Annotated in this window: 51 protein-coding genes, 1 rRNA gene and 2 pseudogenes (1 of these 54 running past the window's edge); 16 read left to right on the top strand and 38 right to left on the bottom strand. The window is 60.4% G+C overall.

Annotated elements, in window-relative coordinates; genetic code table 11:
* From GIW79_RS00265 to rplU, 7 genes are all read right to left on the bottom strand, one after another.
* Positions 1–565 carry the 5' portion of an NADH:flavin oxidoreductase gene (locus tag GIW79_RS00265; protein WP_034128747.1) on the bottom strand. Its footprint begins 539 nt before the window's first position, so the window shows 565 of its 1,104 coding nt (coding positions 1–565); it begins with the start codon at positions 563–565; the stop codon falls past the left edge of the window.
* A gap of 193 nt (positions 566–758) precedes the next feature.
* A complete protein-coding gene (locus tag GIW79_RS00260) occupies positions 759–1,241 on the bottom strand; it encodes a glutathione peroxidase (RefSeq protein WP_054896977.1) in 483 nt (160 codons plus the stop codon).
* A 102-nt stretch (positions 1,242–1,343) separates the two neighbouring features.
* A complete protein-coding gene (locus tag GIW79_RS00255) occupies positions 1,344–1,808 on the bottom strand; it encodes a CreA family protein (RefSeq protein WP_236453830.1) in 465 nt (154 codons plus the stop codon).
* 16 nt (positions 1,809–1,824) lie between these two features.
* Positions 1,825–2,943 (bottom strand): glutamate 5-kinase, encoded by a 1,119-nt coding sequence (gene proB / locus GIW79_RS00250; RefSeq protein WP_019817476.1) that lies wholly within the window; start codon positions 2,941–2,943, stop codon positions 1,825–1,827.
* 109 nt (positions 2,944–3,052) lie between these two features.
* Positions 3,053–4,276 carry an Obg family GTPase CgtA gene (gene cgtA, locus GIW79_RS00245; protein ID WP_003194084.1) on the bottom strand — a complete coding sequence of 408 codons (1,224 nt, stop codon included), beginning with the start codon at positions 4,274–4,276 and terminating at the stop codon, positions 3,053–3,055.
* 192 nt (positions 4,277–4,468) lie between these two features.
* A complete protein-coding gene (gene rpmA, locus GIW79_RS00240) occupies positions 4,469–4,726 on the bottom strand; it encodes a 50S ribosomal protein L27 (protein WP_003176049.1) in 258 nt (85 codons plus the stop codon).
* A gap of 34 nt (positions 4,727–4,760) precedes the next feature.
* The gene (rplU, locus tag GIW79_RS00235) at positions 4,761–5,075 is read right to left on the bottom strand and encodes a 50S ribosomal protein L21 (protein ID WP_007950961.1); all 315 of its coding nucleotides are present in this window, start codon (positions 5,073–5,075) and stop codon (positions 4,761–4,763) included.
* Positions 5,076–5,314: 239 nt separating this feature from the next.
* Here rplU and GIW79_RS00230 point away from each other — a divergent pair, with 239 nt between their 5' ends.
* From GIW79_RS00230 to GIW79_RS00220, 3 genes are all read left to right on the top strand, one after another.
* The gene (locus tag GIW79_RS00230; RefSeq protein WP_003194086.1) at positions 5,315–6,283 is read left to right on the top strand and encodes a polyprenyl synthetase family protein; all 969 of its coding nucleotides are present in this window, start codon (positions 5,315–5,317) and stop codon (positions 6,281–6,283) included.
* A gap of 170 nt (positions 6,284–6,453) precedes the next feature.
* The gene (locus GIW79_RS00225; protein ID WP_034128750.1) at positions 6,454–6,795 is read left to right on the top strand and encodes a zinc ribbon domain-containing protein YjdM; all 342 of its coding nucleotides are present in this window, start codon (positions 6,454–6,456) and stop codon (positions 6,793–6,795) included.
* Positions 6,796–6,955: 160 nt separating this feature from the next.
* Positions 6,956–7,213 (top strand): PA4570 family protein, encoded by a 258-nt coding sequence (locus GIW79_RS00220; RefSeq protein WP_005791321.1) that lies wholly within the window; start codon positions 6,956–6,958, stop codon positions 7,211–7,213.
* Positions 7,214–7,273: 60 nt separating this feature from the next.
* On the opposite strand, the gene GIW79_RS00215 is transcribed toward GIW79_RS00220, so the two are convergent.
* Positions 7,274–7,891 (bottom strand): FKBP-type peptidyl-prolyl cis-trans isomerase, encoded by a 618-nt coding sequence (locus GIW79_RS00215; RefSeq protein ID WP_034128752.1) that lies wholly within the window; start codon positions 7,889–7,891, stop codon positions 7,274–7,276.
* A gap of 255 nt (positions 7,892–8,146) precedes the next feature.
* Here GIW79_RS00215 and GIW79_RS29720 point away from each other — a divergent pair.
* Together GIW79_RS29720 and GIW79_RS29715 are read left to right on the top strand one after the other, a co-directional pair.
* Positions 8,147–9,163 (top strand): annotated as a pseudogene (locus GIW79_RS29720) (methyl-accepting chemotaxis protein); the annotation flags it as partial.
* 39 nt (positions 9,164–9,202) lie between these two features.
* A complete protein-coding gene (locus GIW79_RS29715; RefSeq protein WP_370706066.1) occupies positions 9,203–10,066 on the top strand; it encodes a methyl-accepting chemotaxis protein in 864 nt (287 codons plus the stop codon).
* 75 nt (positions 10,067–10,141) lie between these two features.
* On the opposite strand, the gene GIW79_RS00205 is transcribed toward GIW79_RS29715, so the two are convergent.
* The 6 genes from GIW79_RS00205 to GIW79_RS00180 form a co-directional block, all read right to left on the bottom strand.
* Complete coding sequence (locus GIW79_RS00205) at positions 10,142–10,510, bottom strand: glyoxalase superfamily protein (RefSeq protein WP_054896979.1); 369 nt, start codon at positions 10,508–10,510, stop codon at positions 10,142–10,144.
* 76 nt (positions 10,511–10,586) lie between these two features.
* Positions 10,587–12,512: a dermonecrotic toxin domain-containing protein gene (locus tag GIW79_RS00200; protein ID WP_236453833.1), complete on the bottom strand. Its 1,926-nt coding sequence runs from the start codon at positions 12,510–12,512 to the stop codon at positions 10,587–10,589.
* Positions 12,419–13,036, bottom strand: coding sequence for a dermonecrotic toxin domain-containing protein (locus tag GIW79_RS00195; protein ID WP_236453837.1), 618 nt, complete (start codon positions 13,034–13,036; stop codon positions 12,419–12,421). Before GIW79_RS00195 ends, GIW79_RS00200 begins: the two co-directional genes overlap by 94 nt.
* A 113-nt stretch (positions 13,037–13,149) precedes the next feature.
* A complete protein-coding gene (locus GIW79_RS00190) occupies positions 13,150–14,628 on the bottom strand; it encodes an N-acyl-D-amino-acid deacylase family protein (protein ID WP_054921533.1) in 1,479 nt (492 codons plus the stop codon).
* Between the two features lies 1 nt (position 14,629).
* A complete protein-coding gene (locus GIW79_RS00185; RefSeq protein ID WP_186527653.1) occupies positions 14,630–15,490 on the bottom strand; it encodes a MurR/RpiR family transcriptional regulator in 861 nt (286 codons plus the stop codon).
* 20 nt (positions 15,491–15,510) lie between these two features.
* The gene (locus GIW79_RS00180) at positions 15,511–16,860 is read right to left on the bottom strand and encodes a GntT/GntP/DsdX family permease (protein ID WP_236453840.1); all 1,350 of its coding nucleotides are present in this window, start codon (positions 16,858–16,860) and stop codon (positions 15,511–15,513) included.
* Between the two features lie 243 nt (positions 16,861–17,103).
* Here GIW79_RS00180 and GIW79_RS00175 point away from each other — a divergent pair, with 243 nt between their 5' ends.
* Positions 17,104–17,478 (top strand): lysozyme inhibitor LprI family protein, encoded by a 375-nt coding sequence (locus GIW79_RS00175; RefSeq protein ID WP_054896984.1) that lies wholly within the window; start codon positions 17,104–17,106, stop codon positions 17,476–17,478.
* Positions 17,479–17,599: 121 nt separating this feature from the next.
* Here the strand turns inward: GIW79_RS00175 and GIW79_RS00170 are convergent, their stop codons facing one another.
* From GIW79_RS00170 to GIW79_RS00155, 4 genes are all read right to left on the bottom strand, one after another.
* Positions 17,600–19,045 carry a SulP family inorganic anion transporter gene (locus GIW79_RS00170; RefSeq protein WP_034128761.1) on the bottom strand — a complete coding sequence of 482 codons (1,446 nt, stop codon included), beginning with the start codon at positions 19,043–19,045 and terminating at the stop codon, positions 17,600–17,602.
* A 197-nt stretch (positions 19,046–19,242) separates the two neighbouring features.
* Positions 19,243–20,136, bottom strand: a complete 894-nt coding sequence (locus GIW79_RS00165; RefSeq protein WP_236456261.1) for an NAD-dependent epimerase/dehydratase family protein — start codon at positions 20,134–20,136, stop codon at positions 19,243–19,245.
* A 103-nt stretch (positions 20,137–20,239) separates the two neighbouring features.
* Positions 20,240–21,136, bottom strand: a complete 897-nt coding sequence (locus tag GIW79_RS00160; RefSeq protein ID WP_236456272.1) for a LysR substrate-binding domain-containing protein — start codon at positions 21,134–21,136, stop codon at positions 20,240–20,242.
* A gap of 42 nt (positions 21,137–21,178) precedes the next feature.
* Positions 21,179–21,943, bottom strand: coding sequence for a sulfite exporter TauE/SafE family protein (locus GIW79_RS00155; protein ID WP_054896987.1), 765 nt, complete (start codon positions 21,941–21,943; stop codon positions 21,179–21,181).
* 185 nt (positions 21,944–22,128) lie between these two features.
* Between GIW79_RS00155 and GIW79_RS00150 the strand changes: the two genes are divergently transcribed.
* Positions 22,129–23,043 carry a LysR substrate-binding domain-containing protein gene (locus GIW79_RS00150; RefSeq protein ID WP_089042344.1) on the top strand — a complete coding sequence of 305 codons (915 nt, stop codon included), beginning with the start codon at positions 22,129–22,131 and terminating at the stop codon, positions 23,041–23,043.
* Positions 23,044–23,058: 15 nt separating this feature from the next.
* On the opposite strand, the gene GIW79_RS00145 is transcribed toward GIW79_RS00150, so the two are convergent.
* Together GIW79_RS00145 and kynU are read right to left on the bottom strand one after the other, a co-directional pair.
* Positions 23,059–24,486, bottom strand: coding sequence for an amino acid permease (locus tag GIW79_RS00145; RefSeq protein ID WP_034128766.1), 1,428 nt, complete (start codon positions 24,484–24,486; stop codon positions 23,059–23,061).
* Positions 24,487–24,618: 132 nt separating this feature from the next.
* Positions 24,619–25,869, bottom strand: a complete 1,251-nt coding sequence (gene kynU / locus GIW79_RS00140) for a kynureninase (RefSeq protein ID WP_054896989.1) — start codon at positions 25,867–25,869, stop codon at positions 24,619–24,621.
* 144 nt (positions 25,870–26,013) lie between these two features.
* Here kynU and GIW79_RS00135 point away from each other — a divergent pair, with 144 nt between their 5' ends.
* Positions 26,014–26,487 carry an Lrp/AsnC family transcriptional regulator gene (locus GIW79_RS00135; protein WP_003176072.1) on the top strand — a complete coding sequence of 158 codons (474 nt, stop codon included), beginning with the start codon at positions 26,014–26,016 and terminating at the stop codon, positions 26,485–26,487.
* 150 nt (positions 26,488–26,637) lie between these two features.
* On the opposite strand, the gene catA is transcribed toward GIW79_RS00135, so the two are convergent.
* Genes catA through GIW79_RS00120 form a run of 3 tightly spaced genes read right to left on the bottom strand, consistent with a single transcriptional unit; the run spans position 26,638 to position 29,037 of the window.
* Positions 26,638–27,567 carry a catechol 1,2-dioxygenase gene (catA, locus tag GIW79_RS00130; protein WP_236455134.1) on the bottom strand — a complete coding sequence of 310 codons (930 nt, stop codon included), beginning with the start codon at positions 27,565–27,567 and terminating at the stop codon, positions 26,638–26,640.
* Between the two features lie 39 nt (positions 27,568–27,606).
* The gene (gene catC / locus GIW79_RS00125) at positions 27,607–27,897 is read right to left on the bottom strand and encodes a muconolactone Delta-isomerase (protein ID WP_054921514.1); all 291 of its coding nucleotides are present in this window, start codon (positions 27,895–27,897) and stop codon (positions 27,607–27,609) included.
* A 12-nt stretch (positions 27,898–27,909) separates the two neighbouring features.
* Entirely contained in the window at positions 27,910–29,037 is a 1,128-nt protein-coding gene (locus GIW79_RS00120; RefSeq protein ID WP_236455136.1) for a muconate cycloisomerase family protein, read from the bottom strand.
* Between the two features lie 114 nt (positions 29,038–29,151).
* Here GIW79_RS00120 and GIW79_RS00115 point away from each other — a divergent pair, with 114 nt between their 5' ends.
* Positions 29,152–30,027 (top strand): LysR family transcriptional regulator, encoded by an 876-nt coding sequence (locus GIW79_RS00115; RefSeq protein ID WP_054896990.1) that lies wholly within the window; start codon positions 29,152–29,154, stop codon positions 30,025–30,027.
* 143 nt (positions 30,028–30,170) lie between these two features.
* Here the strand turns inward: GIW79_RS00115 and GIW79_RS00110 are convergent, their stop codons facing one another.
* Entirely contained in the window at positions 30,171–31,163 is a 993-nt protein-coding gene (locus tag GIW79_RS00110; protein ID WP_200584423.1) for an AraC family transcriptional regulator, read from the bottom strand.
* A 311-nt stretch (positions 31,164–31,474) separates the two neighbouring features.
* On the opposite strand from GIW79_RS00110, the gene antA reads away from it, so the two are divergent.
* From antA to GIW79_RS00090, 4 genes are all read left to right on the top strand, one after another.
* Positions 31,475–32,866, top strand: coding sequence for an anthranilate 1,2-dioxygenase large subunit (gene antA / locus GIW79_RS00105; RefSeq protein WP_236455139.1), 1,392 nt, complete (start codon positions 31,475–31,477; stop codon positions 32,864–32,866).
* Positions 32,866–33,357: an anthranilate 1,2-dioxygenase small subunit gene (gene antB / locus GIW79_RS00100; protein ID WP_236477354.1), complete on the top strand. Its 492-nt coding sequence runs from the start codon at positions 32,866–32,868 to the stop codon at positions 33,355–33,357. Before antA ends, antB begins: the two co-directional genes overlap by 1 nt.
* A gap of 134 nt (positions 33,358–33,491) precedes the next feature.
* On the top strand, positions 33,492–34,499 hold the full coding sequence (gene antC, locus GIW79_RS00095) for an anthranilate 1,2-dioxygenase electron transfer component AntC (RefSeq protein WP_105228448.1): 1,008 nt from the start codon (positions 33,492–33,494) through the stop codon (positions 34,497–34,499).
* A 71-nt stretch (positions 34,500–34,570) separates the two neighbouring features.
* Positions 34,571–35,971, top strand: a complete 1,401-nt coding sequence (locus GIW79_RS00090; protein ID WP_034128783.1) for an amino acid permease — start codon at positions 34,571–34,573, stop codon at positions 35,969–35,971.
* Positions 35,972–36,117: 146 nt separating this feature from the next.
* Here the strand turns inward: GIW79_RS00090 and kynA are convergent, their stop codons facing one another.
* Positions 36,118–36,975, bottom strand: coding sequence for a tryptophan 2,3-dioxygenase (kynA, locus tag GIW79_RS00085; RefSeq protein ID WP_072434974.1), 858 nt, complete (start codon positions 36,973–36,975; stop codon positions 36,118–36,120).
* A complete protein-coding gene (kynB, locus tag GIW79_RS00080; RefSeq protein WP_181125032.1) occupies positions 36,972–37,622 on the bottom strand; it encodes an arylformamidase in 651 nt (216 codons plus the stop codon). Before kynB ends, kynA begins: the two co-directional genes overlap by 4 nt.
* A 364-nt stretch (positions 37,623–37,986) precedes the next feature.
* Between kynB and GIW79_RS00075 the strand changes: the two genes are divergently transcribed.
* A complete protein-coding gene (locus tag GIW79_RS00075; protein WP_003230905.1) occupies positions 37,987–38,331 on the top strand; it encodes a cupin domain-containing protein in 345 nt (114 codons plus the stop codon).
* 105 nt (positions 38,332–38,436) lie between these two features.
* Here the strand turns inward: GIW79_RS00075 and mmsB are convergent, their stop codons facing one another.
* Together mmsB and GIW79_RS00065 are read right to left on the bottom strand one after the other, a co-directional pair.
* On the bottom strand, positions 38,437–39,321 hold the full coding sequence (gene mmsB, locus GIW79_RS00070) for a 3-hydroxyisobutyrate dehydrogenase (RefSeq protein ID WP_060772714.1): 885 nt from the start codon (positions 39,319–39,321) through the stop codon (positions 38,437–38,439).
* Positions 39,322–39,336: 15 nt separating this feature from the next.
* Positions 39,337–40,854, bottom strand: coding sequence for a CoA-acylating methylmalonate-semialdehyde dehydrogenase (locus GIW79_RS00065; protein ID WP_054921501.1), 1,518 nt, complete (start codon positions 40,852–40,854; stop codon positions 39,337–39,339).
* A 133-nt stretch (positions 40,855–40,987) separates the two neighbouring features.
* Between GIW79_RS00065 and GIW79_RS00060 the strand changes: the two genes are divergently transcribed.
* On the top strand, positions 40,988–41,935 hold the full coding sequence (locus GIW79_RS00060; protein WP_034128788.1) for a LysR family transcriptional regulator: 948 nt from the start codon (positions 40,988–40,990) through the stop codon (positions 41,933–41,935).
* A 33-nt stretch (positions 41,936–41,968) separates the two neighbouring features.
* Here GIW79_RS00060 and GIW79_RS00055 read toward each other — a convergent pair whose 3' ends face one another.
* From GIW79_RS00055 to GIW79_RS00045, 3 genes are read right to left on the bottom strand one after another with little or no spacing between them, the layout of a single operon-like run.
* Positions 41,969–42,916: a LysR substrate-binding domain-containing protein gene (locus GIW79_RS00055; RefSeq protein ID WP_060764178.1), complete on the bottom strand. Its 948-nt coding sequence runs from the start codon at positions 42,914–42,916 to the stop codon at positions 41,969–41,971.
* Entirely contained in the window at positions 42,916–43,764 is an 849-nt protein-coding gene (locus GIW79_RS00050) for an EamA family transporter (protein ID WP_054897000.1), read from the bottom strand. Before GIW79_RS00050 ends, GIW79_RS00055 begins: the two co-directional genes overlap by 1 nt.
* A 53-nt stretch (positions 43,765–43,817) precedes the next feature.
* Positions 43,818–44,765, bottom strand: a complete 948-nt coding sequence (locus GIW79_RS00045; protein ID WP_089042341.1) for a TauD/TfdA family dioxygenase — start codon at positions 44,763–44,765, stop codon at positions 43,818–43,820.
* 148 nt (positions 44,766–44,913) lie between these two features.
* On the opposite strand from GIW79_RS00045, the pseudogene GIW79_RS00040 reads away from it, so the two are divergent.
* A pseudogene (locus GIW79_RS00040) lies at positions 44,914–45,009 on the top strand (DUF3077 domain-containing protein); the annotation flags it as partial.
* 96 nt (positions 45,010–45,105) lie between these two features.
* Here the strand turns inward: GIW79_RS00040 and GIW79_RS00035 are convergent.
* The 7 genes from GIW79_RS00035 to rrf all read right to left on the bottom strand — a co-directional run bounded on the left by GIW79_RS00035 (position 45,106) and on the right by rrf (position 57,030).
* Positions 45,106–45,594, bottom strand: a complete 489-nt coding sequence (locus GIW79_RS00035; RefSeq protein WP_034128792.1) for an OmpA family protein — start codon at positions 45,592–45,594, stop codon at positions 45,106–45,108.
* A gap of 5 nt (positions 45,595–45,599) precedes the next feature.
* Complete coding sequence (locus GIW79_RS00030; RefSeq protein WP_034128793.1) at positions 45,600–46,862, bottom strand: diguanylate cyclase domain-containing protein; 1,263 nt, start codon at positions 46,860–46,862, stop codon at positions 45,600–45,602.
* Positions 46,859–47,425: a YfiR family protein gene (locus tag GIW79_RS00025; RefSeq protein WP_034128794.1), complete on the bottom strand. Its 567-nt coding sequence runs from the start codon at positions 47,423–47,425 to the stop codon at positions 46,859–46,861. Before GIW79_RS00025 ends, GIW79_RS00030 begins: the two co-directional genes overlap by 4 nt.
* A gap of 139 nt (positions 47,426–47,564) precedes the next feature.
* Entirely contained in the window at positions 47,565–49,637 is a 2,073-nt protein-coding gene (gene recD / locus GIW79_RS00020) for an exodeoxyribonuclease V subunit alpha (RefSeq protein ID WP_236455141.1), read from the bottom strand.
* Complete coding sequence (gene recB / locus GIW79_RS00015; RefSeq protein WP_236455143.1) at positions 49,634–53,305, bottom strand: exodeoxyribonuclease V subunit beta; 3,672 nt, start codon at positions 53,303–53,305, stop codon at positions 49,634–49,636. The genes recD and recB overlap by 4 nt, the downstream gene beginning before the upstream one ends.
* Entirely contained in the window at positions 53,302–56,754 is a 3,453-nt protein-coding gene (gene recC, locus GIW79_RS00010) for an exodeoxyribonuclease V subunit gamma (RefSeq protein ID WP_236455145.1), read from the bottom strand. Before recC ends, recB begins: the two co-directional genes overlap by 4 nt.
* Positions 56,755–56,914: 160 nt before the next feature.
* Positions 56,915–57,030 (bottom strand): 5S ribosomal RNA (rrf, locus tag GIW79_RS00005).
* Positions 57,031–57,032 lie beyond the last annotated feature (2 nt).

The raw sequence follows: 57,032 nt of genomic DNA, 5'->3' as shown, positions 1-57,032 counted from the left end.
CGGTGCGCTGGTTGCTGCCTTCCCAGAAGAACTGGTCCACGAGGTAGCCGTGGGCACCGTGGATTTCCACGCCGTCCATGCCGATGGCCTGGGCATCCTTGGCGGCCTGGGCGAAGGCGTTGATCACGTCCTTGATGTCCTGTTTGGTCATGCCGTGCACAACGACATTGCCGTCCTTGAGCTTTTCCATCGGGCCATAAGCCGGCACGCTGGCATCAGGCTCAGTGCCCATACGGCGCACACTGCCCACATGCCACAGCTGCGGAACAATCTTGCCGCCTTCGGCGTGGACTGCATCGACCACTTTCTTCCAGCCAGCCAAGGCGGCTTCACCGTAGAAATGCGGCACGTTGGGGTAGCCATTGGAGGCTGGGTGCCCGACCACGGTGCCTTCAGTGATGATCAAGCCCACACCGGCAGCGGCACGGCGGCGGTAGTACTCAATGACTTTGGAATTGGGTACGCCGCCAGGGGAGAACGAGCGAGTCATGGGCGCCATGACCACGCGGGTCGACAGTTGCAATGCACCGAGCTGGAAGGGTTTGAACAAGGCTTGGACGGGCATGGAACGCTCCACGGGAGAGTGAATTTATGATGCGGATAATATGGAGAGCCTGCAGCGCTGAGTAGCACTATTGATCTAAATGATTAAGGAGTAAAAGCGGGACGCGGAGCGCCCAGGGTGGCATTCCCACGCAGAGCGTGGGAACGATCAACGATCAACGCAGAGCGTAGGAACGATCAGGCCTTCACTGACGTCAGCTCAAGGCTTTTTCGATGGCCTGGATGATGGAGGGGTCTTCCGGGGGCGTGCGTGGTGAGAAGCGCGCAAGTACACGGCCATCCTTACCCAACAGGAATTTCTCGAAGTTCCAGGTGATATCCCCGGGGAATTCAGCGCCCTCGCCCGCCAGCAAACGGTACAACTGGTGCCGATCAGGCCCGTTGACCTCGATCTTGCTGCCCAGTGGAAAGGTCACGCCGTAGTTCAGGCTGCAGAACTGCTGAATCTGCTCCTCGGTGCCCGGCTCCTGGCCTGCAAACTGGTTGCATGGCAAGCCGAGCACTGTGAACCCTTGGTCCTTGTACTGCTGATAGAGGTTTTCCAACGCCGCGTATTGCGGGGTCAAACCACATTTGGACGCAACATTGACCACCAGCACAACTTGGCCCTTGAAAGGCGCCAGCGGTAGCGCTTGTCCGTCCAGGGCTTTGAGTTTCAGATCGTGGAAAGCACTCATGACGAACTCCAGATATCCCATGTTCTTTGCATTGCAGCCCTTCGGAGCTTACAACCGGCAAAGCTGCAATCATAGACGCCGGTGACAAAACTCGCCTGCAGGTTACTGAGCGGTCGGCCATGGCAGAATCGGAATTGCCGTCACCGCATTCTGCGGGCTGCCTTCGATCAAACGGTCGCTATAGACCAGATACACCAGGGTGTTGCGCTTCTTGTCGAGGAAACGCACCACCTGCATGGTCTTGAATACCAGCGAGGTGCGCTCCTTGAACACTTCGTCGCCGTTCTTGAGCTCACCCTTGAAGTGGATCGGGCCCACCTGGCGGCAAGCGATCGAGGCTTCGGCACGGTCTTCAGCCAGGCCCAGGCCGCCCTTTACCCCGCCGGTCTTGGCACGCGACAAGTAGCAGGTCACGCCATCGACCTTGGGGTCGTCAAACGCTTCAACCACAATCCGGTCGTTGGGGCCGACGAACTTGAACACCGTCGACACCTGGCCGACTTCTTCGGCCGAAGCCAGCAGCGGTATGGCCAACAGCAGGCCGAGCAATCCCTTCATCACGCGCATCGTGTATTTCCTATGGTTAAACCAGGATCAGGTTGTCGCGGTGAACCAGTTCCGGTTCCGCCATATAGCCCAAGAGTCCGACAATGGCGTCGGAAGATTGTCCAATAATCTTCTGTGCTTCCAGGGCGCTGTAATTGGCCAGGCCGCGCGCAATCTCGCGACCGTCTGGCGCAACGCACACCACCATCTCGCCACGGCGGAAGCTGCCCTGCACCAACTTCACACCCACCGGCAGCAAGCTCTTGTTGCCTTGGGACAAGGCCGATACGGCCCCCGCATCCAGCACCAGCGTGCCACGGGTTTGCAGGTGCCCGGCCAACCATTGCTTGCGCGCCGCCAGCATGCCGCGTTCCGGCGACAGCAGCGTACCGATGCGCTCACCGGCCTTGAGGCGATCGAGCACGCGCTCCAGGCGCCCGCCGACGATGATGGTGTGGGCACCGGAACGCGCGGCCAGGCGAGCGGCGCGCAGTTTGGTCTGCATGCCGCCACGGCCCAGGGCACCACCGACACTGCCGGCGACCGCATCCAGCGCCGGGTCGTCGGCGCGGGCTTCATAGATAAGCTGGGCATCGGGGTTGTTGCGCGGGTCGGCGTCGAACATGCCATCGCGGTCGGTGAGGATCACCAACAGGTCAGCCTCTACCAGGTTGGCTACCAGGGCGGCCAGGGTGTCGTTGTCACCGAAGCGGATTTCGTCGGTGACCACAGTGTCGTTCTCGTTGATGACCGGGATGACCTTGAGCTCCACCAGCGCGCGCAAGGTGCTGCGGGCGTTGAGGTAACGCTTGCGGTCGGACAGGTCGTCGTGGGTCAGCAACACCTGCGCCGTGTGGCGGCCGTGCTCGGCAAAGCTGGACTCCCAGGCTTGCACCAGGCCCATCTGGCCGATGGCGGCAGCGGCTTGCAGTTCATGCATCGCGCTGGGTCGCGCGGTCCAGCCGAGGCGGCTCATCCCGGCGGCAACCGCTCCGGACGACACCAGCACCAACTCAACGCCTGCTTCATGCAAGGCCACCATCTGCTCGACCCAGACGCTCATGGCTGCGCGATCCAGACCTTTGCCATCCGCCGTCAACAGCGCACTGCCGATTTTCACGACCCAGCGCTGCGCACCTGTCACTTTGCTCCGCATCATCTTCAACCTTAGAGTGAGGGCCGCGCGACCCAGCGCTGCCCATAACGTTATACCCGGATACCAAAACGCCGCTCCAGAGAGCGGCGTTCAAGTTTATCGCAACGGATCAGTCACGCACGTAAATGATTTCCGGACCGTCTTCATCATCCACGTCTTCTTCGTCCCAATCATCGTCGCCGATGTCGTGGACCGACTTCACGCCGCTGCGGCGCAGAGCACGCTGGTCGTCCAGGGCCTGCAACTGGGCGCGGGCTTCGTCTTCGATCTGCTGGTCGAGCTCGGCGAGTTCGGCCTTGTACACCGGGTCGGCCGCCAGGCGGTCGGCACGGTCTTCCAGGTAACGCATGATGTCGCGGGTCAGGCGCTCGGTGCCTTCTTTGGCGATGGCCGAGATGACGTAGACCGGACCTTCCCACTCCAGGCGATCAACGATCTCCTTGACGCGCTCTTCGTGCTCTTCTTCAAGAATCTGGTCGCACTTGTTCAGTACCAACCAGCGATCGCGCTCGGCCAGGGCCGGGCTGAACTTGGTCAGCTCGCTGACGATGACTTCGGCGGCGTCTGCGGCGCTGGTGTCATCCAGCGGCGCCATGTCGACGAGGTGCAGCAGCAAACGGGTGCGGGACAAGTGCTTGAGGAAACGGATGCCCAGGCCAGCACCGTCGGAAGCGCCTTCGATCAAGCCAGGAATGTCGGCAACCACGAAGCTCTTCCAGCGGTCGACGCTGACCACACCCAGGTTTGGCACCAGAGTGGTGAACGGGTAGTCGGCGACTTTCGGCTTGGCAGCCGACACCGAGCGAATGAAGGTACTTTTACCCGCGTTCGGCAGACCCAGCAGGCCCACGTCCGCCAGTACTTTCATTTCCAGCTTCAGGTCGCGCTGCTCGCCCGGCTTGCCCGGCGTGGTCTGGCGCGGTGCACGGTTGGTACTGGACTTGAATCGGGTGTTACCCAGACCGTGCCAACCGCCCTGCACAACCATCAGCTTCTGGCCGGCCTTGGTCAGGTCGCCAATCACTTCCTGGGTCGCAGAGTCGATGATCGTGGTGCCGACCGGTACGCGCAGTACCAGATCTTCACCTTTTTTACCGGTGCAGTCGGTGCTGCCGCCGTTGGAGCCACGCTCGGCATCGAAGTGCCGGGTGTAACGGTAGTCGACCAGGGTGTTGAGGTTTTCGTCGGCCATCATGTAGATGGAACCGCCGTCACCGCCGTCACCGCCGTTTGGACCACCGTTTTCGATGAATTTTTCGCGACGGAAACTCATGCAACCGTTACCGCCGTCGCCTGCTTTTACTCGGATGGAAACTTCATCAACGAACTTCATAACAAAACGCCTCTCGCCGCATGGACGAGCTTAAGAAACCAAGACATAAGACTCTTGCAAAAATGAGCGCAGCGACCTCAATCAGCGACCGCAAACCTGCGCCTGAGCTCATCACAAACAGCTTTGCAAGAGACTCACTCCACAAACGAAAAAGCCCCGTCGCAAGACAGGGCTTTTCCAGCGATCTCGCAATTAAGCTGCGACAACGCTCACGTAACGGCGGTTGAACGCGCCCTTTACTTCGAACTTGATCACGCCTTCGATTTTAGCGAAGAGGGTGTGATCTTTACCCATGCCAACACCGTAACCGGCGTGGAATTGGGTGCCGCGCTGACGCACGATGATGTTGCCCGGAATGATTTTCTGGCCGCCATACATCTTCACGCCAAGGCGTTTGGCTTCTGAGTCGCGACCGTTACGGGTACTACCACCAGCTTTTTTGTGTGCCATGAGTCAATTCTCCTAGTGAGGAATTAGGCTGAAATTAAGCCTGAATACCGGTGATTTTGATCTCGGTGTACCACTGGCGGTGGCCCATACGCTTCATGTGGTGCTTACGACGACGGAACTTGATGATGCGGACTTTATCGTGACGACCTTGGGAGATCACTTCAGCCACAACGGTAGCGCCAGCAACAACTGGAGCGCCGATGTTCACGTCATCGCCATTGGCGACCAACAGAACGCGATCAAAAGTAACGGATTCGCCAGTAGCGACTTCCAGTTTCTCGATCTTCAGGTATTCACCTGGGGCGACTTTGTATTGCTTGCCACCAGTAACAATTACTGCGTACGACATGGTATTTCTCCGATAATCCTGCTCACCCAGCGCTTTATAAGAAGAGGTATTGGCTGGCATGGCTGCATGGGATGGACGTCCCGAATGCAATTGCGTAAGGCAGGTGCTGCCCAGGAAGTTCAGGGTGCGCGATTGTACGCAAGCTATGGGAGGCTTGCAAGGGGCCGTCTATCGCGCCTTGACACCCGGGGGTGAGGGTCCTAGCATGCCGCGCAACCCTTCTGGAGCGACTGTCGCTGATGCAACCCCAAGCTTTCTACCGCGCGGTCGCGGACGATTTTAGCGCCGTCGACGGCATCATCAAGCAGCAGCTGACGTCTAAAGTGCCGCTGGTCTCCAAAATTGGCGACTACATTACGTCGGCGGGCGGCAAACGCCTGCGTCCTTTATTAGTGTTGCTGTGCGGCAAGGCCCTGGGCCGTCAAGGCGATGACCTGCGCCTACTGGCCGCCACGATCGAATTCCTGCACACCGCCACCCTGCTGCATGACGACGTGGTCGACATGTCCGGTATGCGCCGTGGTCGCGAGACCGCAAACGCGATGTGGGGCAATGCGCCCAGCGTGTTGGTGGGCGACTTCCTGTATTCGCGCTCGTTCGAAATGATGGTGGAACTGGGCTCGATGCCCGTGATGAAGATTCTTTCACAGGCCACACGCATCATCGCCGAAGGCGAAGTGTTGCAACTGTCCAAAGTCCGCGATGCCAGCACCACTGAAGAAACCTATATGGAAGTGATTCGCGGCAAAACCGCGATGCTCTTCGAAGCCTCTACCCACAGTGCAGCCGCGCTGTGTGGCGCCACCGCCGAACAGGCCGAGGCCCTGCGCACGTTCGGTGATCACCTGGGCGTGGCGTTCCAACTGGTGGATGACCTGCTCGACTACAAGGGCGACGCTGAAACCCTGGGCAAGAACGTCGGTGACGACCTGGCCGAGGGCAAGCCGACCTTGCCGCTGATCTACACCATGCGCGAAGGCACGCCGGAACAGGCTGCCCTGGTGCGCAAGGCGATCCAGAAAGGCGGGATCGAAGACCTGGAAGCCATCCGTGCCGCCGTAGAAGCCTCGGGCTCCCTGGAGTACACCGCGCAACTGGCGCGTGACTACGTGGCGCGGGCGATCACATGCCTGGAAGCGCTGCCGGCCAGTGAATACCGGGATGCCCTGGTCGAGCTGAGTGAGTTTGCGGTCGCCCGTACTCACTGATTCCGCGCTGTTTAATGTGGGAGCTGGCTTGCCTGCGATGACGGGAGTGAATTCACTGCCGCTATCGCAGGCAAGCCAGCTCCCACATTAGGACGAGTCCAACCCCACCCGCGTTTAAAACCCTATATAATGTGCGACTTTTAGCCATCCCTGACTTTCTAGGAGCTTTAGTGAGCACGTTGCCACCCTGCCCAAAATGCAATTCCGAATACACCTACGAAGACGGCGCCCAACTGGTCTGCCCGGAATGCGCCCATGAGTGGTCCGCCAACGGCGAGGCCGAAGTGGTCGGCGATGAGACCGTGAAGAAAGACTCTGTGGGCAACGTCCTGCAGGATGGCGACACCATCACCGTGATCAAGGACCTCAAGGTCAAGGGCACTTCCCTGGTGGTCAAGGTCGGCACCAAGGTCAAGAACATCCGCCTGTGCGACGGCGACCACGATATCGACTGCAAGATCGACGGGATCGGCCCGATGAAACTCAAGTCCGAGTTCGTGCGCAAAGTCTGAACCTGCTGCATTCCATCCCGCGCCCGCCGCGGGATGGCGTTTCGCCCTCTGCGTTGATCGAACGCAATACCCACACAGAAAAACCCAGAAATTGCCAATAGACGCTTGCTATTCTACGAATAAGAATTATTCTCATTGAAACCCATCAAGGAGAACGACCATGACTTATTTGATAGATGCCTGGCTGGATCGCCCCCACCCTTACCTGCGAATCCTGCATCGGGAAACCGGTGAAGTCTGTGCGGTGCTTGAGGAAGAAGCGCTGAACGAGCTGCAGGACCAAGGCGATCTGGACGTGAATGGCCTGAGTTCCAGTGAGCCTGGTGTGCTGAAGGAAGTGGTGAGGAATCTGTTTCTGTTCTGCTATGCACGAGCGTTGCGCCCGGCGACCGACTTGAATGGCAAGTTCCATCCATGAAGAAACTGGCAAATACCTGTTGGGGTGAACGCGTTCGTCCCAACAGGTAACCAGCAGGCCTTACAGAACGTCGAGCAGCTCGACGTCGAATACCAGAACGCTGTGCGGCGGGATGCTGCCAACGCCTTGAGCGCCGTAAGCCAGTTCGCTCGGCACGTACAGGCGCCATTTGCTGCCGGCATTCATCAGTTGCAGGGCTTCGGTCCAGCCGGCGATCACGCCACCCACCGGGAATTCTGCAGGCTGGCCGCGCTCGTAGGAGCTGTCGAACACAGTGCCGTCGATCAGGGTGCCATGGTAGTGAGTACGCACTTGGTCTTCACGGGTCGGCTTGGCGCCGGTACCGGCCGTCAGCACTTCAAATTGCAGGCCGGAAGCCAGGGTGGTGATGCCATCACGCTTGGCGTTTTCTGCCAGGAAAGCCAGGCCAGCGCCCGCTGCAGCTTCGGCCTTGGCAGCGGCTTCGGCTTGCATGATTTCGCGGATCACCTTGAAGCTGGCCGCCATTTGTTCTTGGTCAACACGGCTTGGCGAGCCTGCGAATGCGTCGGTCAGGCCGGCCAGGATCGCGTCCAGGCTGACGCCCGGTGGCGGGTTGTCGCGCAGTTGGTCGCCCAACTGACGGCCGATACCGTAGCTGACGCGGGTTTCGTCGGTGGACAGATTAACTTCGGACATGAAGAGGCTCCGCTGTAGGACGCCACGGTTTCCCGCGCCGCCCAGAACTAAAAGGGCCCGCAGACTAGCACACATGAGCGGGCCGTGATCAGCCCCACCCCGGCATCGCCGTTGCGCGCCGGCGACCCTTCGTCGACGAACAATAAAAGTATTTCAGAATCATCCTTTCCCGCCGATACAGCCCTACACATCTTGGCTGGCTCAAACAAAAACACACCGTCCAGCAGACAGACATCACTCTTCAAGGAGCTTTCGATGAACAGCTGGTTCGGTAACATCAGCGTCAATCTCAAACTCGGCCTGGGCTTCGGCCTGGTGCTGGTCCTCACCTCGATCCTGGCACTCACTGGCTGGACCAGCCTGGGCGGCTTGATCGACCGTAGCAATTGGATGAGCGACATCACCCAGCTCAATGCCTCGCTGACCAAGCTGCGTATCGTGCGCTTGCAATACATGCTGGCCAATGGCGACGAAGCTGTGGCGCAGAACGTGCAGACCAGCCTCGATGCCTTCGCCGCCCAGCAACAGAAGCTGCTCGACAGCTTCAAGAGCCCGGAAAACCTCAAGCTGCTCAATGAGCAGAAAGCCGTCATTACCGCTTACCGCCAGTCCCTGAACAAAATGCGCGAGGCCTACCGCAATGGCAACGCTGCGCGCGATGTCATGGGCGCCAAGGCCGACATTGCCAACGCGCAAATCAATGCGCTGGAAACCAGTGTGCAGCAGTCATCCGACAGCCCGGAACGCTTCACGCAGTTCCTGGCCGTGACCCAGGCCAAGAACGAATTCATGCAGGCTCGCTACGAAGTGCGCGGCTATACCAATAGCCCCAACGCAGAAACCGAAGCCCGCGCGGCTACACAGCTGGAAAAAGCTGTCGCCGGTTTGAAAGGCCTCAGCGTTGCCTTCGGTACTGGCCAGCAAAGCGCATTGTCCGCACTGGAAACCGCGCTAGGCGCCTACCGCAGCGCCGTGCAGAGCTACAAGGCGGCCAATGCCAATATCGTCACCGCCCGTGCCGAAATGACCACCCAGGGCGCCGACATCGTGACGATCAGCGACAAGCTGTACGACATCCAACTGGAACGTCGCGACGCCGAAAGCACCCAGGCCCGCAGCCTGCAACTGATCAGCACCTTGCTGGCCCTGTTGGTCGGCGTGATTGCCGCGTGGGTGATCACCCGCCAGATCACCCGCCCGATCCAGGACACCCTGGCCGTGGTGGAGCGCATCGCTTCGGGCGACTTGAGCCACAATATCCAGGTGACCCGTCGCGACGAACTGGGCGTGTTGCAGCAAGGCATCCAGCGCATGGGCACCACCCTGCGCGAGCTGATCAGCGGCATTCGCGACGGCGTCACTCAGATCGCCAGCGCCGCCGAAGAGTTGTCAGCCGTGACCGAGCAAACCAGCGCCGGCGTGAACAGCCAGAAGATCGAGACCGATCAGGTCGCCACCGCCATGCATGAAATGACCGCCACCGTGCAGGAAGTTGCGCGCAATGCCGAACAGGCTTCCCAAGCCGCTTCCGACGCTGACGGCCAGGCCCGCGAAGGCGATAAAGTGGTGGCTGAAGCCATCGCCCAGATCGAACGCCTGGCGGCCGAAGTGGCGCGCTCCACCGACGCCATGACGCACCTGCAACAAGAGAGCAACAAGATCGGCAGCGTGATGGACGTGATCAAGGCCGTGGCCGAACAGACCAACCTGCTGGCACTTAACGCCGCCATTGAAGCTGCGCGTGCCGGAGAAGCCGGCCGTGGGTTTGCGGTGGTCGCCGACGAAGTGCGTGGCCTGGCGCAGCGTACACAGAAGTCCACCGAGGAAATCGAAGGCCTGGTGGCCGGCTTACAGAACGGCACCCAACAAGTCGCCAGCGTGATGAACAACAGCCGCAGCCTCACCGACAGCAGCGTCGAACTGACGCGCAAGGCCGGGGTATCCTTGGAAAACATCACCCGCACCGTGTCGAATATCCAGTCGATGAACCAGCAGATTGCCGCAGCCGCCGAACAACAGAGCGCCGTGGCGGAAGAGATCAGCCGCAGTATCGTGAACGTGCGTGACGTGTCTGAGCAGACCGCTACGGCCAGTGATGAGACAGCCAAGTCGAGTGTTGAACTGGCACGCCTGGGTAGCCAGTTGCAGCAGATGGTCAGTCATTTCCGGGTGTAGCACCACAACCATGGTGGCGAGGGAGCTTGCTCCCTCGCCACAAGGGCCTTACCTGCGAACAGGCCAATGGGAGAATCAGCCCTCGCTCTCCTCAACAAACACCAATCGATTCCCAAACGGGTCTCTGATGCTCATCTCCCGCGTCCCCCACGGCGTGTCTTCCACCCCAGGCTTGGCATACCGGTATTCCTTGCCCAGCAATTGCTGCTGATACGCATCGACCCCTTGGGCCTGGACCCGCACAGCCGCCCCTGGCGAAGCATCGCCATGATGCTCGGATAAGTGCAGCACACACTCCCCCAGCGACACTTGCACGTACAACGGAAAATTCGCCTCGAAGCGATGCTGCCAATCGACCTTGAACCCCAGGAAATCGACGTAGAACTCCAACGCCTTGGCCTCGTCGAAAATCCGCAGGATGGGGGTGACTTTTCCTAAGTGCATTTAACTCTCCAAGTGCCGGTCGCTCGTTGCTGGCGAGCGACCACCCTAGCTCAGCAAGCGCTCAAAGTGAACACGCTCAATGATGGTGAATTTCCCTGATCCTTGCGCTCGACAGTTGATCATTGTCCACATGCACTTCATCGAACTCATAGGAACTTTCTTCAAACTGATTCAAGTGGCCCGACTTGCGCATCCGCTCGATGGTGCCAGGCGCCACACACTGGCGAGCCTCGACGAACTGCGGGTTTACCTCGATATTTTCGTTGAAAGAGACGACGGGAACACCGCGACTGTCGATTTCGTAAAGGTGGTACTTGCCGCCGAGTGCAGTATCACCAAAATGTATCGCCGCCGCCTTTGAGCGAGACGCCATCACGACATTGCCGTCCATCATTTTTGCAGGCCCGGAAAAGAAGTTTGAGTCCCGGAAACCATAATTTGCCGGATCACCGCGACGCTCTACGCGATCCGCCTTTTCGACGCGGTACAACTTGGGTATATCGGTACGTTCAATCATGCCTCGACTGTTGAAATACCCACCATCAGGCACCTGGACGCCGGCCTTGAACGGATTGACCTTGAGCACGTTGCTATCGTCGTACGGCTCGTAATCCCCGGAGGACGTGGCATCGGAAACCACCGAAGACGGCGACTCCTCATTCTCCGACAGTTCGTTTTCCGAGTCCTCGAGTTTGGGCTTCTTCGCCGTAGACGGGCCCTCCTCGACGATCTCATAACGGGGCTGCACTGAGGGACGCTTGGCCCCCCCTTGCAGGTAAATCTCCATGGATGGGTCCCACGCAGGATTCAACCCGTTTGCTGGTTTTTCGGGTAGCCGCGCAGGTTCGGTCGGACTCATCAGTACACCGATCTGCCCGTTCACGCGGCGATAGTTGAAAAACGGTTTTTGCGCCGTCGCCGGTTGAGCGCCGGACTCGACAGAAGGGTCGGCCGTGGAAGGACCGGCTTTGCCGAGGGCGTGAAAAAAAGCCATCGTCGCGACGTCCATCACCGCCGAATGCAGCCCATTCTTGCGCTCGGCCTGAGTGTCACCCTCCACGGCCTGGTCTATTTCCATTCCTACCTGTGCAGTGTAAGAGACGGCGCCAAGCGCCAGACCAATAGGCCCGAGCAAGGCCATGGGGATGGAGAATATCGCGTTGCCGGCTTGCAACAGAGCCAGTGCGTCGTCCTTGCGCACTTCGGCGTTGGATTTCATTTCGGTGTCTGCATCATTGTCGATGCGTTGGCGTGTCTGGCTGGCCATGAAGGAAAACACGTCCCCGCCGATTGGATAATTCAAAGTATCGATAACACTGTCATTCGCTGCCTGGGTGCCTGCACCCAGCTTGGCCAGGGTGACGTCCACGCCGTTGGCACTCAGGGCGTCAAACACGCCCTGCTGACGATCACGCAGCGAGAAATGTTCCTCCAGCACCTTGGCTTTGGCGGGGTCCTTGCTTTGTTCGAGCACCCACTGGTCCACGGCGGCTCGGTCCTTGAAAGTCTGGATCGCGGGTTTTGCGCCGGGGACATAGAGGGTTTCGGTACCACTCTTGGAGATGAAGCGCAGGATGTCATTGGACTTATAACCATTGATGTCGAAGCAAAACACCCTGGTGTCCGGACCCGGCGTCGTCTGCGCCTGTAACTGGGCCTTGGACATCGGCCCCTCGAGCGGTACACCTGACGCCGCCGCTTTCATCACCTCGGCATAAGCCTGCGGGCTAAGGCCCTGGCTGGAGTCTTGTTGGTTGAGGGCGCGCGCGGCCCGGGCCTCCATCACGAACTGTTGCTTGGCCAGCATCCGCCACTCGTCGCCGTGCTGCATCCAAAAATTGTCCAGCCTGGTCATCACCTTTTTCTGCAGGTCCCCCTCACGCACCAGGTTCAACAGCTCGCTGGGCTTCATGCGCAGTTGGTTGCCGGCGTCGTAGGTGCCCCTTCCCGGCCCATCCAGGTACAGGCCATAGGCGGCGTCCAGATCACGCCAGGTCTCCACGGCGTTGGGCACGTCATCGTGAATTTTCGAGTAGAGGTATCCCGGCCCCGTCCGGTCGAAAATGAACTTGCCCAGCCGGCTGAAAAAAAATCCGGCACACTTTCGCTGTCCAGCAACGAAAACGGGCTGGTATTCGAAGACACGAAATGCGCCAGCGCCTGAGCCTTGCCGGCCGTGCCGTAGCGTTCCGCCGAGAAAAAATCACTGGCCACGGCATCGGTCAGCGTCATGGACGACTCGGGAACTCCGCGATGTTCCCACCCGGTCACGGCGCTGCCTGTGTGGGTACTGTTGGCAGGAGAAAACTGATGCAGGTATACCTTGTCGGGGTCGATCCATTGATTGGTCAGGTTCCAGACTTTTTCCTGGATCCAGCCTTTGATCGTGTCACGCGGAAAAGGGAACGCCGACATCGCATCGACGCCCTCATTCACCGCGGCGTCAGGCGACGTGACGGTAGATGAAATGACGGCGTTGCCGGCCCGGTTAGCGAGTTGGCTGGGGCTTACAGGCTGAGTGTTCATACAGGCTCTCCGTAATAAGACCTGCACATGCTAGAGAGCCGTCCTTTGCAATCAATTAGCTTTTTGTAAGCGCTGATTGGCCATATTCAGACACGCTATCGGGCCGAGCACTGTCAGATCGCATCCCGCGCACCAAGCTGAAAACCTCGGCGCAAATCACCGCTGCGCGCCAGAAAACGACCCGCACGCCGTGTGTTCGACTGCCCTTCGCTGTAGCTCAAGACGCCGTTTACCCACACACGCTCAATCCCTTCGGCCGCACGCTGAGGCGTCTTGAAATCCGCCATGTCACGCACCCGCGCAGGGTCGAAGAGCACCAGGTCAGCCCAGTGCCCCTCGCGAATTTCTCCTCTTTGGGCCAAGCCGAAACGCGCCGCCGACAGCCCGGTCATTTTGTGTATCGCCGTGTACAACGGGAACAATCCGACATCCCGGCTGAAATGCCCTAGCACCCGTGGGAAAGCGCCCCACAAGCGCGGATGAGGAAACGGATCTTCAGGCAACCCATCCGACCCCACCATCGACAATGGGTGCGCAAGAATGCGCCGTACATCCGCCTCATCCATGCCGTAGTACACCGCCCCCGCAGGTTGCAAACGGCGGGCGGCATCCATCAGCGAAACGCCCCACTCGGCGGCAATCTCCTGCAAATCACGCCCGCCCATTTGCGGGTGCGGTGTGGACCAAGTGATGGTGATGCGAAACGCGTCAGTCACCTGCTTGAGGTCCAGGGTCGAGGAGCTGGCGGCATAGGGGTAGCAATCACAACCCACCGGATGGTCTTTTGCCGCTGCTTCCAGGGCCGCCAACAGCTGCGGGCTGCGCCCCCAGTTACCGGCACCGGCGCATTTAAGGTGGGAAATGATCACCGGCACCCTGGCGTGTCGACCGATCAGAAACGCCTCATCCATTGCTTCCAGCACTGGTTCGAACTCACTGCGCAAATGCGTGGTGTACACCGCGCCGTAGGCCGTCAGCTCCTCAACGAGCTGCAGCACTTCATCGGTCTTGGCGTTGAAGGCGCTGGCGTAGGCCAGGCCTGTGGATAACCCCAGGGCACCGGCCTCCAGGCTCTCTTGCAACTGCACGCGCATGGCCGCGATTTCATACGGTGTGGCGGTGCGATGCAGGTCGTCCATATGGTTGCTGCGCAGCGCCGTGTGACCGATCAATGCCGCGACGTTCACTGCCGGATGGGCGCCCTGCACCGCGTTGCGATAATCGCTGAACCGCGGATAACAGAACTGCTCACGGTTGCCCAATAAGTTCATCGGGTCCGGCGGGTCGCTGCGCAAACTGACCGGCGAAGCGCTGATACCACAGTTGCCGACAATCACCGTGGTCACGCCCTGGCTGAGCTTGGGCAGCATCTGCGGCTGGCGAATCACTACCGTGTCGTCGTGGGTGTGCACGTCGATAAAACCCGGTGCCAATACCCGGCCATGGCCGTCGATGATCTGCTCCGCCTGGGCTGTGGACAAGTCGCCAATCGTACGGATGCGCCCTGCCTGCACGCCCACATCGGCGACATACCCTGGGGTGTTACTGCCATCGATGATCAGCGCCTGGCGAATCAGCGTGTCGTACTTCATATCAATCTCCAAGCGGCAGGCTACCAGGGCCGCCGCGGTAATCGTCCAGCGCCAGTTTGATCCGGCGCAGGCGTTCCTGGTTGTCGTCCGGCAGGGCCAGCGCCAACTCGGTGGCGAGCAGGTCGATAGCCAGCAGCATGCCGTAGCGGGCCGCAGTGGGCTTGTAGATAAAACTGGTTTCCGCCGATTGCAGCGGCAGCACGACATCCGCCAACTGCGCCAGCGGCGAATCGGCAAGGGTGATGGCAATGATCCGCGCGTCGTAGTTGCGCGCCAGCGTCACTACCTCCAGTAACTCCGGGGTCAGGCCCGTGAGTGAGCAGGCGATCACGGCATGTTCGGGCCCCAGGGTCGCCGCCGTGACACGCATCATCACAGGGTCGTGGCTGGCGGCAATCGGATAGCCCAGACGCACCAGGCGCACCTGCAACTCATCGCTGCACAGGCTCGACGGCCCGCCCATGCCGAACGCATGGATCATCCGGGCCTTACCCAATAGCTTGACCGCATCGCCAAAGCTGCGCTGATTGAAACCCGAAAGGTGCTGACGCAACGTCGCCTCGATATCCCCCAGAATCTGCCGATGAAACGCTGACTGTTCTGGCTTGCCCGCCGGGTCCAGGAAGCGGCTGCCCACGCCGTTGGCCTGGGCCAACTGCAGGCGCAAATCGCGCAAGTCACGGCAGCCCACGCTGCGGGCGAAGCGTGACAAGGTGGCGGTACTCACCTCAGCCCGTTGCGACAGTTCCTCCAGGCTGGCGGACGCGGCAAAGCCCACATCCTCAAGCATCAGCTTGGCAATACGCCCTTCGCCGGCACTGAAAGTGTCCTGGCGGGCGCGGATCTGATAGAGGATGTCCATGGGGGCTCCGGGTTACAGGCTCATAACACAAGGGACAGACCGTAGGTCAGGCCGAAGGCGACCAGCGAAATCAGGGTCTCGAGTACGGTCCAGGTCTTGAAGGTCTGGATGACCGTCATATTGAAGTATTCCTTGATCAGCCAGAAGCCGCCGTCGTTCACGTGGGAAAAGATCACCGAGCCTGCACCGGTCGCCAACACCAGCAATTCAGGGTGTGGATAACCCAGGCCCAAGGCGACCGGCGCGACCACTCCGGACGCGGTGGTCATGGCAACCGTGGCCGAGCCCGTGGCGATACGCATCAACGCCGCGAACAGCCAGCCCATTACCAGCGGCGACAAGTGAAACGCATGGGCCAGGCCGAGGATTTCATTGGTCACGCCTGCGTCCACCAGGATGCGATTCAAACCACCGCCCGCGCCCACCAGCAAGGTAATGCTGGCGGTCGGCGCCAGGCATTCGTTGGTGAACTTGAGGATCGACTCGCGGTTGAAGCCCTGGGCCAGGCCCAAGGTCCAGAAACTCACCAGGGTCGCCACCAACAGGGCGATCACCGAGTTGCCGATAAATAACAGGAACTGGTTGAAACCGCTGCCCGGCGTAGAAATCACGTTGGCCCAGCCGCCGATCATCATCAGCACCACCGGCAACAGGATGGTGCCCATGGTCAGCGTAAAGCTGGGCAGGCGTGTACGCGGTTCACGCTCGATGAACTGGCGCTCCAGCGGGTTTTGCGCCGGCAAATGGATGTGCGGCACGATGAACTTGGCGTAGACGGGACCCGCGATGATCGCCGTGGGGATACCAATCAAAATCGCATACAGCACCGTCTGCCCGACCGAGGCGTTATAGGCCAGCACCGCCATCATTGCCGCCGGGTGCGGCGGCACCAACGCATGCACCACCGACAGGCCGGCGACCATCGGCAGCCCGACCATCAGGATCGACACGCCCACGCGCCGCGCCACGGTAAAGGCAATCGGCACCAGCAACACAAAGCCGATCTCGAAAAACAGCGGCAGCCCCACCAGAAACGCAATACACACCATCGCCCAGTGGGCATTGCGCTCACCGAAGCGGTTGATCAGCGTGCGCGCCACCTGTTCGGCGCCGCCCGACTCGGCCATCATCTTGCCGAGCATGGTGCCCAGCGCCACCACCAGGGCGATATGCCCCAGGGTCTTGCCGACACCCGCCTCGTACGAGCCCATGATGGTGTCCGCCGGCATCCCGGCCATCAGCGCCAGGCCGATGGACACCAGGGTAATCACGATAAAGGGGTTGAGTCGGTAGCGTGCGATCAGCACGATCAATGCAATGATGGCGATGGCAGCGTATGCCAACAGCCCGAAGCCCGGTGATGCGGCCATGCGGTACTCCTCGGAAAGGGTCACGTCGAATTGGTTGTGAAACTCATAAATCATTCCCGAGGAGCATTTTCAATTTTCATGAAAGTAATTTTCGCCCACGGATAAGCGCTGTCGCTTGGGGATATGCCCGACATGGGTGGATGAAAATTCGGGGGGTGTTCTTACATGAAGATCAGAGAAGGCGGAAACTCAGTCGCTGCCCTTGAGTCATAGAATGCGCATCCATTGCCCAGGAACCCGCTCATGATTCGCACCACAATTGCCGCCAGCGTCCTGCTCTTGTGCAGCAGCGCTTATGCCGCCGACAACCCTGCCTTGAAAAAATGCATGGACAGCGCCAATACCACCGCCGACATGGTCAATTGCAACGCCCGGCAAACCAAGGTGCAGGACGACCGCCTGAACCGCGCCTACAAAACCGCCCTCGCCGCCCAGGAAGGGCCGCGCAAACAGCAACTGCAAGACGTGCAGCGCCTGTGGATCAAATACCGCGACGCCAACTGCGCCTTCGCAGGCAGCGCCACCGGCGGCACGATTGATCAGGTAAACGGCTCAGGCTGCGTGCTGGACATGACCCAGACCCGCGCCCAGGAGCTGGAAGACCTGGTCGGCCCGTAACTGCTACAGCTCTCCCCCTGTGGCGAGGGAGCTTGCTCCCGCTGGGCAGCGCAGCGGCCCCAAAATCCTGGGCGCGCTTCGCACGCCAGCGGGAGCAAGCTCCCTCGCCACAGGGGCTCAATCAGTCGTGATGAACCTTGGCGCGCTTGAGCAGTTTTTTGCAGCGCTCGGATAAATGCAGCACCCGCAGGTGCTTGCCAGCCTTGGTGTAGCGCTCGCGCAGGGTCATCAGGGCGGCAATCGCCGAATAGTCGACAAAGCTCAGGTGACGGCAATCCAGTGTGACCTGGGCCGGGTCGTTGGCCGGGTCGAACTGATTCAAAAACGGCGTGGTCGAGGCGAAGAACAACGTGCCATGCAGCCGATAGAGCTTGCTGCCGTCGGCCTCCAGGTGTTCATCGGCGTACAGTTCCCGCGCCTGCTGCCAGGCGAAGTTCAGCGCGGCGATGACGATACCGCACAGTACGGCGGTGGCCAGGTCGGTGAACACCGTAATGATCGTCACCGCCATGATCACCAGCACATCATTGAGCGGCACCTTGTTGATCACCCGCAACGACGCCCAGGCGAAGGTCTGTTGCGACACCACGAACATCACGCCCACCAAAGCCGCCAGCGGGATCCGCTCGATCAGTGGCGACAGAAACAGAATGAACAATAGAATCATCACCCCGGCAAACACCCCGGAGAAGCGCCCACGCCCGCCGGAGCTGAGGTTGATCACGGTTTGCCCGATCATCGCGCACCCCCCCATGCCGCCAAACAGGCCCGAGACCATATTCGCCGCGCCCAGGGCCACGCTTTCGCGGTCAGGATAACCACGGGTCTCGGTGATTTCGTCGGTGAGGTTGAGGGTCAGCAAGGTTTCCAACAGGCCAACCATCGCCATCAAAAACGCGTAGGGCGCGATGATGCCGAGGGTTTCCAGGGTCCAGGGGATCTGCGGCAGGGCGAAAGTCGGCAAGCCACCGGCGATGTGCGCCATATCGCCCAAAGTGCGGGTCGGCAGGCCAAGCAGGTACACCGCCAGGCCCACACCGAGAATCGCCACCAGCGCGGGCGGTACAGCACGGGTCAGACGAGGCAACAGATACACAATGGCCATGGTTGCCGCCACCAACCCGGCCATTACGTACAACGGCGTGCCGCTGAGCCAGGTTTCACCGCTCTTGAAATGCTCCAGTTGCGCCAGCGCAATGATGATCGCCAGGCCGTTGACGAAGCCGAGCATCACCGAATGCGGCACCATGCGCACCAGCTTGCCCAGGCGCAGCAGGCCGAAAGCGACCATGATCAACCCGCCCAGCAGTACCGTCGCCAGCAAATACTCCACGCCGTGTTGCACCACCAGCGCGACGATCACCACCGCCATCGAACCGGCGGCGCCCGAGACCATGCCCGGGCGGCCGCCGAACAACGCGGTGAGGGTGCAAATGATGAAAGCACCGTAGAGGCCCATCAGCGGGTTGAGATGAGCCACCAGCGCAAAGGCAATGCATTCGGGCAGCAAGGCGAAAGACGTGGTGAGGCCGGCCAAGGCGTCGGCGCGCAGACGGGTGAGGTTCATGGAGTACCAGGGAATTGCGGGGAATTAGGCGGGGGATGGTACGGAATTGCGGCGGGTGGGGCTAGTGAAGTGTCAGGTCTGATGTACCGAGCCGCCCCTTTCGCAGGCAAGCCAGCTCCCACATTTGGATCTGTGAATAGATTCAAATGTGGGAGCGGGCTTGCTCGCGAAGGCCGCACCGCGGTGCTAAGCGAACATCACACCATCTCGTCGCGAATCCACTCCACCACCGAAGTACGCTTGGGCACCCAACCCAACAGCTCACGAGCGTGCTTGCCGCGCACTCGGCTATTGGAGCCCAAGCCATAGTTGGCCATTTCATACCCCCACTCGGCCTCAGCCTCGACCAATGACCAATCCTGTGGTTTACCCAGGTTCAGCGCTTGGGCAATCGCCGTGGTCATGTCGATGAATGCTGCTTCGCTGCTTTCCACAAAGTAGAAAGTACCCGGGACGTTTTTGGTCAGCGCCAGCAGATACAGGGCGACCACATCTTCAATATGCACGTTGGACCAGATGTTCTGCCCGCTGCCCACATGGCGCACTACCCCGCTTTTGCGCGCCTGCTTGAGCAAGCGCGGCAATTGCACGCTGTCACGCTTCACGCCCAGGCTGTGGCCGTAGATCAGGGTGTTGCAGATCACCGCCGAATTCACACCGTCATTGGCCGCCGCAAGGATCAGGTTGTCGATCGCCACGCGTGCGGCCTTGTCGACGGTCGGCTCTGGCAGGTTGTCTTCAAAGTAGATGACTTCACTGGCCTTGCCGCCCGACGCATCGCCGACGATGCTCGAACCGCTGGTGTGCAGGAACGGCTTGTTTGAGCCTTTCAAGGCAGCCAGCAAGGTTTCTACGGCACCGCGATGGTCGCTGCTGGCGGCGTTGATCACCGCATCGGCCTTCTGCGCCTGCGCCGTCAACACGGCTGCGTCGTCGAGGGTGCCGATCACCGGCGTGATGCCCAGCGCGGTCAGTTCAGCGGCTTGTTCGGCGCTGCGCACCAGGCCGGTGACGTGATGGCCGGCGTTGACCAGGCCGGTGGCGATCGAACCGCCGATAAACCCTGCTGCACCGGTAACGAATACATTCATGGAGGTTGCTCCTGACTGGGTAAGTGATGCGCCCAGTATCCAGCCCCCACGGCTGCCGAATAAGCCCGTGCGGGCCAATTCACTCTTGCGCTCAGGTCACGAATCAGCGCGCATACCGCGCCAGCTTGGCCTGAATAAAGTCCAGGAAGCACTGGATGCGTAGTGCCAATTGCGAGTTGCGATAGAACACCGCGTGGATCGGCTGGCGATAACCGCTGTTGAACGCCTCCAATATGGGCACCAGGCGGCCGGCGTCGATGTCAGCAACGGTCATGAAATTCGACAGGCAACAAATGCCCTGCCCCTGCAGCGCTAACTGGCGCACGGTTTCGCCACTGGAGGCGCTGACGCTGGGCTGAATCAGCCAGCGGTCACCTTCGCCGTGACGCAGCGGCCAGTGGTTGAGGGTCTCGGTGTGGGTGAAGCCCAGCAAGGTGTGATCAGCCAACTCGGCAACGGTCGTCGGCGTGCCGTATTGCTTGAGGTAGCCGGGGCTGGCCAGAACATGGAGCGGCGTGCTGCCCAGGAAACGCGCATGCAGGGTCGAGTCGGCAAGGGCGCCGATGCGAATGGCGATGTCGGTGCTTTGCTCCAGCAGGTCGATGATCAAATCATCGCTGTTGAGCTCCAACTGGATATCCGGGTAAAGGCTGCGAAATTCGGCGATATACGGCACGACCCCATGCAGCATGAACGGCACGGCGGCATTGATACGCAGGCGGCCGGCCGGTTTTTTCTGGCGCGATGACAGGCGCTCTTCCAGCTCATCCATCTGCGCAAGGATCAGCTTGGCCTGCTCGAAGAAGTACTTGCCCTCTTCGGTCAGGTCCATGCGCCGCGTGGTGCGGTTGATCAAGGTGGTGTCGAGTTTGGCTTCCAGGCGCGACAAGGTACGGCTGACTGCCGATGGCGTTTGCCCGACCTTTTCGGCGGCGGCGGAAATCGAGCCGCATTCAATCACGCTGACGAAGATCTGTAGCTCATCGGAACGGGCTTTCACGGGCGGTCCTTGATTTGTCGGCTGACACAGGCACGGCCATTATTAACCAGCCAGCAACAAATGGCCTCCCAGCAACGCCATGCCGGTGAAAAATCCACGTTTGAACCACAGCGCACTGATGCGTCGGCGCACCACCTGACCCAGCCACATTCCCAGCAATGCCGGCACCAACGCCAGCAATGACGCGCCCATTTCACCGCCGCCCAGTGCCCCGCGCCAGGCCAGCCCGGCGGCAAGTGCCAACGTCGACACGGTGAACGACAGCCCCAGCGCCTGCACCAACTGATCACGGCTCAAGCCCAGCGCCTGCAGGTACGGCACCGCCGGGATCACGAAGACACCGGTGGCCGAGGTAATGATGCCGGTGATCACCCCGCACAAGGGGCCCAGCCAACGCTCGGTTCGGGGCGCGACCTTGAAGGTTGGCAGGAATAACCCGCTCAGCGCATACACCAGTAAAGCCGCGCCCAGGGCACGCACCACCCAAGGTCCGCTACCCATGCCCAGCCACAAGGTGCCCAGCCCGGTGCCGAGGAAGATCAGCAACAGCATCGACCACAGGCGTTTGAGCAAGGCACCCAAGTGCCCGCCAAAGGACAGTTGCCAGAGGTTGGTCACCGTCGAAGGAATGATCAGCAATACCGCAGCCTGCGCCGGCAGCATAGCCAGGCCAAGCATACCCATGGCTACAGTGGGCAAGCCCAGGCCGATGACGCCCTTCACCGTACCGGCCAGCAGGAAGGTGGTGATGACCAGCGCTGTCAGGGCGGGGCCGAGGTTTTGGTAGAACGCGAGGAAGGTATTCATGCACCGATTGTGCAGGGCTGGAGAGTGGCTGAAAATTCGCCATATACTGAGGTAGCCTCTTGTTTTGTGTGAGGCTGATGACGCTATCGCAGGCAAGCCAGCTCCCACATTTGGAATTGTGAATACATTCAAGTGTGGGAGCTGACTTGCCTGCGATGAGGCCCTTCCAGTCACTGGAAAACTTAATGCACTTTGACCTCATCGACCTGCGCCTCTACCTGCACATCCTGGACACCGGCAATATCACCGCCGGCGCGGCCCGCAGCCACCTGTCCCTGGCTGCCGCCAGCGCACGCATCCGAGCCATGGAGTCTTCACTGGGCATCGCGTTTCTCGAGCGCGGCCGCCGTGGCGTGACCCCGACACCCGCGGGCAAAGCCCTGGCGCGGCATGCTCGCCTGCTGTTGCAGCAGGCCGACCATCTGCAGCAAGACCTGGCCGAATACGCCAATGGCGTCAAAGGCCAGGTACGCCTGCTGTGCAATACCACCGCTCTAAGCGAGTACCTGCCTGAACTGCTCGCTCAGTTTTTGCGCGAGCACCCCAACCTCGATATCGACCTGCAAGAATTGCCCAGCCTGCGCATCACCCACGCCTTGCGCCAGGGCACCGCCGAGCTGGGGATTATTTCCGATGCGGTAGACACCCACGGCTTGCAGACCCTGGCGTTTCGCGACGACCCGCTGGTGCTGATCATGCCCCTGGACCACCCGTTGACCAGCGCGAGTTTTATCGAGAGCTTGCAATACGACTACGTGGGCCTGGCGGCCAACAGCGCGTTGGCGGTTTACCTGGAAGAACAGGCACTGCACGCGGGCTTTCGCTTGCAGACGCGCATTCGCGCCGACGGTTTTGATGGGGTGATTCGCATGGTCGCCGGCGGCGCGGGCCTGGGCATCGTGCCTCAGGCCGCCTTGGACCGTTGGCCACCTGCACGGCGCTTCAAAGCCCACCCCCTGCAAGAAGAATGGGCCTGCCGCAAACTGTTGTTATGCGCACGCTCGTTCGAGCAACTGCCCGGTTACGTCAGCACATTACTCGCTGCGCTCACCGCCCCCCCTTGTAGGAGCGAGCTCGCTCGCGAAGATCGCCAACGATAACGCGAGCTATCAGGTTTAACGCGGCGCTCTCGGGTTCTTCGCGAGCAAGCTCGCTCCTACAGATGATGCGCGTTTGTGGAAGAAGGTGTAGTAAACCGCCGACAAGATCAGCAGGAACGGCACGCCAAACACCAGTGTCATCTTGAAGGCGTCGGTGAAATAGGTGGTGATCATCACCGCCCCCATCAGCACCAACCCCAGCAACGTGCTGTAGGGAAACAGGCGCAACTGGAACGACAACTTCGCCCCGCCATGACGCTTGCGATAGCGGCGGAAAAACAGGTGAGTGAGGAAGATCATGAACCAGGTGAAGATTGCGCCAAACATCGAGATCGCCATCATCAGGGTGAACGAGCTTTCCGGGTACACCACGTTGAGCAACGTCGCCAGGGCAATGCCCGAACTGGACAGCAGCAATGCGTTGAGCGGGATGCCGTTCTTGCTCAGCGCGCCCATGGACTTGGGCGCAAAACCAGCGCGCGACAGGCTGAACATCATGCGCGTGGTGATGTAGAGCTGACTGTTCATGGCCGACAGCGCCGCGATCAGGATCACGAAATTCATCACCCCGGTGGCACCGGGAATGCCGATGGTCTGCATCACTGTGACAAACGGGCTCTGGGCCTGGCCGGCCTGGTTCCACGGCACGATGGCGAGCATCAGCGCCAGGGTCAGCAGATAGAACACCACCAGCCGCACGATGGTAGCGCGGAAGGCTTTCTTCACTGCCTGCTCCGGGTCGGCGGCTTCACCGGCGGCCACGGCGATCATCTCGACACTGAGGTAGCTGAAGATCGACACGATCACCGCGATCCACATGCCACTCAAGCCATGGGGGAAAAAGCCGTCGTGGGCCGTGTAGTTCTGCACCCCGTAGTCAGGGTTACCGGAGCCGAACACCACATACACCGCCAGGATGATGAAACCGACAATGGCGCTGATCTTGATCGTCGAGAACCAGTATTCGAAGTTGCCGAAGGTCTTCACGCTGATCGCATTGAGCAGGATCAGCACACTGGAAAACGACACGATCCACACCCACTCCGGCACGTTGGCGAACCAGTACTTCATGTACATCGCCACCGCCGTGACCTCGGCCCCCACCGCCAGCACAATCGCCGCCCAGTAGGCATAGCGCACCAGGAACCCGGCCAACGGGCTGATGTAGAACTCGGCGTAAGCGCCAAAGGAGCCGGAGGTGGAATGGGCCACCGTCATCTCCGCCAGGCAGCCCATCAGCAGCAAGGTAATCAACGCGCCGATGGCGTAGCTCACCAGCACGCTCGGCCCGGCATAACCGATGGCGTAGGCGCTGCCCATGAACAGCCCGGTGCCGATGGCGCCACCGATGGCGATCATGCTCATCTGGCCGGAAGTGAGCTGGCGCCTCAGGCCCAGTTCACGGTGGGTAATTTCTGCAAAGCCGTTGTCTGGCGTGGTCACTGGTGTGCCCCTTTATTATTGTGATAGTGGCTGACGCTGAACCTGTGGGAGCTGGCTTGCCTGCGATAACGGTAGTGAATGCACCGACGCTATCGCAGGCAAGCCAGCTCCCACATTTGATCTGTGTTGCCCTTAAGTAACGCTGTTGCGCACTTTGAATTGCGCTTGGTCCCACGTAGCGTTATCGAGAATTTCACCGAGAATTTCCACGGCGTCCCACACTTCGGTAAAGCTGGTGTACAACGGCGTGAAACCAAAACGCATGATCCGCGGCTCACGGTAATCGCCGATCACGTCTCGGGCGATCAAGGCCTGGATCACCGCGTAACCTTCGGGGTGTTCAAAGCTGACGTGGCTGCCGCGCCGGGTGTGTTCACGCGGGGTGATCAGCTCCAGGCCGTGGGCGGCGCAACGACTTTCGACCAACGCAATGAACAGGTCAGTCAAGGCCAGGGACTTAGTCCGCAGGCGCACCATGTCGGTCTGGGCAAAAATCTCCAGGCCACATTCCACCATGGCCAACGAGGTAATCGGCTGCGTACCACAGAGGTAGCGGGCAATGCCGGCGCTGGGGGCGTAGGTGGACTCCATGGCGAACTGCCGGGTATGCCCGAACCAACCCGATAACGGCTGGCGCACCACATCCACCAACGCCGGGTTGACCCACACAAACGCCTGGGAGCCCGGTCCGCCGTTGAGGTATTTGTAGGTGCAGCCAATCGCATAATCCGCATTGGCCTGATGCAGGTCGACAGGCACCGCGCCCGCCGAATGCGCCAGGTCCCAGATGCTCAGCGCGCCGCACTCGTGGCTCAGCGCGGTCAGGGCCGCCATGTCGTACATATAGCCGGTCTTGTAGTTGACGTGGGTGAGCATCACCACCGCCACGTCCGCATCGATAGCCTGGGGAAGTTCCGCCGGGCTGTTCACCAGGCGCAAGGAATAGCCTTGTTGCAGCAATTCGGCCAAGCCTTCGGCGATGTACAAGTCGGTGGGAAAGTTGCTCGCTTCGCTGACGATGACCTTGCGCGCAGGTGTACGTTGGCGCTGCACACTCAAGGCGGCGCTGAGCACTTTGAACAGGTTGATCGAGGTGGTATCGGTGATCACCACCTCGCCCTCACGCGCACCAATCAATGGCGCCAGGCGATTGCCCAGGCGCTGGGATAAATCCGCCCAGCCGGCGCTGTTCCAGCTACGAATCAAGCCATTGCCCCACTCCTCGGCGATCACCTGTTGTGCCCGCTCCAGCGCCGCCACCGGGCGAGCGCCGAGGGAGTTGCCATCGAGGTAGATCACGCCTTCGGGCAAGGCGAATTGGGCACGCAGGTGGGCCAACGGGTCCTGGGCGTCGAGGGCTTGGCAATGGCTTCGAGTGGTCATGGGTCGTCCTGGTTTTTATAAGTGAGGATGGACCAAATAATGAACGAACTTTTAGAGAATTTTCGTGCAAAGTGGTGGGCAAACGTCTATTTAAGCTGTAGAAAATTCGAATTTAACCTCCAAACACGCGGATATCTTCCAAGCATGATTCTCGACGCTACCGACCTGCGCCTCCTGCATTTCCTGCAACAGGATGGCCGCATCAGCAACCAGGAATTGGCGGAAAAAGTCGCGCTGTCGCCGTCTGCATGCCTGCGCCGTTTGCGCCTGCTGGAGAGCGAGGGAATCATCAGCGGTTACCGCGCGGTATTGAACGCCGAACAGCTGGGAATCGAGCTGGAAGCCATCGTGCACCTGTCGCTGCGCCAGGATGTGGAGGACTGGCATGAGACGTTCATCAAGAAGGTGCAAGGCTGGCCAGAGGTGGCGAGCGCCTATGTGATCACTGGCGCCAGCAACTATGTGCTGCGGGTGCAGGCGCGCAACCTCAAGCACTTTTCGGACTTTATCGTGAACCACCTGAACCGCACGGCGGGGGTGATGGATATCCGCTCGGAGATTGTGCTGCAGAAAATCAAAGACCGGGATGAGGTGTTGGACCTGGTCGTGCGCAAATAACTAGATCACCAAAAAACTAATGTGGAAGCTGGCTTGCTGTGGCGAGGGAGCTTGCTCCCGCTGGGGTGCGCAGCGCCCCCAAAAGCCGGCTCCAGCTTCGCTGTCGAGCGGGAGCAAGCTCCCTCGCCACAGCAAGCCAGCTCCCACAGATCAGTCTTCGAGGGCGCGGACTCGTTGCATGCGCTGCTGCTCTATTGGCGCATCCGCCACCTGCAACTCAAAGTCAAAATCAATCTGCGCAAACCGCCCTTGCACGCCAAATTCGCGCGCCAGTTGCGGATCGTCACTGAAGCGAATCTCGGCAATCAGTTCATCCCGGGTGGCATAGGCAAAGTCATCATGCAGGTACGGGTCATCCGACAGGTTGATCTGCGTGGTCAGGTGCCGGTGCGCCGGCGCCGAGATGAAGAAGTGGATATGCGCCGGCCGTTGCCCGTGGCGCCCCAGTTGGTCGAGCAACTGTTGCGTCGGCCCGCTCGGTGGGCAGCCGTAGCCTGAAGGCACGATGCTGCGAAAACGGTAGTTGCCCAGGGCGTCGGTCTCGATGCGCCGACGCAGGTTGAATTCCGATTGCGCCGGGTCGAACCACGAATAGGTCCCGCCCGTGTTGGCCTGCCACACATCGACAATCGCCCCTGCCAACGGCTTGCCCTCGGTATCGCGTACTTGCCCGCGCATGAACAACGGCACCGCGTCGTCCCTACCATCATCCAGCCGCGCCTCGTACTTGGACAGCGGCGCACCGGCCACGTACAACGGGCCTTCGATGGTGCGCGGCGTGCCGCCAGACTTGCCGGCCTCCTCGTCAGCGGCATCCATCAACAGGTCCAGGTAATGCTCCAGGCCCAAGCCGGCGGCAAGCAGGCCGGCCTCTTGATTTTTGCCCAGTTCATTGAGGTAGTTGACCGCCTTCCAGAATTCTTCCGGGGTCACTTCCAAGTCTTCGATGATGTTCACGGTGTCGCGCAGGATTCGGTAAATCAGCGCCTTGGTGCGCGGGTTGCCCGCGTCATTGAGGTTACCGCTGGCTTCTTCGAGAAACTGTTGGGCGTGGGCAGTCTGGGACAGGCGGATGGACATGGTGCATTCCTCATCTTGTAGTTATAGGTGGAAGCCGGCTCAGCGGTCGTCCGCATGGATCGACGACGGATGGCGGCACAGCGCGTTCACTTCGATGGCCATGTAGGGGAACAACGGCAGTTGCATCAGCAGGTCGTGCAGCTCCTGCACGCTGTCGACATCGAACACGCTGTAGTTGGCGTAATGCCCGGCGATGCGCCACAGGTGGCGCCATTTGCCCTCCTCTTGCAGGCGCTGAGCCAAGGCTTTCTCCTCGGCCTTGAGGCTGGCGGCACGCTCGGGGTGCATATCGAGGGGAAGGTTCACGGTCATTTTTACGTGGAACAACATGGCAGAGGCCTCTTAGTGTTTGTCACGGCGAAAGAACGCCAGGCGCTCTTCATCGAGCGCCAGGCCCAGGCCCGGCGCGCTGGAAACGTGCAGCTGGAAATCGCGGTACACCGGTGGCTCGGTGAGGATGTCTTCGGTGAGCAACAGCGGGCCGAACAATTCGGTGCCCCACGCCAGGGTGTTCAGCGTGAGAAAGGCATGGGCCGAAGCCAGGGTGCCAATGCCGCCTTCGAGCATGGTGCCGCCGTACAGGCCGATGCCAGCCGCTTCGGCAATCGCCGCCGTGCGCAATACGGCACGCGGGCCGCCGTTCTTGGCGATCTTGAGGGCGAACACTGTGGCCGAGCCTTCACGGGCCAGGTTGAATGCATCCTCGACACACTCGATGGACTCATCGGCCATGATCGGCACCGGGCTCGACAGGTTGAGCCGAGTCATACCACCACGGTTGTTGCGCGAGATCGGTTGTTCGATCAGGTCGATACCGTTGTCGCCGAGCACCTTGCACGCCCGCAGAGCCACGGCTTCATCCCAGGCCTGGTTGACGTCGACGCGCACACTGGCGCGCTCGCCCAGGGCTTTTTTGATCGCGATCACATGGGCCAGGTCGCGGTTGACTTCACCGGCGCCGATCTTCAATTTGAAGATGCGATGACGGCGCAGGTCGAGCATTTTTTCGGCCTCGCTGATGTCCTGTTCGGTATTACCGCTGGCCAGGGTCCAGGCCACCGGCAACGCATCACGCACACGCCCGCCCAGCAGCTCGCTGACCGGCAGGCCCAGGCGTTTGCCGAGGGCGTCGAGCAAGGCGCTTTCGATACCGGACTTGGCAAAGGTGTTGCCGCGAATACTGCGCTCCAGGCGCAACATCGCCGCGTTGACGTTACTCGCGTCCTGGCCGATCAGCAGCGGCGCGAAGTGATAGTCGATGTTGACCTTGATGCTGTCGGGGCTCTCGTTGCCGTAGCTCAGGCCACCGATGGTGGTGGCTTCACCGATGCCTTCGATGCCGTCGGTGCAACGCAGGCGAATGATGACGAGGGTCTGGTTTTGCATCGTGTGCATCGCCAGCTTGTGCGGGCGAAGGGTGGGCAGGTCGACGATGACAGTTTCAATCGACTCGATGGTGCAAATCGGCATGGCAATACCCATTGGGTTCTTTATAAATTCACGTCGATTCTGTTCCGCATTTTTTTGGGCTTCCAATATAGAATTGGTCTCGTGCGATACCCTCAAGGTATGAAAGGAGTCGATATGGAACTGCGTCACTTGCGCTATTTCCAGGTGCTGGGCGAGACCCTCAACTTCACCCGAGCTGCCGAACGCTTGCATATCGCCCAGCCGCCTTTGAGCCGGCAGATCCAGCAACTGGAGGACGAACTGGGGGTGGTGCTGCTGGAGCGCAGCCGGCCCTTGCGGCTGACAGAGGCCGGACGGTTTTTCTATGAGCATGCCAATATGCTGCTCGAACAACTGGGCAAGGTCTGCGACACCACCCGGCGCATCGGCCAAGGCGAGAAAACCTGGCTGGGCATCGGCTTTGCGCCGTCGACCTTGTATGGCGTGCTGCCGGAGCTGATTCGGCGCCTGCGCACTCACGAGGCCTTGGAGCTGGAGCTGGGTTTGTCGGAGATGACCACTTTGCAGCAGGTCGAAGCGCTCAAGGCTGGCCGCATTGACGTAGGCTTCGGGCGGATTCGCATCGACGATCCGGCCATCGTCCAGCGCGTACTGGTGGAGGACCGCCTGGTAGCAGTGCTGCCCAGTGGTCACCCGTTGCTGGGCGCCCCGGCCACCCTCGCCCAGTTGGCCGGCGAACCCTTTGTGCTCTACCCCGGCAACCCGCGCCCCAGTTATGCCGACCATGTGATCGCGCTGTTCGACGCCCATGGCTTGAGCCTGAAGGTGGCGCAGTGGACCAACGAATTGCAGACCGCTATTGGCCTGGTGGGCGCAGGTATGGGGGTGACGTTGGTGCCGGCGTCGGTGCAGGTGCTGCATCGGGCGGATATTGGCTATACGCCGATTGTGGAGGCCACTGCGACTTCGCCGATCATTCTGAGCCGGCGGGTGAATGACCAGTCGCCGGGGCTGACTCATTGCCTGCAACTGGTTGAAGAGTTGATCTGAGATTTTCCCAAACACCGCAATTCCCTTGTAGGAGCGAGCTTGCTCGCGAAAAACTCACAGGCGCCGCGTTCATCCAGCAAGCACCCGTTATCGTTAACGCTTTTCGCGAGCAAGCTCGCTCCTACATTTGATCTTCATTGGTTTCAGAGGCTGCGCAGGCGCTTGCGTTGCAATGTCTGGCTGGGCGACTCATCGAACAGCTTGCGGTATTCCGCCGAAAACCGCCCCAGGTGCGTAAACCCCCAGCCCAGGGCGATTTCAGAAATAGTGCGCATTGAGCCCTGCTCCAGAATCTCCTGGCGCACCGCCCCCAGCCGATGCTTCTTCAGATACGCCATGGGCGACAGTGCGAAGTACTTGCGAAACGCATCGAACAGTTTGAACCGCGACACGCCCGCCGCCGCTTCCAGGTCTTCCAGGTGCAGCACTTCACGGGCGTTGTCGTGGATGAATTGCCGCGCACGGATCAAGTAGTACGGCAGTTTTACCCCCAACACCTCGCGCAACTCTTCAGAGTAGTTATTCGGTTGGGCCAGGATCAGCCCCTTGATCAGCGAGCTTTCCAGGTCACGGGTAAACGCCGCCTGCTCGTACAACTCGCTGCTGCATTCCAGTTCGGCGATGAAGTATCGCGCCATGCGCCACCACGAGGCCGGTGCTCCGTCCACAGCATCCATCACCGACTCAAACCGCAGCGGTGCATCGATGGGCCGTTGCAGCAAACCTTCCAGTGACTCGCTCATCGCCGCGCGGGTGATCACCACCTGCAACTTGCGGCAGTCACCGGAAATCGCCAGCACCTGATGCTCATTGGGTGAAATGATCACGCCCTGGTCGCGGTTGGAACTGAGGCGCTCACCGTTCTTGCTCAGCTCCTGCTCGCCCACCAGCGGCAGGCTCAAGCTGTAGCTGCGAAAGTGCTCGGCGTCTTCGATGTCGATGGTCACATCGGTACCGTATTCGATCACGCCCAGGGTGGTGGCGCGGGACTTGAACACGTTGGCGCTGTGGTGAAAGCGCAGGCGCTCGGGGGTGGCCGTCGCCAGGCGATGGGGCCCGCAGATGCCGGACATCCAGCTGCGCGCGCCTTCCAGGTCGAAGCGTTGAATATGAATATCGCGTGTCTGGCTACTCATCAGGGTGCACCCACGGCGGTTAGGCATTTGCGCGCTCTGGCGGCGCGTCGTTGAACCTCGACAGCAAGTTCCAGGCCACGCCAGCAGCGTGGCCACTGGGTGGATAGTAAGGGTCGACTATGTGGATAAATCCCAGGGCTTTACGACCATCGCCCACCATCACAGTAGCGCATGCCGTCACCTGCGCGCACCGCCATGGGTATTTGCTGCCCAACTTTGCGGCCTGCGTTCCCCCATTAAGCGGATAGCCCGCCACCGCATCGCAGCCGCTTAATGGCTCACCGTTTAGCCATGATCAAAAGGTGCCTCCCATGAGTGGTGCAAGAACCGTCGAGCAGTGGAAAACCTTTATCGAAAGCTGCCTGGACTTTCGCCCGGCAGATGAAGTGTTCCGCATCGCCCGCGACATGTTCACCGAGCCCGAGCTGTTCGACCTGGAGATGGAACTGATCTTCGAGAAGAACTGGATCTACGCCTGCCACGAAAGCGAACTGGCCCATAACCACGACTTCGTGACGATGCGCGCCGGGCGCCAGCCGATGATCATCACCCGCGACGGCGAAGGCCGGCTCAACGCGCTGATCAACGCCTGCCAGCATCGCGGCACTACCCTCACCCGCGTGGGCAAGGGCAACCAGTCCACCTTCACCTGCCCGTTCCACGCCTGGTGCTACAAGAGCGATGGCCGACTGGTGAAGGTCAAGGCGCCGGGGGAATACTCGGAAGGTTTCGACAAGGCCACCCGCGGCCTGAAAAAAGCGCGCATCGACAGCTACAAGGGCTTTGTGTTTATCAGCCTGGACGTGAACGGCACCGACAGCCTGGAAGATTTCCTGGGCGATGCCAAAGTGTTCTTCGACATGATGGTGGCGCAATCGGCCACCGGTGAGTTGGAAGTGCTGCCGGGCAAGTCGGCCTACACCTACGACGGCAACTGGAAGCTGCAAAACGAAAACGGCCTGGACGGTTATCACGTCAGCACCGTGCACTACAACTACGTGGCCACCGTGCAGCACCGCCAGCAGGTAAACACCGAAAACGGCACGGGTTCCAGCACGACGCTGGACTACAGCAAGCTCGGCGCCGGCGACGCGAATACCGATGACGGCTGGTTCGCCTTCAATAACGGCCACAGTGTGTTGTTCAGCGACATGCCCAACCCCAGCGTGCGCTCCGGCTACGCCACCATCATGCCGCGCCTGGTAGAGGAACACGGCCAGCAGAAGGCCGAGTGGATGATGCACCGCCTGCGCAACTTGAACATCTACCCCAGCCTGTTTTTCCTCGACCAGATCAGCTCGCAGTTGCGCATCATCCGCCCGGTGGCCTGGAACAAGACCGAAATCATCAGCCAGTGCCTGGGCGTGAAAGGTGAGTCCGACGCCGATCGCGAAAACCGGATTCGCCAGTTCGAGGACTTCTTCAACGTCTCGGGCATGGGCACGCCCGACGACCTGGTGGAATTTCGCGAAGCCCAGCGCGGCTTCCAGGGCCGCCTGGAACGCTGGAGCGACATATCACGGGGCAGCCATCGCTGGGAGACCGGGCCGACGCCCAACAGCGAGGCCATTGGCATCCAACCGGCGATGACCGGCACCGAATTCACCCATGAAGGCTTGTACGTCAACCAGCATCGCAACTGGCAGCAGTTTCTGCTCAAGGGTTTGGACGAGCGAGCCCTGACACTGCGGGAGGTGAAATGATGAATGCGCAATTGCAGTACCAGATCGAGCAGTTCTTCTACCGCAAGTCCGAACTGTGCGATGCCCAGGACTGGGACGCCTACGTGCAATTGTTCGACCCGCAGAGTGAATTCCACCTGCCGCAATGGGACTCGGAACACGTCTACACCCAAGACCCCAAGCGCGAGATGTCGTTGATCTACTATGCCAACCGCTCGGGCCTGGAAGACCGCGTGTTCCGCCTGCGCACCGGCAAAGCCGCCTCTGCCACGCCGATGCCGCGCACCTTGCACCTGATCAACAACGTGCGCATTGCCGAGCAGGCCGACAGCACGTTGGAGGTGCGTTTGAACTGGCACACGCTGTTTTATCGGCTGGCTACTTCCGAGCAGTTCTATGGGCACGCAACCTATCGCCTCAAGCCCGAGGGCGACAGCTGGCTGATCACGCGCAAGCACGCCCTGCTGCTCAACGACACCATCAACTCGGTGCTGGATTTCTATCACCTTTAAAACCAGCACATCCCCCTTGTGGCGAGGGAGCTTGCTCCCGCTGGAGTGCGCAGCGCTCCCAGTTTTTTGGGGCAGCTTCGCAGCCCAGCGGGAGCAAGCTCCCTCGCCACAGGGGCACGCTTGGAGTTTCATCAATGAATCACAAAGTGGCCTTCAGCTTTGCCGATGGCAAGACCCTGTTCTTCCCGGTGGGCGCCCATGAAATCCTGTTGGATGCGGCCCTGCGCAACGGCATCAAAATCCCGCTCGATTGCCGCGAAGGTGTGTGCGGCACCTGCCAGGGGCGTTGTGAGTCCGGCGAGTACAGCCAGGACTACGTGGACGAGGAAGCGCTCTCCAGCCTCGACCTGCAACAGCGCAAGATGCTCAGTTGCCAGACCCGGGTGAAGTCCGACGCCACCTTCTATTTCGACTTTGATTCGAGCCTGTGCAACGCCCCCGGGCCCGTGCAGGTACGCGGCACGGTGAGCGCGGTGCAGCAAGTGTCGACCAGCACCGCCATCTTGCAGGTGCAACTGGACCAGCCACTGGATTTTTTGCCGGGCCAATACGCGCGTCTGTCGGTGCCCGGCACCGATAGCTGGCGCTCCTACTCCTTCGCCAACCGGCCGGGTAATCAGTTGCAGTTCCTGGTACGCCTGCTGCCCGATGGAGTCATGAGCAACTACCTGCGTGAACGCTGCCAAGTAGGTGATGAAATGTTGATGGAGGCGCCCTTGGGTGCGTTTTATCTGCGGCATGTCACCCAACCGTTGGTACTGGTGGCGGGCGGCACCGGGTTGTCGGCGTTGTTGGGCATGCTCGATGAGCTGGCCGTCAACGGCTGCACGCAACCTGTGCACCTGTACTACGGCGTGCGCGGCGCCGAAGATTTATGTGAAGCGGCGCGTATCCACGCCTACGCGGCAAAAATCCCGAACTTTCGCTACACCGAAGTGCTGAGCGACGCCTCAGCCGAGTGGACGGGCAAACGCGGCTACCTCACCGAGCATTTCGACCTGGCCGAACTGCGGGACAGATCGGCGGATATGTACGTGTGCGGCCCCCCTCCGATGGTCGAATCCATCCAGCAATGGCTGGCGGATCAGGCACTTGATGGCGTTCAGCTGTATTACGAAAAGTTTACGCAGAGTAATATCTGACCCTCAGCAGTTCTGAGGGGCCGATGCGGCGTGCAATCACCCTTGAGAAAAACAAGTAGAAGGGAATGTTAATGGCGGATGACATGGTTAACCCGGTGGGCCTCAAGCGAGGCCTGAAGAACCGGCACATTCAGCTGATCGCCTTGGGAGGTGCGATTGGTACAGGCTTGTTCCTCGGCTCGGCCGGGGTACTCAAGTCGGCGGGGCCGTCGATGATCCTGGGTTATGCGGTAGCCGGGTTTATCGCGTTCCTGATCATGCGCCAGCTCGGCGAGATGATCGTCGAAGAGCCGGTGGCCGGTTCCTTCAGCCACTTCGCACATAAATACTGGGGCGGTTACGCAGGCTTCCTGGCGGGCTGGAACTACTGGGTGCTCTACGTGCTGGTGGGCATGGCCGAGTTGACGGCGGTGGGCAAGTACATCCAGTTCTGGTGGCCGGAGATCCCAACCTGGGTCAGCGCGCTGGTGTTCTTCGTCGCGGTGAACCTGATCAACACCCTGAACGTGAAGTTCTTCGGTGAAGCCGAATTCTGGTTTGCGATCATCAAGGTGGTGGCGATTGTCGGCATGATCGTGCTCGGCTGCTACCTGCTGTTCAGCGGCACCGGCGGCCCCCAGGCCTCGGTCAGCAACCTGTGGAGCCACGGTGGTTTCTTCCCCAATGGCGGCATGGGGCTGTTGATGTCGATGGCCTTCATCATGTTCTCGTTCGGTGGCCTGGAACTGGTCGGCATCACCGCCGCCGAGGCCAGCGAACCACGCAAGGTCATCCCCAAAGCGATCAACCAGGTGGTGTACCGCATACTGATTTTCTATGTAGGTGCGCTGACCGTGCTGTTGTCGCTGTACCCGTGGGATCAACTGCTGCAAACCCTCGGCGCGTCAGGCGATGCCTACAGCGGTAGCCCGTTTGTGCAGATCTTCTCGCTGATCGGCAACGACACCGCCGCCCACATCCTCAACTTCGTGGTGCTGACCGCGGCGTTGTCGGTGTACAACAGCGGCGTGTACTGCAACAGCCGCATGCTGTTCGGCCTGGCCGAGCAAGGTGACGCGCCCAAGGCGCTGATGAAGCTCAACAAGCAAGGCGTGCCGCTGCGGGCGTTGGCGATTTCGGCGCTGGTGACCATGCTGTGCGTGGTGGTCAACTACGTCGCGCCGCACAGTGCGCTGGAGTTGCTGTTTGCCTTGGTGGTTGCTTCGTTGATGATCAACTGGGCGCTGATCAGCCTGACCCACATCAAGTTCCGCAAGGCCATGGGCGAGCAAGGCGTGACGCCGTCGTTCAAGACCTTCTGGTTCCCGTTCAGCAACTACCTGTGTCTGGCCTTCATGGTGATGATCATCGGGGTGATGCTGGCGATTCCGGGAATTCGTGAGTCGGTGTACGCGATGCCGGTGTGGGTGGGGATTATCTACGTTGCCTATCGGTTTCGGATCAGAAACGGGAAAGTAGCTGTGGCGCAGTAACACCTGTGGGAGCCGGGCTTGCCCGCGATGGCGGCGTGTCAGCCAACGGGTGGGCCGGCTGATACACCGCCATCGCTGGCAAGCCAGCTCCCACAGTTGACTGTATTTCACATAAAAAAAGCCCCGGTAATCCGGGGCTTTTTTGTTTAGAGCGTGGAACGTACTCGCCAGAGTTCAGGGAACAGTACCGTGTCGAGCATCTTGCGCAGGTACCCCACGCCTTCAGTACCGCCAGTACCCGGCTGGAAGCCGATGATGCGTTCCACCGTGGTGACATGCCGGAAGCGCCACTGGCGGAACGAATCTTCCAGGTCGATAAACTTCTCGGCCAACTGATACAAATCCCAGTAACGGCTCGGGTCGCGATATACCTCGCGCCAGGCCGCTTCCACCGATTCATCGTGCACCGTGGCTGCGGTCGGGTCGCGCTCGGCGCGCTTGGGATCAATCGCCAACCCCGCCTTGACCATCAGGTTTACGGCCTCGTCATACAGCGACGGCGTGGCAATCGCCACCTGCAATTGCTGCAGCAACTCCGGGCGATGAGCATGGGGCCGCAGCAGCGCCGGGCTTTTGTTGCCGAGGATGAATTCGATCTCGCGGTACTGGAACGACTGGAACCCCGACGACTGCCCCAGGAACGGGCGAATCGCCTTGTACTCCGACGGTGTCATGGTCGCCAGCACCGCCCAGGCGTGCACCAGTTGATCGAAGATCCGCGACACCCGCGCCAGCATCTTGAACGCCGGCGGCAGCTCACCCAGGCGCACATGTTCGCGGGCGGCCTTGAGTTCGTGAAGCATCAGTTTCATCCACAGCTCAGAGGTCTGGTGCTGGATGATGAAGAGCATTTCGTTGTGGTCTGGCGACAGCGGGTGCTGGGCGCTGAGGACTTTGCCCAGGTCCAGGTAGTCGCCATAGCTCATGGACTCGGAGAAATTCAATTCGGCGTTATGCCATTCTTCCGGCGGTTGGTAATCAGCTGAAAAAGGACATTGGCTCATCGCGTGGGCTCCTTGAGCGGGCGGAGAATGGCGCGCACGGGGCTCGCGTCCAGGTTGGCGAAGCGCAGCGGCAGCGCGATCAGTTCATAGTCGCCCTCCGGTACGTCATCGAGCACGATGCCTTCGAGGATCGCCATGCCATGGCGCGCCACGACGTTGTGCGAATCCATGGTCTTGGATTGTTGCGGGTCCAGGGACGGCGTATCGATACCGATCAGGCGCACCCCCAGGCTGGCCAGCAGCTCAATGGTCTGGGGGGCGATGGCGGTGAAGTTCGAATCCCAGTCGGTGAGCGGAGCTTGTGGATAAGTGCGCAGCAGCACGCGCTCGGGCAGGTTATCCACACGCCCTTGCAACTGATGCGGCTGCACCAGGGCGCCGCTGCCCAGGCAGTGCAATACCCGGCACGGCCCCATATACACATCCAGCGACACCTCGCCAATCGGCGCGCCATCAGCGCTGTAATGCAGCGGCGCATCCACATGGGCACCGGTGTGCGGCGACAGGGTGACGCGCCCCACATTTACCGGACACTCGGGGCCGAACTGCCACACGCGCTCCTCCTGGAACGGCGTATCACCCGGCCAGGTCGGGGTGGCCGTGCTCAAGGGCGGGCTGATATCCCACCACGTTTTTATTGGGTTCATTGCAAGGCTCTCACTCGTTACTGAGGTGAATGATACGAGGGAGGGATGTGAATTTTCTTGCGAATTCTGGCGCGACACGGGAAATCTTTCGCAGTTACTGCGAGGAAACATCGGTTTGATGCACAGATCTGTCGCTCAGATACGCCACGACCTCTCGTGGGAGCCTGGCTTGCCAACGATAGCGGAGTGTCAGGCAATCGAGATGCTCGCTGTGCCACCGCCATCGCGGGCAAGCCCGGCTCCAACAGGGGACCGCGGTGTTCAGGTGACTGCGCTTCTGGGCATCCCAATGTCGAGTTCAGACCACTGGCGCAACGCCCGAGGCCTTAGGGTTGAGCTTTCCCTTCCCTGCCTCGGAGTCATCATGTCCAAGCCCATCACCGTACTGCGCGACACCCACCCACTGCCGGTCCTGGATGCCTGCAAATGGGAAAAGCTCGAAGGTGACCCGCACACTGTCAACCTCAACGCCTACACCAGCGAAGACGGCAGCAAGATCATGGGCACCTGGATCTGCACACCGGGCAAGTGGTACGTGGAATACGTGAAGTGGGAATACTGCCATTTCCAGGAAGGCTACTGCGTGATCACGCCTGAAGGCATGGAGCCGATCCATCTGCGCGCTGGGGATATCTTCGTGGTGGAGCCAGGGATGAAGGGGACGTGGGAAGTGGTCGAGACTGTGCGTAAGTATTTTGTGTTTGCCTGACCCATCCCCGTCCCTGTAGGAGCGAGCTCGCGAAGATCGTCAACGAAAACGCGCTCATCCAGGATGAACGCGTTGCTCTCACATTTTTCGCGAGCAAGCTCGCTCCTACAGCTTGCGATAGCTGTTGATGATCGCCGAGAAGTCCTTGCCCCCTTCCCCACGCTGGCTCATGGATTGATACAACTGCTGGGCCACTGCGCCGAGAATCACCGGCTGATGCGCCTGGCGCGCAGCCTCAGTCGCAAGGCCCAGATCCTTGAGCATCAGGTCGGCACCAAAACCACCGGTATAGCCACGCGATGATGGCGCGGTCTCGATCACGCCTGGCCAAGGATTGTAGGTATCGGAACTCCAGCAGCGCCCCGTGGAGCTGTTGATGATGCCGGCCAGCACTTGTGTATCAATGCCAAGTGCATCGCCCAGGGCCATGGCTTCACTGACGCCGACCATGCTGATACCCAACAGCAGGTTGTTGCAGATCTTGGCGATTTGCCCAGTGCCGACATCACCGCAGTGCACGATGTTGCGGCCCATCTGCGCCAGCACCGGTTGCAGGGTGGCGAACAATTCCGGGTTGGCGCCGACCATGAAGGTCAGCGTCCCGGCCTGGGCACCGCCGGTGCCACCGGAGACCGGCGCATCGGCCACGTCCACGCCTTGTTTGGCTGCCGCAGCCGCTACTTCACGGATGGTTTGCGGGTCAATGGTGCTGCAATCCACGGCGGGGATGCCTTCGCCGATGCCGGCGAGTACACCGTCTTCATTCAGCCACACGCTGCGCACATGGGCGGCTGCCGGCAGCATGGTAATCACCAGTTCGGCACCTTGGGCCGCATCACGCGGCGAGCTGCTGATGGTGCCGCCCAGTTCGGCAAGTTCCTTGAGTACCGCCTGGTTCAGGTCGAACAGGTTAAGCGCGTGCCCAGCCTTGATCAGGTTGCGGGCCATGGGCGCACCCATGTTGCCCAGGCCGATGAATGCAATTTTCATGGTCGTCTCCCGAGTTCAGCGCAGGTTGATGGTGGTGTTGACGCCATCGTTGACCGTGTCGTCATCAAACCAGCGGCTGGTGACGGTTTTGGTCTGAGTGTAGAACTGCACCACTTGCTTGCCGTAAGGGCCCAGGTCGCCGAGCTTGGAACCGCGGGAGCCGGTGAAGCTGAAGAACGGCACTGGCACCGGGATGGGGATGTTGATGCCGACCTGGCCCACATCGATTTCGCTCTGGAATTTACGCGCCGCCGCGCCGCTCTGGGTGAACAGGCCTGTACCGTTGCCAAACGGATTGGCGTTGACCAGGGCGATGGCTTGATCGAGTGTCTCGACTTCCAGTACCACCAGCACCGGGCCGAAGATTTCCTCGGTGTAGATGCGCATGTCGGTGGTCACGCCTGAGAACAGGGTGGGGCCGACAAAGTTGCCTTGCTCAAAGCCCGGCACTTTGATGTCGCGGCCGTCCAGCTCCAGCTTGGCGCCTTGTTTCACGCCGCTTTCGATCAGCTCCAGGATGCGTGCCTTGGCGCGCTTGGAGATCACCGGGCCGACATCCGTGCCCGCTTCGCTGCCGGCGTTGACCTTGAGCTTTTGTGCCAGGGCCTTGAGGTCTGGCAGCCACTGCTTGGCCGCGCCCACCAGCACCACCACCGAGGTGGCCATGCAACGCTGGCCAGCCGCGCCGAAACCGGCACCGACCAGGGCGTTGAGGGTGTGTTCTCGGTTAGCATCCGGCAGCACCACCGCGTGGTTCTTGGCGCCCATCATCGACTGCACACGCTTGCCGTGTTTGCCGGCCAGGTCGTAGACATGCGTGCCCACAGCCGTCGAACCGACGAAGGACACTGCCTTGATGTCTTTGTGAGTACAGAGTGCATCCACCACGTCCTTGCCACCATGCACCACGTTGAGCACGCCGGCTGGCACACCGGCTTCCAGCGCCAGCTCCACCAGCAGCATGGTCGACAACGGGTCTTGCTCGGAAGGCTTGAGTACAAAGGTGTTCCCGCAGGCAATCGCCATCGGGAACATCCACAGCGGAATCATCGCCGGGAAGTTGAACGGGGTGATGCCGGCGCACACGCCGATAGGCTGGCGCAGGGTGTAGGTGTCCACGCCGCCGGCCACGTTCTCGGCGAACTCACCCATTTGCAGGGTGCCAATGGAACAAGCGTGCTCCACCACTTCCAGGCCACGAAAAATATCGCCCTCGGCATCGGCAATGGTCTTGCCCTGCTCGGCGCTGAGGACTACAGCAATGCGCTTGGAATGTTCGCGGATCAAGGCTTGCAGCTTAAGCATGATGCGCATGCGCGCGCCGATCGGCGTGAGTTTCCAGGTCTGGAACGCTTGATGGGCAGCGTCGATGGCCGCGTTGACTTCATCGGCGGTGGCAAACGGGACTTTGGCCAGCACTTGCTGGGTGGCCGGGTTGACGATGTCTTGCCACTCGGTGGTCTTGGACTCGACCCACTCGCCGTTGATCAGCAACTTGACCTGTTGCACGGAAATATCGGCAGATGCGTTCATGTGGTCTCCAGAATCTTGTAGTTATGCAGAGAACCAAGGCGTTGAATCGCCTTGAAGAATGAGGCGTTCGGACTGTTTTTGGAGTATAGATGTGCAAATCTCTAATAAGAACGCACATAAAAGCCGGTCCAATATGCAAAAAAACATCACCTCCCTGGGCGCCCTGAACTGGGATGACCTGAAGTTTTTCCTCGAAGTAGCCCGCACCCGCAAGGCTAGCGTGGCCGCCAAGCGCCTGGCGGTGGACTACACCACCGTGTCGCGGCGCATCAGCTCTCTGGAAGTGTCCCTCGGCACGCTGCTGTTCGAAAAATCACGGACCAACGGCTTCGTGCTCACCAGCGAAGGCCAGCGGTTGCTGGGTTATGCCGAATCCATCGAAAGCACGCTGCACATGGCCTGCGAACAGGTGTCCGGCTCCGGCGTGGCGCTGTCCGGCCATGTGCGCATGGGCTGCACCGAAGGCTTCGGCAGCTTCTTCGTCACCCCGCAACTGAGCCACTTCGTCGACACTTATCCTGCGATCTCGGTGGATATCCTGCCCCTGCCCCACTTCATCAGCCTGTCCAAGCGCGAAGCCGACATCGTCATCGCCCTGGAACGCCCTGAACACGGGCCGTATGTGTGCTGCAAACTGTGCGACTACAAATTGCAGTTGTACGCCACCCAGGACTACCTCGACCAACACCCGCCAATCCGCAAACCTGCGGATCTGGCCGAACATCCGTTTATCAGCTATGTGGATGACTTGGCCTTCAGCTCAGAGTTGCTGTACCTGGCCAATGTGGTGCCCGGCGCCAGCGCCAGCCTGCGCAGTACCAGCGTGATCGCGCAATACGTGGCGGCCCAGCAAGGCCGGTCGATGGCGATATTGCCGTGCTTTCTGGCCGCGCAGGACCCGCGCTTGCTGCCGGTGCTGGGAGAGCAGATTGCGATTACGCGGCAGTTCTGGATGTATTGCCGAGAGGATTTGAGGAAGTTGAAGCGGATTACGTTGTTGTGGGATTACATTCGGGAAGTGACGGAGCAGAATCAGGGGTTGTTAATGGGGCAGACGCGGGAGATCAGGTTTGCGAAGTGAGGTGCTAAAAGGAGCAACGGAGGCTTCCTACATTTAGACCGCTCCTGCTGCAGCAATTTGCGGATGCCGAAGCCGAACTTCGCGCAGAAACTCACCCGCGCTGTTCTTGAGCCATTCAATCAGCCGAGCAATCTCCGGCTCCGACTGACGCCCGTTTCGACAAATGATGTAGTAGGCCGCAGGGGACATCATCACAGGGCTATTCAACGCAACTAACGCACCGTCTTCCAGTTGGTCATACACCAACGCAGTCCTGCCCAGCGCAATCCCTCCGCCCTTCACCGCCAAGCTGATCGCCAGGCTCGAATCCGGAAATCTCGGCCCGTGGTGATAAGGCGGCGGCGCCAGCCCCTGAAACGCAAACCAGCTTTCCCACCCCGGACATACCTGATCGTCCACCCGATGAATCAGCGGATAGCGGGCGACATCCTCCAGAACAATGCCGCCCTTCAACCGCAGAAAATCGGGCGAACACACGGGGAATACGGCGTCGCGCATCAACAGTTCGACATAATGATCCGGATAGTCACCGTACCCCATCACCACGGCGACATCGTATTGATGGGCCTCCAGGCTGGTGCTGCTCATGTCGGCGCTGGTCAACACCAGATCCAGGTTGAATGAAGCCTGCGTGTGAGAGCCGTGCATCCTGGGGATTAGCCACGTCGAACAGAGGGAAGACGTGCATGATAGGTATAACGGTTGGGACTTACCGGGATTGAGTGAATGCAATACCCCATCCAGCGCCTTGAAAAACTCATCGGTAACTGGCAACAGAGCCTGCCCTGCTGCAGTCAGCTTGACGCCGCGTGAGTGCCGCTCAAACAACGACACGCCCCACCATTCCTCCAAGCCCGCGATTTGATGGCTAATGGCACTGGCGGTGAGGTTAAGCTCAGACGCTGCACGGGCGAAACTACCGGTTTGCGCTGCGCTGACGAACGCCTGAAGCATAGGTGTGGGGGGCGGACGCTGGGCCATCAGGTGCTCACTTTGATCAAAATGATCCCGCAAACAATGACGAACGCCGAAAGCATCCGTCGCCAACCGAACCGTTCGTGAAAGAACAGCGCAGCAATAATGGCGCCGATAATAACACTGGTTTCCCGCAGAGCTGAGACCTTGGCCACCGCGTCCAGCGACAAGGCAAACAACACCAATCCGTAAGACGCCAGGTAAAAAACACCGCCTAATAGCCCAACTCGCCAGTGCCCACGTATCGCACGAGCCAAGGTTGAACGTTCTTTGGAAAACGCCAGCATCGGGATCGGGATACTTTGGAATACTGTCAGGTAAATAATGTACTGCAGCACCGTCTCACTGGCTCTTACACCTTTAGCATCCACCACCGTGTAAGACGCAATAAACGCACCGGCGCACACCGCCATCAGGATCGGCTTGAACATCTGCGCCGTCATCCTGCGCACAAAGGTCAAGCTGATAATCCCCACACAAATCAGCAACACTCCCGTCAACGCCTGGGAGGACAACTGTTCATGCAGCAGAAAGTAAGAAAACAGCACGACCAATACGGGCGGCACCCCACGCATCACCGGGTAAACCTGACCGAAGTCACCCGTTTCGTACGCTTTAATCAAAAATAGCCGGTAGACCGTATTGAGCACCACAGAGACGAGTATATAGCCCCATACCTCCAGGCTAGGCACACTTACAAACGGCAACGCCAGCAGGCATATCACTAGCGCGGTGCCGTCGACCATGGCCAAGGTCATGAAGCGACTGCTACCGGCGCGAACTACGGCATTCCAAGTGGCGTGCATAAAGGCAGAAATCAAGACCAACGTGATCGCGATATCGGAGTTGTCCATGGGGCTCGGCTTATGGCGGATATGGGAGGACTTACGTTATGAATACCGATGCATCATCGTTTGCGTAACCACAGCCGTAGCATATAACGATTAAGATCACTCAAAGGCTCAGCATCATTGATCTCGGAACGTGGAGCGTTCATATCAATGAAGTGCGTGCGCGTATGCAGAAACTTGTTATCGGCTGAAATAAGCACTTGCCCTGGCTCCAGCAGTACTCGATGCTGAACCGATGACTGATCGAGAACGGTATCCAGAAAGTCCAGTGCCTGGGTTTGAGCTGCTGTTAAAGGCACTCCTGCCTTAAGGTGAGCTGACTCAATGTAGACTCGAAAGTATCTGATCAGTGGAATACCTTCACTGGAAAAGCTGAGGATGGGGGCTTTAAACAGTTTTTCATCCTCTGACATGCCGCGATTCTCAAAAAAGAAGTCGCATTTGAGCGCTTCCAATACTTCTGGGAACGCCATCAGCTCGGCGTATACCGCGCTTGCATCGATGAGAATGCTCTCACCTCCTAAAAGTGCTTTCTGTCCACAGGCCAGGATCAAGTAATCGATAGGCAACGGGTCGCTCACACCATCGTTATGTACATAGGCGCCTTGACGGGTCTGATGGTATCTCGCACCTTCCTCAATGCTTTTGCCACCTCGGTCATAAACCTCAATCACTTTATGACCAAGATGATTCTGTACCATTGGGACACCGAGTAAGGAACCGAATGTCCACACCAGAGATTTGAACGTTGAAAGTTTATCCACCTTAAAGCCATCGAGAATCAAGACATGACTTTCATGATCGATCATATTTCGTATTCTATTCAGCTCCTCTCTCAGCACGCTTGACTGTAAAGGATTAATGTAAGCGACCTTGGTATCGAATCTAACACCTTGACTTACCGTCTCGAACAACTCTCTTATCGTCAATAGCTCAGCAAATGCATCTTTTGAAAGCCTGACTTTAGATACTTCCTGGCGAAAATGACTGACATTTATAGTCATCGCAATCCTTTACGGTAGTTACTTATAGCGTCCATTTAACTAAGCCCACCATTTGCGAAAAAGCGAAACTTCATCAGCCCAGCCATTAAAATTCGTCATGACAGGTCTTTCCTACAGAGAAAACTCCTAATGGTCGTTGGTAGGTTTTCGCGGCGACCAATACGCATGGGCCGCGCATTATATGTATGAGAGGGGCAAGGCCGTGGTGGATGACTTGACGCAGGCGATGACACCGAGCCGTTGAGCGAACATTCTTGCTAGCACATCGCAGAACAACTGTGAGAGGGGCTTGCCCCCTCCCACATTGGATTGCATTTCAGCTTGGGAAAGGTGAACCCGCTTAGTCTGCGATCACTACGATCGACACCCGGCGATTCTCGGTGCGGCCTGCTGTGGTCGTATTCGGCGCTACCGGCTCGCTGCTGCCCAGGCCGCGCAGTTGGATGTTTTCTTCTTTCATGCCCACGCGGGTCAGCACCTTGCCCACGCTTTTGGCGCGGCGCAGGGACAGGGCAACATTGTAGGGCTCTTTGCCCGAGGCGTCGGTGTGGCCGTCGACACGCACACGCTCGATACCCGCGCCTACCAGGGCCTGGCCGATGCGTTCGACGATGTCGGTGCTGGGTTTGTTGAGGGTTTCGACGTCGCTGCCAAACAGCACTTTGCCGGACAGGCCGAAGGCCCAGCCTTCATCGGTCAGCTCGAAGCCTTGCTGCTTGAGCACGGCGACTTGCGCCGGGGTCAGGCCTTTGGGTGGCGTCTGGCAGCCGCTGAGGGCCAGGAAGGCCACGAGCAAAGAAATAAATAAAACGCGTGTGTTAGCGAACAAGGGAATCAACTCCTGTGTTGAACGTTGGCGACGGGGTGCTCCGACTCCGCCGTTTGCTGGCCGCCCGAAGACAATCGTTTGGCCTGGTACATCGCCGCGTCGGCAGCGTTGAGCAAGGTCCCTGGCGTGGCACCATGCTCGGGATAAATCGCAATGCCGATACTGAGGGAGGTCAACACCTGGGTGTCTCCAGGCAGTGGAATCGGCATGTCCATGCTGGCAATGATTTTGTCGGCGATGCGCTGGGCGTCTTCGGCCTTGTGCAGGGGCGCCAGCAATACCGCGAATTCATCACCGCCCAGGCGCGCCACCAGGTCGTCCTCGCGCAGTTGCGCCCGCACGCGGTCGGCAACGGCCACCAGCACGGCATCGCCAGCGGCGTGACCGAAGCTGTCGTTGATGTCTTTGAAACGATCGCTGTCGAGGAACAGCACTGCCACCCGCTCGTTGACCTTGGCCGCGCTGCGCAGGGCACGGATCAGCCGGCCTTCGAAGAACGCGCGGTTGGGCAGGCCGGTGAGGCTGTCGTGGCTGGCCTGGTGGGCCAGGGTTTCGTTTTCGCTTTGCAGGTGGCTTTGCCAGGCCTCCATCTCACCGAGCAGGGCGTTGAAGTCGCTGCCCAGGCTGTCGAGTTCGGCGATCTGCGCCGAGGGTACGCGGCGGTCGAAGTCTCGCTCGCTGCGGGCGGCGTGGGCGACGGCAGCCAGGCGTTGCAATGGCACGGTGATACCATTTAACAGACGCCGTGACAGATGCAACGCCACCCAGGCGCTGAGGGCGGTGCAGATCAGAATCCCGATCAAGCCACTGAGCAAGAAGCGCAACAGGCTGCCACCGTGGCCGACCAGATGGATGCTGCCGACGGTTTGCCCCTGGCGCAGGATCGGCTGGCTGATGGGCTGTTCGAGCAGGGCGTGCGCTATTTGCAGCTCGACCCGTGACAACATGCCGGTTTCCGGGCGAACCCAGCGCGCAAGCAACTTGCCGTTGATATCGAATACTTCTGCCTGGGCCACTTCTTCGGTAGAGGCAATCAGGCTCAGGGCTTCGGTGGCCGCCGCACTGTCGTTGAACACCACGGCTGCTTCCACGGTGTAGTTGATCGAGCGGGCGATCAGGTGCAGGTTGTGCTCGGCGTAAACCCGCAGTGCAAGTACGCCCAGCAGGGTCAGGGACACACTGGCCAGGGTCACTGCTACCAGCGCCAGGATCATATGCCCGCGGGCAATTACCGAGCGCAGGGTCGGCCGCACTTTATCGCGACTCATGAGCCAGGCGCTCGACGACGGGACAACTGCAACACACTGGGATGGATGCGCACGCCGCTACGAGCGACGGAATCCAGGTTGACCTCGAACGACACCTGCTCATCGCTGACGCGCAAGCAGAACAGGCTGCCCACCGTGCACTGGTCGCCCCCTTCGCTGATGCTGAGTACGGGATGGCCGATCAATGAGGTAAACAGGCGGTTGCGTTCGTCGGGGGTGATTTTGCCGATGTAGACGGCATCACAGGCATTGACGATATCCGGATGATCGACCAGCAGGCGCCGCACCAACACCGGACGTCCTGTGGCCTGGGTGGTGCCTTTGACCAGGTCATCGGTGTACTGAGTCGGCCCGACAATGCACAGCCGCAATTGCGCAGGCTCAACCGGCCAACGGGCGTAGCTGAGGATACCGAGCACCACTTGGGTGACCGCCTGCGCACGGTGCTCGGCCAGGCTGGGCGTCTGCGCAAATAGGCGCGGCGCAAGCAGGCACAGCACCGTCACCAGTAACAGGCGTCTCCAACTCAAACTGCGCGCTTTGGGCGAGACAGCCACGTTCATGCAGCGATACTCTCAAGTGTTTTCCAGGATGATGCCGCAACGATAGCACAGCGGCGGACATCCCCACGAAGCACAGCATTCGAGGGGTTCGCTATTTTTTCAGAAAAATCAGACATCTGAATAAGAAATATCGCCTGACCTACCAGTCATTTTTTTCAGACGGAAGGTCCAACTCCAACATCAATCCGCTCAGACGCTTGACCTTGCGCCGCACCGCTTCCTCAAACACGCCGCCGCGCGGCTCAACCAGGCTGAACCAACGTTTGGCACGGGTGATACCGGTATAGATCAGCTCTTTGGTCAGCACCGGGTTGAGGGCATCCGGCAGGATCAGCGCGGTGTGAGTGAACTCCGAGCCCTGGGATTTGTGCACGGTCATGGCGTACACGGTTTCCACATCATTCAAGCGGCTGGGCAATACAAAGCGCACGCCGCCCTGGCCATCGTTACGTGGAAAGGCCACCCGCAGGACGTGGGGGCCACCGTCGCTTTCGGGCAATTTCAGGGCGATGCCGATGTCGCCGTTCATCAGGCCGAGCCCGTAATCGTTGCGGGTCATCAGCACCGGTCGGCCTTCGTACCACTGCTCGTCACCTTCGATCAGGCGTACCTTGCGCAACGCCGCGGTGATGCGCAGGTTGAGCCCTTCGACGCCCCACGGGCCCTTCCGCACGGCGCAAAGCAGTTGAAACGCGTCGAAGGCGTGCAGCAGTTGTTGCGCCCAAGCAGTCCAGGCTGGACCGTCACGCGGTGTGTCCGCAGAGGGGCGCGCCGATTGCAGCAGGTTCAGGTAGTAGCGATAACCTTGGGCGCCATCGCCCTGCCCGTCCAGTACCAGGCGCTCAAGGGCGTGGTCATGCTCACCCTTGAGGCTGACGCAGAACAGGTCGTCGTGACGGCCTGCAGCTAACAGCCGGCGGGCCTCTTCGGCGTTTTGCTGGTTGACCCAACGCGCCAGTTGACCAATACCGCTGCCCTCGCCGAAGCGGCGCGAATAGCGCAGCATCACCACTTGCTGGGCCAGGGGATGGCTGCCATCGAGGTCTTCTTGCAAGCCGCTGCTGCTGAGGTCTTCACCGCTGACGGCTTGCAGCCAGTGGCGAGTCTGCGGGCTGTACCAGCCGGCTTCGGCATCGCGGCACAAGTCGCCGAGTACGGCCCCCGCTTCTACCGAGGCCAGTTGGTCTTTGTCGCCCAGCAATACCAGGCGTGCATGGGGCGGCAGGGCGTCGAGCAGGTTGGCCATCATTTCCAGGTCGATCATCGAGGCTTCGTCCACCACCAGCACATCCAAAGGCAGCGGGTTGCCCAGGTGGTGACGGAAGTGACGGGTGCCCGGACGGCTGCCCAACAAGCGGTGGACCGTGGTGACCTGGGTGGGGATTTTTTCCCGCACGTTGTCGGGCACTGTCAGTGACAGCACTTGCTGGCTGATGGATTCGGTCAGGCGCGCAGCGGCTTTACCGGTGGGCGCAGCCAGGCGAATACGCAACGGGCTGCCGGACTCCACGGCGGGCGCCTGCAACAGCGCGAGCAGGCGCACCACGGTGGTGGTCTTGCCCGTACCGGGGCCGCCGGTGACGATGCTGAAGGCGCCGCGGGTCGCCAGGGCGCAGGCGAGCTTTTGCCAGTCAATCACTCCATCGGGCGCCGGTTGGTCGAACAGGCGATTGAGCCGTTGCGGCAAATCGGCGGCGGCGTCTTCCACGCTGGCAAGGCGCAGGCGCAGGGCGCGGTCGATACGCCGCTCGTAGGCCCAGTAGCGGCGCAGGTACAGGCGCTTGCCGGACAGCACCAACGGGCGGCTACGAGCCTCCTCGCTGCCATCGACGGCCAGCGCAACCAACGGGCTTGAAGCCAGGGCATGGCACCAATGCGCGCCATCCAGGCCGTGCAGCAACTGTGAGGGTAGCAGCATTGCGCCGGTGTGCAGGTCGCCTTCGGGCGGCAATGACAGGGCGAAATCCGGCGCCTTGAGGGTTTCGAACACATCCAGGCAGACGTGGCCATGGCCCAGTTGATGGCTGGTCAAGGCCGCCGCCAGCAGCACCAGGGGATCGGCCTTTGGGTCCAGCTCGTACAGGAAACCGACAAAGGCTTTGTCCAAGGCCCGCAGCCAACCCCGCTCGACCCAACGTGCAAGCAACTGCAGCAGGTCGGCAGCACGATCGAGGGGCAAAAGCGCCTCCAGCGGTAACGGCGACAGGCTCATAAGAGCACTCCTTGTTCCCAGGCGGGCTCAACCTTGGGTGGGATGGGCTTGCCCTGGAACAACAGGTCCAGGCTCTCGATCAACTCACGAGGCGGTCGGGTAAAATACGCGCCCTGGCTCACCGACTGGCTACCGCGCAGGAACAGGTACAGGGCACCGCCGACGTGCTGGTCATAATCGTAATGCGGCAGGCGCGCCTTGAGTTGGCGGTGCAGGGCCAGCAGGTAAAGTACGTATTGCAGGTCGTACCGATGCTCGAGGATCGAGTGTTCCATGGCGTCCTGGGTGTAGGCAGAGTCGTCAGGGCCGAGCCAATTGGATTTGTAGTCGGCCACGTAGTAACGGCCATCGTGCTCAAACGTCAGATCGATAAAGCCTTTGAACATGCCGTTGAGCAGCACCGGTTCGGCGGCCACACGGGACACGCCGCCATGGGTGTGCTGGCACACCAGTTTGTCGAGGGCGAGTACGTCGACGGTGTGACTGGCAAACCAGAATTCCATCTCGATCTGGTACTGCTGCAGGCCACTGAGGGTGAAGCGCTCGTTGTACAGGGGCAGTGGCGTGTGCAGCAGGTGCTCCAGCCAGCCGCTGAGGGTGACGATCCAGCCTTCCCAGTTGCGGCGGTTACAGCGCGCGCCCACGGCTTTTTCGATCGCCTCCGGGGTCACGTTGAAACCTTCTTCACCGGCCCATTCCAACAAGCCGTGAAGGAAGGTGCCTGGGTTGGGACCGCGTGGGAAACGGTGAATATCCCCGCCGGCCGCGACCGTTTCCCGAGGGGCATCGGGGTCGAGGCGTTCGTCATCGAACAGCTTCTGGGCCTGTGGGCTTTCGGGGGCTTCGAGGTTGGCGGCGCTCATGCTGTCGCCAATGCGCAAGGCGCTATAGGAGGCAATCCACCAGTTTTCTGCCGCCTTGCGTGCAGGCAGCAACGGCGCGAGCAGGGTCGCTTGGTTGCGCGGCGGGTGGAACAAGATGTCTTGGGCGTCCGGCACAAGGTCATAACCGATGGCCGCGCAGCCTTGCTGCAAGTCCAGCAACCAGCGCGCCAGACCCGCTGATTCGCTCAACGACGCGCCGGCACCGAGCAAATAGCCCAATGCAGACAGGTGCAAGACCGAGCTGCTGTTATTGCCGCGTTTGAGATCGGCGATGCCCAGCCAGCAGGCGTGTTTGGCGCGGGTCAAGGCCACGTACAACAAACGCAGGTCTTCGGCCAGGCGCTCATCGTCGGCTTGGGCGATCAACTCGGCCGTGGGTCGCAGGCTGACGTGGGACTTGCCGTGTTCATCGTGGTAATGCAACGGCAAGCGACTGCCATCCACGGGCTTGGCCGAACAGATGAACGGCAGGAACACCAAGTCGTATTCCAGGCCCTTGGATTTGTGGATGGTCACCACTTTGACCAGTTGCTCGTCGCTTTCCAGGCGCAGGATCTGTTCTTCACCGGCCTGCCCCGACAGCGCCAGATGCTCGGCCAAATGACGGATCAACGCCTGCTCGCCATCCAGTTCCGAGGCGGCCTGTTGCAACAATTCACTGAGGTGCAACAGGTTGGTCAGCACCCGCTCGCCATCACTGCGGGCGATGAGGGTTTGCGGCAGCTTGAAGTCGTGAAGCAGGCGCCGCAGCATTGGCAACACGCCTTGGGTACGCCAGATGGCACGGTAGCCACGGAACTGCATCACCCGCGATTCCCACGCCAGTTCGTCCTGATTCAGACGCTCCAGCTCCGACAGGGACAGGTTCAGGGTGACGCAGGCCAGGGCTGCACGCAGCGGGCGTTCGACATCCGGTTCCGCGCAAGCCTTCAACCAGGCCAGCAGGTCATGGGCTTCCTGGGCGGCAAATACCGAGTCTTTATCCGACAGGTACACACTGCGCACGCCACGACTGGCCAGTTCGGCACGTACGGTTTGGGCTTCCTTGCCATCGCGCACGAGGATGGCGATGTCTGACGGCAACACGCCCTTGAGGGTGCCCTCTTTTACAAAGCCCGCGGTGCCTTGCTGCCCACCATTGAGCAGCGCAACGATCTGCGTGGCGCAGGCGGCGGCCAGGTGTTGACGATAAACCGCGTTGGAAATTGGCTGGTCGGTGGGCAGGTGCCAAAGGTTCATGGCCGGTAGCGTGTGACCGTCGACCTGCAACTGCTCGCTGCGGCCTTGGGACAGTACCGAATGGAACGGCACCGGGTTATCGCCATTAGGCTGGCGAAACAGGAACGCACCACGGCCGGTTTCCGCACGCTGGAACACATGGTTCACCGCCTCGACCATCGCATGGCTGGAGCGGAAGTTGGTGCCCAGGGTGTGATGGCGGCCGGTGGTGGCCTGCCGGGCGCGCAGGTAGGTGTAGATGTCGGCGCCGCGAAAGGCGTAGATCGCCTGCTTGGGGTCGCCGATCAGGAACAGGCCGCTGTCGAGGTGGTTTTCTTCGATGCGGTAGATGCTGTCGAAGATGCTGTATTGCACCGGGTCGGTGTCCTGGAATTCATCAATCAGAGCCACCGGAAATTGCTCGCGGATCACACTGGCCAGGCGCTCGCCACCGTCTGCCTGGAGGGCGGCGTTGAGGCGGATCAGCATGTCGTCAAACCCCATCTCGGCGCGGCGACGTTTCTCTTCCTCGAAACGTTTGCCGACCCAGCCGGCAGCGTGTTGCAGCACCGCCGCGTCGGGCGTTGGCAAGGCGTCGAGGCTGGCTTTGAGGCTGGCCATAGCCTCGATGCCAGGGTGCTGCGGCGGCTCGCCTTTCCACGCTTCGGCCATTCCGTCGGGCGTCAGGCGGGTGAAGCCGGTGCCGATGTCCAGTTGTTCCAGGGTTTCGTCAGCGGCCCAGGCGCTGATCTTTTCGAACCAGGGCTCGAAGTAACGTGCTTGCATCTTGCGCCCATCGACCGCTTTGGCAGCGACGGCTTGCAGGCAGATATCCCGCAGCTCGGCAGCCCATTGTTGCCAGGGTGCCTTGAGGGCAACCAGCGCGGCGCGGCGTTCTTGCAGGCAGGCGCTGATCAGTTCGGCTGGCTCGCGGGTTTCGTCGGTGGGCCGCTCGCTGCCGAACAACGCACGCACCCGTGGCATCAGCGCCGCGGGGCCACCCCAATTATTGCGCACCCAGTTGAGCGCATCGTCGTGCATTGGGTAGCAGAACAATCGCCAGTAGTCGCGCAGCACTTCGCCCAGCAGGTCGCTATGGTCGGTTTCCAGGGTTTGTGTGAACAGGCTGCCGCTGTCGAACGCATGTTCGCGCAGGATGCGCTGGCACCAACTGTGGATCGTGGAGACTGCGGCTTCATCCATCCATTGCGCGGCGATGTCCAGGCGATTGGCACAGGCGGGCCATTGCTGCGGATCATGTTGCTCGCGCAGATCGGCAATCAGCGCATCAGGCTGTTCGATTTCGTCACGGAAGAAGCGCGCGGCTTCGGCCAGGCGGATGCGGATACGTTCACGCAGTTCCTTGGTGGCGGCGTCGGTGAACGTCACCACGAGGATTTGCGGTGGCAGCAGTTCGCGGCCGAAACCGGATTCATCACCGCCGTGGCCGAGCACCAGACGCAGGTACAGGGCGGAGATGGTGAAGGTCTTGCCGGTGCCAGCACTGGCTTCAATCAACTGGCTGCCTTTGAGCGGGAACGCCAGGGCCAAGGGTTTGCCGATCATGCGTCAGCCTCCGTGCTGGAAAGCGATCGCCAGGGGGCGTTGATCAGCGGGCGATACAGGGTTTCGCACCAGCCTTCGAACTCTTCACTGGCGACCAGGGCCGCGTAGTCGGGAAATTGCCGCGTAAGGGCAGGCGTTTCGCGGCGTTCGCCGTCAGTGGTGATGCCATCGCCTTCATAGGCTTTGCTCGCAGCCGCTTGGGCCTTGGCGGGATCAGCCTGGCCGAGCCAGGCGAACGCGGTTTTCACTGCGACCGGAAGCGGCGCGCTCATTCCCGTGTGCCAGGCCAACAGCAGGTTACCGAGAATGTCCTCGGCGCCGGCCTTGTCCAGTGGGGCCAACAACAAGGTGTCGTCACTGGCTACCAGGCCGGTGCTCAAGGGCAGGCCACAGGCGCAGGCCACCACGTGATTGACCCAGGGGCGGATGAGGCGGTGCCACTTACGTGTCTTGATCGAACCAATGCTGTTGGGGATGGTGGTGACGCTTAAAAGTCCGCCATCACTGCGTCGGTGCAGACCGCTGATCCAACCTTCCAGCTGGATGCCTTGGTACGCAAAGCTGACCGGTTCAGCGCCAGTATGCGGGGTGGGCCACAACGCCAGAAGCTGTTGATAGCGTTGCACCAGGTCCGGCAGCGGCTCGATCAGTTCGTTACGCAGGCATTCACCGAAACCCACCATCGGCAGCAGGCCGCTGCCTTGCAGGCGCAGGGCCTGGGCGGTGAGCGCCTGATCGAGTTGGTCGGGTTGGGTGAGTGCCGCGTTCAGCAGGCTGTCGCTCAAGCTGTAGCGTTGCAATGCGTCCAGCACGAAGGGTTCTTCGTCAGCCAGGGGCACTTCAGCGGCTTCGAAGAATACTTTCAGGCGCTGGCTGAAGAAGTGTTTGACCGGATTGCGCAGGAAGTCCTGTAACTGGCCAAGGCTCAGGGGTTCTTCCTGTTGGTGAGGCGTCAAGCCTTGCTCTTGGGTGATGACCGCCGGTGCCTGATGCAGCAATTGCCATTCGCGCGCATAGCTGAACAACGAATCGCCTTCGTGGAAATAGCGAGCGCTGAAAGGTTGCAGCGGGTGCTCCTGGGTCATTGCGTCGATCAGCGGCAGATCGTTGCTGGCGTGCTGCCAGCCGCTGGCGAGGTGGTCGCGCAGTTGGCCGATCAGCACCGAGGCCGGGCGATCGCTGTTGTCACGGATGCTGCGGCCTACCCAGCTGATGTACAGCTGGTCACGGGCTGACAGCAGCGCTTCGAGCAGTAAGTAGCGGTCGTCTTCGCGGCGAGAACGGTCGCCGGGGCGGTAATCGCTGCCCATCAGGTCAAAATCCAGGGGTGGCTGGGCCCGCGGGTAATCGCCGTCGTTCATGCCCAGCAGGCAAACCAACTTGAACGGGATCGCACGCATGGGCATCAGCGTACAGAAATTGACCGCCCCCGCCAGGAAGCGCTGGGACAGGCGCCCCTGATCCAATCCGGCCAACCATGCCTCACGCACGACCGTAAGGGGTAACTCGTCTTGCAGACCAACGGACTCGCAGGTTTCCAGCCAGGTTTCTCTTAATTGTTCGAGCTGGCCCAGCAGGTAGTCATCGTGCTCGCTGCTGGGTAGGAAAAACAGCTGCATCAACCGTTGTAGACGCTCGCCCCAGGTTTGTGGGGACGCGGGTTCCGATAACGCTTGATGGGCATCGTTCAAGGCGTCAAGCAAGGCGACCAGTGGGCCGATCAACGCCGCATCGAGGCCACCGATTTCGTCATAAGGTTCAATACCGTCGCAGGCCGTGCCGGTACCGACGGCATAGCCCAGCAGCATACGGCGCAGGCCGAATCGCCAACTGTTTTGCTCCAGTTCCGCGGGCAGGCCCAAACCGGCGCGTTGCTCGGCATTCAAGCCCCAGCGGATGCCGGCGCCTTCGATCCAACGATGCAAGGTGGGCAGATCACGCTCTTTGATGGCGAAGCGTTCGCGCAGGGCCGGGACGTCGAGCAGGTCGAGGATTTCGCTGACAGGGAAGCGGCTGTCGGGAAGTTTGAGCAAGTGCTCGACGGCGATCAACAGCGGGTCGCGACCACGTTGGCCTTGGTCTGTAAGGGTGAAGGGGATGAAGCGTGGGTCATGCCGTTCGAGCTGGCCGAAGACCGCGCGAATATGCGGTGCATAGCTGTCGACGTCGGGGACCATGACGATGATGTCCCGAGGGCGCAGGGAGGGGTCAGCGCTGAAGCGATGAAGTAATTGGTCGTGGAGGATTTCCACTTCGCGTTGGGCGCTGTGGGCGATATGGAAACGGATCGACGTATCGCGTTGCAAGTCGACAGCGGGCCAGAGCTCACGGGTTTCATTCAACGGGCGCAGTTCGAGGATATCGTCCTGGAGTTGGTTGAGGAGCGTGGTGGGTTCGCTGTCGCTGAACAGGTCAATACGGCCGTCGCGAAATGCGGCGCGGTAGCTGTTGGGGTCATCGTAGCTGTCCAGCAGACTGATGTAATCACGGCCCTGCTTGCCCCAGGCAGCGAGCAGCGGATGGGCGTGCTGGTGCAAAGTTTGTGGGTCGATAGTGACGGGCATGCCCGTTTTGCGCGCCTGGCGTTTGTATTCGTTACGCAGCAAGTCCTTGTCGGCGACGATGTCCGACCAATGATGGCGGCAGGGGTTATGCACGCAGAGCAGGACCTGGCTGAAACGGGCCAGACCCGCCAAGGCTTCCAGCGCCTGGGCCGGCAGCGATGAGATGCCGAAGACGATCACCCGGGGAGGCAAGCCGGGCGGTGCTTGTTCAAGGCTGTTGATGCGCTCGATGAAGCGCTGATGTACGCCGGCCCGGCTTTCGGCCATGCCTGCTTCACCCACATCCAGCAGGAGCGCGCGCCACAGCTCGGCTTGCCAGCAGTTGGCTGGGTTGAGCGGTTTGGACTCGCCTCGACCATTGCGCAGTTGGTGCCGGCCTGCGGCCCAATCTTCCAGCCAGTCGGCACGGTAGACCTGGTATTGGTCGAAGAGGTCAGCCAGGCGCTCGGCGAGTTGGTAGCGTTTGCGCAGGTCGGTGTCTTGCGTCAGGAAGCGTTGCAGAGGCTCGAAGTGCGGTTGGTCGATCAGCTCGGGTAACAGCCGCATGAGGCGCCAGGTCAGCGGGGCTTTATCAAGCAGGGACTTGGGCGGGATTTCGTCACGGCCCAAAACCATACGATAAAGCTGCCACATAAAGCTGCCAGGCAGTTGCACGTCGATGGCTGCGGCAATGCCACAGCCGCCCATATCATCGGCTTGCGGGTCTTCGGCCAAGGCCAGCTTGAGCCATTGGGCGATGCCGTTGCTTTGTACCAGGGCGATTTCGTTTTCCAAAGGCGCCAGTGGGTAACGGCGCATCCAACTGACCACCAGGCTTCGCAGCTCGTCCAGGCGGTTGCCATGAACCACCATGAATCCAGGACTGAGGGACGTCGCGTCCGGCATAACGGCTTCCTTGGGAAAAGCAAAATCGAGGGATGGACTTTAGCACTGTGGTGCACGGGGCGAACACAAGGCGAACAAGTGTACGGCGACAAGGCGGACACTTTTCGAGCGCCCAAAACAAAACCCCAACTGCTTTCGCAATTGGGGTTTCGGAATTTAATCTTGACGATGACCTACTCTCACATGGGGAAACCCCACACTACCATCGGCGATGCATCGTTTCACTGCTGAGTTCGGGATGGGATCAGGTGGTTCCAATGCTCTATGGTCGTCAAGAA

The sequence above is a fragment of the Pseudomonas sp. PA-7-1E genome (assembly GCF_021605325.1).
GTDB classification, from domain to species: domain Bacteria; phylum Pseudomonadota; class Gammaproteobacteria; order Pseudomonadales; family Pseudomonadaceae; genus Aquipseudomonas; species Aquipseudomonas fluorescens_BV.
Note: the sequence above shows the minus strand (reverse complement) of the source record. Positions and strands in the feature narration are given on the sequence as shown.

Bases quoted from the DNA above. Each gene is read 5' to 3' on its own strand.
- GIW79_RS00260 (WP_054896977.1), bottom strand. From the start codon at position 1,241: ATGAGTGCTTTCCACGATCTGAAACTCAAAGCCCTGGACGGACAAGCG.
- GIW79_RS00255 (WP_236453830.1), bottom strand. From the start codon at position 1,808: ATGCGCGTGATGAAGGGATTGCTCGGCCTGCTGTTGGCCATACCGCTG.
- proB (WP_019817476.1), bottom strand. From the start codon at position 2,943: ATGCGGAGCAAAGTGACAGGTGCGCAGCGCTGGGTCGTGAAAATCGGC.
- cgtA (WP_003194084.1), bottom strand. From the start codon at position 4,276: ATGAAGTTCGTTGATGAAGTTTCCATCCGAGTAAAAGCAGGCGACGGC.
- rpmA (WP_003176049.1), bottom strand. From the start codon at position 4,726: ATGGCACACAAAAAAGCTGGTGGTAGTACCCGTAACGGTCGCGACTCA.
- rplU (WP_007950961.1), bottom strand. From the start codon at position 5,075: ATGTCGTACGCAGTAATTGTTACTGGTGGCAAGCAATACAAAGTCGCC.
- GIW79_RS00230 (WP_003194086.1), top strand. From the start codon at position 5,315: ATGCAACCCCAAGCTTTCTACCGCGCGGTCGCGGACGATTTTAGCGCC.
- GIW79_RS00220 (WP_005791321.1), top strand. From the start codon at position 6,956: ATGACTTATTTGATAGATGCCTGGCTGGATCGCCCCCACCCTTACCTG.
- GIW79_RS00215 (WP_034128752.1), bottom strand. From the start codon at position 7,891: ATGTCCGAAGTTAATCTGTCCACCGACGAAACCCGCGTCAGCTACGGT.
- GIW79_RS29715 (WP_370706066.1), top strand. From the start codon at position 9,203: ATGGGCACCACCCTGCGCGAGCTGATCAGCGGCATTCGCGACGGCGTC.
- GIW79_RS00205 (WP_054896979.1), bottom strand. From the start codon at position 10,510: ATGCACTTAGGAAAAGTCACCCCCATCCTGCGGATTTTCGACGAGGCC.
- GIW79_RS00195 (WP_236453837.1), bottom strand. From the start codon at position 13,036: ATGAACACTCAGCCTGTAAGCCCCAGCCAACTCGCTAACCGGGCCGGC.
- GIW79_RS00190 (WP_054921533.1), bottom strand. From the start codon at position 14,628: ATGAAGTACGACACGCTGATTCGCCAGGCGCTGATCATCGATGGCAGT.
- GIW79_RS00185 (WP_186527653.1), bottom strand. From the start codon at position 15,490: ATGGACATCCTCTATCAGATCCGCGCCCGCCAGGACACTTTCAGTGCC.
- GIW79_RS00180 (WP_236453840.1), bottom strand. From the start codon at position 16,860: ATGGCCGCATCACCGGGCTTCGGGCTGTTGGCATACGCTGCCATCGCC.
- GIW79_RS00175 (WP_054896984.1), top strand. From the start codon at position 17,104: ATGATTCGCACCACAATTGCCGCCAGCGTCCTGCTCTTGTGCAGCAGC.
- GIW79_RS00170 (WP_034128761.1), bottom strand. From the start codon at position 19,045: ATGAACCTCACCCGTCTGCGCGCCGACGCCTTGGCCGGCCTCACCACG.
- GIW79_RS00165 (WP_236456261.1), bottom strand. From the start codon at position 20,136: ATGAATGTATTCGTTACCGGTGCAGCAGGGTTTATCGGCGGTTCGATC.
- GIW79_RS00155 (WP_054896987.1), bottom strand. From the start codon at position 21,943: ATGAATACCTTCCTCGCGTTCTACCAAAACCTCGGCCCCGCCCTGACA.
- GIW79_RS00150 (WP_089042344.1), top strand. From the start codon at position 22,129: ATGCACTTTGACCTCATCGACCTGCGCCTCTACCTGCACATCCTGGAC.
- kynU (WP_054896989.1), bottom strand. From the start codon at position 25,869: ATGACCACTCGAAGCCATTGCCAAGCCCTCGACGCCCAGGACCCGTTG.
- GIW79_RS00135 (WP_003176072.1), top strand. From the start codon at position 26,014: ATGATTCTCGACGCTACCGACCTGCGCCTCCTGCATTTCCTGCAACAG.
- catA (WP_236455134.1), bottom strand. From the start codon at position 27,567: ATGTCCATCCGCCTGTCCCAGACTGCCCACGCCCAACAGTTTCTCGAA.
- catC (WP_054921514.1), bottom strand. From the start codon at position 27,897: ATGTTGTTCCACGTAAAAATGACCGTGAACCTTCCCCTCGATATGCAC.
- GIW79_RS00120 (WP_236455136.1), bottom strand. From the start codon at position 29,037: ATGCCGATTTGCACCATCGAGTCGATTGAAACTGTCATCGTCGACCTG.
- GIW79_RS00115 (WP_054896990.1), top strand. From the start codon at position 29,152: ATGGAACTGCGTCACTTGCGCTATTTCCAGGTGCTGGGCGAGACCCTC.
- GIW79_RS00110 (WP_200584423.1), bottom strand. From the start codon at position 31,163: ATGAGTAGCCAGACACGCGATATTCATATTCAACGCTTCGACCTGGAA.
- antA (WP_236455139.1), top strand. From the start codon at position 31,475: ATGAGTGGTGCAAGAACCGTCGAGCAGTGGAAAACCTTTATCGAAAGC.
- antB (WP_236477354.1), top strand. From the start codon at position 32,866: ATGAATGCGCAATTGCAGTACCAGATCGAGCAGTTCTTCTACCGCAAG.
- antC (WP_105228448.1), top strand. From the start codon at position 33,492: ATGAATCACAAAGTGGCCTTCAGCTTTGCCGATGGCAAGACCCTGTTC.
- GIW79_RS00090 (WP_034128783.1), top strand. From the start codon at position 34,571: ATGGCGGATGACATGGTTAACCCGGTGGGCCTCAAGCGAGGCCTGAAG.
- kynA (WP_072434974.1), bottom strand. From the start codon at position 36,975: ATGAGCCAATGTCCTTTTTCAGCTGATTACCAACCGCCGGAAGAATGG.
- kynB (WP_181125032.1), bottom strand. From the start codon at position 37,622: ATGAACCCAATAAAAACGTGGTGGGATATCAGCCCGCCCTTGAGCACG.
- GIW79_RS00075 (WP_003230905.1), top strand. From the start codon at position 37,987: ATGTCCAAGCCCATCACCGTACTGCGCGACACCCACCCACTGCCGGTC.
- mmsB (WP_060772714.1), bottom strand. From the start codon at position 39,321: ATGAAAATTGCATTCATCGGCCTGGGCAACATGGGTGCGCCCATGGCC.
- GIW79_RS00065 (WP_054921501.1), bottom strand. From the start codon at position 40,854: ATGAACGCATCTGCCGATATTTCCGTGCAACAGGTCAAGTTGCTGATC.
- GIW79_RS00060 (WP_034128788.1), top strand. From the start codon at position 40,988: ATGCAAAAAAACATCACCTCCCTGGGCGCCCTGAACTGGGATGACCTG.
- GIW79_RS00055 (WP_060764178.1), bottom strand. From the start codon at position 42,916: ATGGCCCAGCGTCCGCCCCCCACACCTATGCTTCAGGCGTTCGTCAGC.
- GIW79_RS00050 (WP_054897000.1), bottom strand. From the start codon at position 43,764: ATGGACAACTCCGATATCGCGATCACGTTGGTCTTGATTTCTGCCTTT.
- GIW79_RS00045 (WP_089042341.1), bottom strand. From the start codon at position 44,765: ATGACTATAAATGTCAGTCATTTTCGCCAGGAAGTATCTAAAGTCAGG.
- GIW79_RS00030 (WP_034128793.1), bottom strand. From the start codon at position 46,862: ATGAGTCGCGATAAAGTGCGGCCGACCCTGCGCTCGGTAATTGCCCGC.
- GIW79_RS00025 (WP_034128794.1), bottom strand. From the start codon at position 47,425: ATGAACGTGGCTGTCTCGCCCAAAGCGCGCAGTTTGAGTTGGAGACGC.
- recD (WP_236455141.1), bottom strand. From the start codon at position 49,637: ATGAGCCTGTCGCCGTTACCGCTGGAGGCGCTTTTGCCCCTCGATCGT.
- recB (WP_236455143.1), bottom strand. From the start codon at position 53,305: ATGATCGGCAAACCCTTGGCCCTGGCGTTCCCGCTCAAAGGCAGCCAG.
- recC (WP_236455145.1), bottom strand. From the start codon at position 56,754: ATGCCGGACGCGACGTCCCTCAGTCCTGGATTCATGGTGGTTCATGGC.